At 68.9% G+C, this 53,708-nt stretch carries 59 protein-coding genes, 2 tRNA genes and 1 other RNA gene (1 of these 62 running past the window's edge); 36 read left to right on the forward strand and 26 right to left on the reverse strand.

The annotated features are described in order from the left end of the window. Both Q8O26_RS16730 and ffs read right to left on the reverse strand, forming a co-directional pair. A partial coding sequence (locus Q8O26_RS16730; protein WP_305577626.1) for a DNA polymerase III subunit gamma/tau occupies positions 1 to 1,283 on the reverse strand: 1,283 nt, incomplete at its 3' end. A gap of 83 nt (positions 1,284 to 1,366) precedes the next feature. After that, an RNA gene (gene ffs / locus Q8O26_RS16735) (signal recognition particle sRNA small type) lies at positions 1,367 to 1,464 on the reverse strand. Positions 1,465 to 1,571: 107 nt separating this feature from the next. Here ffs and Q8O26_RS16740 point away from each other — a divergent pair. Next, entirely contained in the window at positions 1,572 to 1,988 is a 417-nt protein-coding gene (locus tag Q8O26_RS16740; RefSeq protein ID WP_305577628.1) for an HIT domain-containing protein, read from the forward strand. A gap of 64 nt (positions 1,989 to 2,052) precedes the next feature. Next, positions 2,053 to 3,024, forward strand: coding sequence for an NAD(+) diphosphatase (nudC, locus tag Q8O26_RS16745; RefSeq protein ID WP_305577630.1), 972 nt, complete (start codon positions 2,053 to 2,055; stop codon positions 3,022 to 3,024). Between the two features lie 21 nt (positions 3,025 to 3,045). Here nudC and Q8O26_RS16750 read toward each other — a convergent pair whose 3' ends face one another. Genes Q8O26_RS16750 through Q8O26_RS16765 form a run of 4 tightly spaced genes read right to left on the reverse strand, consistent with a single transcriptional unit; the run spans position 3,046 to position 6,145 of the window. Beyond that, a complete protein-coding gene (locus tag Q8O26_RS16750; RefSeq protein ID WP_305577632.1) occupies positions 3,046 to 3,963 on the reverse strand; it encodes a LysR family transcriptional regulator in 918 nt (305 codons plus the stop codon). Next, the gene (locus tag Q8O26_RS16755) at positions 3,956 to 4,501 is read right to left on the reverse strand and encodes a GNAT family N-acetyltransferase (RefSeq protein ID WP_305577634.1); all 546 of its coding nucleotides are present in this window, start codon (positions 4,499 to 4,501) and stop codon (positions 3,956 to 3,958) included. Before Q8O26_RS16755 ends, Q8O26_RS16750 begins: the two co-directional genes overlap by 8 nt. Before the next feature lie 3 nt (positions 4,502 to 4,504). Next, the gene (locus tag Q8O26_RS16760) at positions 4,505 to 5,368 is read right to left on the reverse strand and encodes a prephenate dehydratase (RefSeq protein WP_305577636.1); all 864 of its coding nucleotides are present in this window, start codon (positions 5,366 to 5,368) and stop codon (positions 4,505 to 4,507) included. Positions 5,369 to 5,410: 42 nt separating this feature from the next. Next, positions 5,411 to 6,145 carry a 3-deoxy-manno-octulosonate cytidylyltransferase gene (locus Q8O26_RS16765; RefSeq protein ID WP_305577638.1) on the reverse strand — a complete coding sequence of 245 codons (735 nt, stop codon included), beginning with the start codon at positions 6,143 to 6,145 and terminating at the stop codon, positions 5,411 to 5,413. Between the two features lie 186 nt (positions 6,146 to 6,331). Here Q8O26_RS16765 and Q8O26_RS16770 point away from each other — a divergent pair, with 186 nt between their 5' ends. From Q8O26_RS16770 to Q8O26_RS16815, 10 genes are all read left to right on the forward strand, one after another. Beyond that, positions 6,332 to 6,874 carry a cytochrome c family protein gene (locus Q8O26_RS16770; protein ID WP_305577640.1) on the forward strand — a complete coding sequence of 181 codons (543 nt, stop codon included), beginning with the start codon at positions 6,332 to 6,334 and terminating at the stop codon, positions 6,872 to 6,874. A gap of 67 nt (positions 6,875 to 6,941) precedes the next feature. Continuing rightward, entirely contained in the window at positions 6,942 to 7,988 is a 1,047-nt protein-coding gene (locus Q8O26_RS16775) for a dienelactone hydrolase (protein WP_305577642.1), read from the forward strand. A gap of 103 nt (positions 7,989 to 8,091) precedes the next feature. After that, entirely contained in the window at positions 8,092 to 8,787 is a 696-nt protein-coding gene (locus Q8O26_RS16780; RefSeq protein ID WP_305577644.1) for a response regulator transcription factor, read from the forward strand. Between the two features lie 26 nt (positions 8,788 to 8,813). Continuing rightward, complete coding sequence (locus tag Q8O26_RS16785; protein ID WP_371134593.1) at positions 8,814 to 10,601, forward strand: stimulus-sensing domain-containing protein; 1,788 nt, start codon at positions 8,814 to 8,816, stop codon at positions 10,599 to 10,601. A gap of 11 nt (positions 10,602 to 10,612) precedes the next feature. Further along, the gene (locus Q8O26_RS16790; RefSeq protein WP_305577648.1) at positions 10,613 to 11,092 is read left to right on the forward strand and encodes an HPr kinase/phosphorylase; all 480 of its coding nucleotides are present in this window, start codon (positions 10,613 to 10,615) and stop codon (positions 11,090 to 11,092) included. Between the two features lie 90 nt (positions 11,093 to 11,182). Further along, the gene (locus Q8O26_RS16795) at positions 11,183 to 11,584 is read left to right on the forward strand and encodes a PTS sugar transporter subunit IIA (protein ID WP_305577650.1); all 402 of its coding nucleotides are present in this window, start codon (positions 11,183 to 11,185) and stop codon (positions 11,582 to 11,584) included. A gap of 97 nt (positions 11,585 to 11,681) precedes the next feature. Further along, positions 11,682 to 12,002 (forward strand): HPr family phosphocarrier protein, encoded by a 321-nt coding sequence (locus Q8O26_RS16800; protein ID WP_305577652.1) that lies wholly within the window; start codon positions 11,682 to 11,684, stop codon positions 12,000 to 12,002. A gap of 49 nt (positions 12,003 to 12,051) precedes the next feature. Next, positions 12,052 to 12,585, forward strand: coding sequence for a TIGR00645 family protein (locus tag Q8O26_RS16805; RefSeq protein ID WP_305577654.1), 534 nt, complete (start codon positions 12,052 to 12,054; stop codon positions 12,583 to 12,585). Continuing rightward, entirely contained in the window at positions 12,585 to 13,295 is a 711-nt protein-coding gene (locus Q8O26_RS16810) for a class I SAM-dependent methyltransferase (RefSeq protein ID WP_305577656.1), read from the forward strand. Before Q8O26_RS16805 ends, Q8O26_RS16810 begins: the two co-directional genes overlap by 1 nt. Positions 13,296 to 13,365: 70 nt before the next feature. Continuing rightward, positions 13,366 to 14,520, forward strand: coding sequence for an aminotransferase (locus tag Q8O26_RS16815; protein ID WP_305577658.1), 1,155 nt, complete (start codon positions 13,366 to 13,368; stop codon positions 14,518 to 14,520). Positions 14,521 to 14,563: 43 nt separating this feature from the next. On the opposite strand, the gene Q8O26_RS16820 is transcribed toward Q8O26_RS16815, so the two are convergent. From Q8O26_RS16820 to Q8O26_RS16855, 8 genes are all read right to left on the reverse strand, one after another. Then, positions 14,564 to 14,998, reverse strand: a complete 435-nt coding sequence (locus Q8O26_RS16820) for an Rrf2 family transcriptional regulator (protein WP_305577660.1) — start codon at positions 14,996 to 14,998, stop codon at positions 14,564 to 14,566. Positions 14,999 to 15,122: 124 nt separating this feature from the next. Further along, the gene (gene dut, locus Q8O26_RS16825) at positions 15,123 to 15,578 is read right to left on the reverse strand and encodes a dUTP diphosphatase (RefSeq protein WP_305577662.1); all 456 of its coding nucleotides are present in this window, start codon (positions 15,576 to 15,578) and stop codon (positions 15,123 to 15,125) included. Further along, entirely contained in the window at positions 15,575 to 16,786 is a 1,212-nt protein-coding gene (gene coaBC, locus Q8O26_RS16830; RefSeq protein WP_305577663.1) for a bifunctional phosphopantothenoylcysteine decarboxylase/phosphopantothenate--cysteine ligase CoaBC, read from the reverse strand. The genes dut and coaBC overlap by 4 nt, the downstream gene beginning before the upstream one ends. 72 nt (positions 16,787 to 16,858) lie before the next feature. Continuing rightward, the gene (locus tag Q8O26_RS16835; RefSeq protein ID WP_305577665.1) at positions 16,859 to 17,938 is read right to left on the reverse strand and encodes an AI-2E family transporter; all 1,080 of its coding nucleotides are present in this window, start codon (positions 17,936 to 17,938) and stop codon (positions 16,859 to 16,861) included. A 95-nt stretch (positions 17,939 to 18,033) separates the two neighbouring features. After that, the gene (locus Q8O26_RS16840) at positions 18,034 to 19,479 is read right to left on the reverse strand and encodes an AMP nucleosidase (RefSeq protein WP_305577667.1); all 1,446 of its coding nucleotides are present in this window, start codon (positions 19,477 to 19,479) and stop codon (positions 18,034 to 18,036) included. A gap of 126 nt (positions 19,480 to 19,605) precedes the next feature. After that, positions 19,606 to 20,388 carry a tRNA pseudouridine(38-40) synthase TruA gene (gene truA, locus Q8O26_RS16845; RefSeq protein ID WP_305577669.1) on the reverse strand — a complete coding sequence of 261 codons (783 nt, stop codon included), beginning with the start codon at positions 20,386 to 20,388 and terminating at the stop codon, positions 19,606 to 19,608. After that, complete coding sequence (gene fmt / locus Q8O26_RS16850) at positions 20,388 to 21,320, reverse strand: methionyl-tRNA formyltransferase (RefSeq protein ID WP_305577671.1); 933 nt, start codon at positions 21,318 to 21,320, stop codon at positions 20,388 to 20,390. Before fmt ends, truA begins: the two co-directional genes overlap by 1 nt. Beyond that, on the reverse strand, positions 21,317 to 21,835 hold the full coding sequence (locus Q8O26_RS16855) for a peptide deformylase (protein WP_305577673.1): 519 nt from the start codon (positions 21,833 to 21,835) through the stop codon (positions 21,317 to 21,319). The genes fmt and Q8O26_RS16855 overlap by 4 nt, the downstream gene beginning before the upstream one ends. Before the next feature lie 254 nt (positions 21,836 to 22,089). Between Q8O26_RS16855 and Q8O26_RS16860 the strand changes: the two genes are divergently transcribed. From Q8O26_RS16860 to Q8O26_RS16870, 3 genes are all read left to right on the forward strand, one after another. Further along, positions 22,090 to 23,061: a TAXI family TRAP transporter solute-binding subunit gene (locus Q8O26_RS16860; RefSeq protein WP_305577765.1), complete on the forward strand. Its 972-nt coding sequence runs from the start codon at positions 22,090 to 22,092 to the stop codon at positions 23,059 to 23,061. A 97-nt stretch (positions 23,062 to 23,158) separates the two neighbouring features. After that, positions 23,159 to 25,333 (forward strand): TRAP transporter permease, encoded by a 2,175-nt coding sequence (locus tag Q8O26_RS16865; RefSeq protein WP_305577675.1) that lies wholly within the window; start codon positions 23,159 to 23,161, stop codon positions 25,331 to 25,333. Positions 25,334 to 25,394: 61 nt separating this feature from the next. Continuing rightward, a complete protein-coding gene (locus Q8O26_RS16870; RefSeq protein ID WP_305577677.1) occupies positions 25,395 to 25,583 on the forward strand; it encodes a hypothetical protein in 189 nt (62 codons plus the stop codon). Between the two features lie 77 nt (positions 25,584 to 25,660). Here the strand turns inward: Q8O26_RS16870 and Q8O26_RS16875 are convergent. Further along, positions 25,661 to 25,734: transfer RNA gene (locus tag Q8O26_RS16875), tRNA-Gly, on the reverse strand. Between the two features lie 242 nt (positions 25,735 to 25,976). Here Q8O26_RS16875 and Q8O26_RS16880 point away from each other — a divergent pair. Beyond that, positions 25,977 to 26,969 carry a catalase gene (locus Q8O26_RS16880; protein ID WP_305577679.1) on the forward strand — a complete coding sequence of 331 codons (993 nt, stop codon included), beginning with the start codon at positions 25,977 to 25,979 and terminating at the stop codon, positions 26,967 to 26,969. Positions 26,970 to 27,351: 382 nt separating this feature from the next. Beyond that, positions 27,352 to 29,811 (forward strand): ATP-dependent helicase HrpB, encoded by a 2,460-nt coding sequence (gene hrpB, locus Q8O26_RS16885; protein WP_305577681.1) that lies wholly within the window; start codon positions 27,352 to 27,354, stop codon positions 29,809 to 29,811. A 23-nt stretch (positions 29,812 to 29,834) separates the two neighbouring features. On the opposite strand, the gene Q8O26_RS16890 is transcribed toward hrpB, so the two are convergent. After that, complete coding sequence (locus Q8O26_RS16890; RefSeq protein ID WP_305577683.1) at positions 29,835 to 30,419, reverse strand: TetR family transcriptional regulator C-terminal domain-containing protein; 585 nt, start codon at positions 30,417 to 30,419, stop codon at positions 29,835 to 29,837. Between the two features lie 70 nt (positions 30,420 to 30,489). On the opposite strand from Q8O26_RS16890, the gene Q8O26_RS16895 reads away from it, so the two are divergent. Further along, positions 30,490 to 31,611 (forward strand): DUF418 domain-containing protein, encoded by a 1,122-nt coding sequence (locus Q8O26_RS16895; RefSeq protein ID WP_305577685.1) that lies wholly within the window; start codon positions 30,490 to 30,492, stop codon positions 31,609 to 31,611. Positions 31,612 to 31,614: 3 nt separating this feature from the next. Here the strand turns inward: Q8O26_RS16895 and Q8O26_RS16900 are convergent, their stop codons facing one another. Beyond that, on the reverse strand, positions 31,615 to 32,595 hold the full coding sequence (locus Q8O26_RS16900; protein ID WP_305577687.1) for a quinone oxidoreductase: 981 nt from the start codon (positions 32,593 to 32,595) through the stop codon (positions 31,615 to 31,617). Between the two features lie 141 nt (positions 32,596 to 32,736). Here Q8O26_RS16900 and Q8O26_RS16905 point away from each other — a divergent pair, with 141 nt between their 5' ends. The 7 genes from Q8O26_RS16905 (at position 32,737) to Q8O26_RS16935 (ending at position 38,634) form a co-directional block, all read left to right on the forward strand. After that, the gene (locus Q8O26_RS16905) at positions 32,737 to 33,654 is read left to right on the forward strand and encodes a hydroxymethylglutaryl-CoA lyase (RefSeq protein ID WP_305577689.1); all 918 of its coding nucleotides are present in this window, start codon (positions 32,737 to 32,739) and stop codon (positions 33,652 to 33,654) included. Between the two features lie 3 nt (positions 33,655 to 33,657). Further along, complete coding sequence (locus Q8O26_RS16910; protein WP_305577691.1) at positions 33,658 to 34,635, forward strand: threonine dehydratase; 978 nt, start codon at positions 33,658 to 33,660, stop codon at positions 34,633 to 34,635. A gap of 274 nt (positions 34,636 to 34,909) precedes the next feature. Next, entirely contained in the window at positions 34,910 to 35,374 is a 465-nt protein-coding gene (locus Q8O26_RS16915) for an FxsA family protein (protein ID WP_305577692.1), read from the forward strand. Between the two features lie 111 nt (positions 35,375 to 35,485). Next, the gene (secB, locus tag Q8O26_RS16920; protein ID WP_305577694.1) at positions 35,486 to 35,971 is read left to right on the forward strand and encodes a protein-export chaperone SecB; all 486 of its coding nucleotides are present in this window, start codon (positions 35,486 to 35,488) and stop codon (positions 35,969 to 35,971) included. 103 nt (positions 35,972 to 36,074) lie between these two features. Beyond that, entirely contained in the window at positions 36,075 to 36,731 is a 657-nt protein-coding gene (locus tag Q8O26_RS16925; protein WP_305577696.1) for a methyltransferase, read from the forward strand. Between the two features lie 119 nt (positions 36,732 to 36,850). Beyond that, entirely contained in the window at positions 36,851 to 37,045 is a 195-nt protein-coding gene (locus Q8O26_RS16930; protein ID WP_305577698.1) for a hypothetical protein, read from the forward strand. 59 nt (positions 37,046 to 37,104) lie between these two features. Beyond that, the gene (locus tag Q8O26_RS16935) at positions 37,105 to 38,634 is read left to right on the forward strand and encodes a hypothetical protein (protein WP_305577700.1); all 1,530 of its coding nucleotides are present in this window, start codon (positions 37,105 to 37,107) and stop codon (positions 38,632 to 38,634) included. A 4-nt stretch (positions 38,635 to 38,638) separates the two neighbouring features. Here the strand turns inward: Q8O26_RS16935 and Q8O26_RS16940 are convergent, their stop codons facing one another. The 5 genes from Q8O26_RS16940 to Q8O26_RS16960 form a co-directional block, all read right to left on the reverse strand. Next, complete coding sequence (locus Q8O26_RS16940) at positions 38,639 to 39,112, reverse strand: DUF1579 domain-containing protein (RefSeq protein ID WP_305577702.1); 474 nt, start codon at positions 39,110 to 39,112, stop codon at positions 38,639 to 38,641. A 47-nt stretch (positions 39,113 to 39,159) separates the two neighbouring features. After that, on the reverse strand, positions 39,160 to 39,681 hold the full coding sequence (locus Q8O26_RS16945) for an SRPBCC family protein (RefSeq protein WP_305577704.1): 522 nt from the start codon (positions 39,679 to 39,681) through the stop codon (positions 39,160 to 39,162). Positions 39,682 to 39,704: 23 nt separating this feature from the next. Beyond that, positions 39,705 to 40,121, reverse strand: coding sequence for a VOC family protein (locus Q8O26_RS16950; RefSeq protein WP_305577706.1), 417 nt, complete (start codon positions 40,119 to 40,121; stop codon positions 39,705 to 39,707). A gap of 101 nt (positions 40,122 to 40,222) precedes the next feature. Continuing rightward, complete coding sequence (locus Q8O26_RS16955; protein ID WP_305577708.1) at positions 40,223 to 40,480, reverse strand: hypothetical protein; 258 nt, start codon at positions 40,478 to 40,480, stop codon at positions 40,223 to 40,225. Positions 40,481 to 40,586: 106 nt separating this feature from the next. Then, positions 40,587 to 40,976, reverse strand: coding sequence for a hypothetical protein (locus tag Q8O26_RS16960; RefSeq protein WP_305577710.1), 390 nt, complete (start codon positions 40,974 to 40,976; stop codon positions 40,587 to 40,589). A gap of 75 nt (positions 40,977 to 41,051) precedes the next feature. Between Q8O26_RS16960 and rsfS the strand changes: the two genes are divergently transcribed. The 8 genes from rsfS to Q8O26_RS17000 all read left to right on the forward strand — a co-directional run bounded on the left by rsfS (position 41,052) and on the right by Q8O26_RS17000 (position 47,590). Further along, positions 41,052 to 41,576, forward strand: coding sequence for a ribosome silencing factor (rsfS, locus tag Q8O26_RS16965; RefSeq protein ID WP_371134594.1), 525 nt, complete (start codon positions 41,052 to 41,054; stop codon positions 41,574 to 41,576). A gap of 46 nt (positions 41,577 to 41,622) precedes the next feature. Next, positions 41,623 to 42,099, forward strand: a complete 477-nt coding sequence (rlmH, locus tag Q8O26_RS16970; protein WP_305577712.1) for a 23S rRNA (pseudouridine(1915)-N(3))-methyltransferase RlmH — start codon at positions 41,623 to 41,625, stop codon at positions 42,097 to 42,099. A 226-nt stretch (positions 42,100 to 42,325) separates the two neighbouring features. After that, entirely contained in the window at positions 42,326 to 43,666 is a 1,341-nt protein-coding gene (locus Q8O26_RS16975; protein ID WP_305577714.1) for an extracellular solute-binding protein, read from the forward strand. 156 nt (positions 43,667 to 43,822) lie between these two features. Next, the gene (ugpA, locus tag Q8O26_RS16980; protein WP_305577716.1) at positions 43,823 to 44,704 is read left to right on the forward strand and encodes a sn-glycerol-3-phosphate ABC transporter permease UgpA; all 882 of its coding nucleotides are present in this window, start codon (positions 43,823 to 43,825) and stop codon (positions 44,702 to 44,704) included. Positions 44,705 to 44,727: 23 nt separating this feature from the next. Next, positions 44,728 to 45,579, forward strand: coding sequence for a sn-glycerol-3-phosphate ABC transporter permease UgpE (gene ugpE, locus Q8O26_RS16985; protein WP_305577769.1), 852 nt, complete (start codon positions 44,728 to 44,730; stop codon positions 45,577 to 45,579). Positions 45,580 to 45,588: 9 nt separating this feature from the next. Next, entirely contained in the window at positions 45,589 to 46,665 is a 1,077-nt protein-coding gene (locus tag Q8O26_RS16990) for a sn-glycerol-3-phosphate import ATP-binding protein UgpC (protein WP_305577718.1), read from the forward strand. Positions 46,666 to 46,858: 193 nt separating this feature from the next. Further along, complete coding sequence (locus Q8O26_RS16995; RefSeq protein ID WP_296573028.1) at positions 46,859 to 47,287, forward strand: Hsp20 family protein; 429 nt, start codon at positions 46,859 to 46,861, stop codon at positions 47,285 to 47,287. A gap of 54 nt (positions 47,288 to 47,341) precedes the next feature. Beyond that, positions 47,342 to 47,590, forward strand: coding sequence for a DUF1150 domain-containing protein (locus Q8O26_RS17000; protein ID WP_305577722.1), 249 nt, complete (start codon positions 47,342 to 47,344; stop codon positions 47,588 to 47,590). Between the two features lie 32 nt (positions 47,591 to 47,622). On the opposite strand, the gene Q8O26_RS17005 is transcribed toward Q8O26_RS17000, so the two are convergent. Next, positions 47,623 to 48,723: a DUF2336 domain-containing protein gene (locus Q8O26_RS17005; protein ID WP_305577724.1), complete on the reverse strand. Its 1,101-nt coding sequence runs from the start codon at positions 48,721 to 48,723 to the stop codon at positions 47,623 to 47,625. A 291-nt stretch (positions 48,724 to 49,014) separates the two neighbouring features. Here Q8O26_RS17005 and Q8O26_RS17010 point away from each other — a divergent pair. Together Q8O26_RS17010 and Q8O26_RS17015 are read left to right on the forward strand one after the other, a co-directional pair. Beyond that, a tRNA-Ala gene (locus tag Q8O26_RS17010) sits at positions 49,015 to 49,090 on the forward strand. 130 nt (positions 49,091 to 49,220) lie between these two features. Beyond that, positions 49,221 to 50,447 carry an MFS transporter gene (locus tag Q8O26_RS17015; protein ID WP_305577726.1) on the forward strand — a complete coding sequence of 409 codons (1,227 nt, stop codon included), beginning with the start codon at positions 49,221 to 49,223 and terminating at the stop codon, positions 50,445 to 50,447. Positions 50,448 to 50,468: 21 nt separating this feature from the next. Here the strand turns inward: Q8O26_RS17015 and Q8O26_RS17020 are convergent, their stop codons facing one another. After that, complete coding sequence (locus tag Q8O26_RS17020) at positions 50,469 to 50,636, reverse strand: hypothetical protein (protein ID WP_305577728.1); 168 nt, start codon at positions 50,634 to 50,636, stop codon at positions 50,469 to 50,471. Between the two features lie 139 nt (positions 50,637 to 50,775). Between Q8O26_RS17020 and Q8O26_RS17025 the strand changes: the two genes are divergently transcribed. Further along, the gene (locus Q8O26_RS17025) at positions 50,776 to 51,390 is read left to right on the forward strand and encodes a glutathione S-transferase (RefSeq protein WP_305577730.1); all 615 of its coding nucleotides are present in this window, start codon (positions 50,776 to 50,778) and stop codon (positions 51,388 to 51,390) included. Positions 51,391 to 51,404: 14 nt separating this feature from the next. Here Q8O26_RS17025 and Q8O26_RS17030 read toward each other — a convergent pair whose 3' ends face one another. Together Q8O26_RS17030 and Q8O26_RS17035 are read right to left on the reverse strand one after the other, a co-directional pair. Next, a complete protein-coding gene (locus Q8O26_RS17030; RefSeq protein ID WP_305577732.1) occupies positions 51,405 to 53,258 on the reverse strand; it encodes a heavy metal translocating P-type ATPase in 1,854 nt (617 codons plus the stop codon). A 134-nt stretch (positions 53,259 to 53,392) separates the two neighbouring features. Beyond that, positions 53,393 to 53,708, reverse strand: the end of a protein-coding gene (locus Q8O26_RS17035) for an acetyl-CoA C-acetyltransferase (protein WP_305577734.1). Its footprint extends 845 nt past the window's final position; only the last 316 of its 1,161 coding nucleotides appear in the window; its start codon lies off the right edge, out of view; the stop codon is at positions 53,393 to 53,395.

Raw genomic sequence — 53,708 nt, forward strand, 5'->3', positions numbered from 1 at the left:
TGGGCTGACGCGCCACCACCGCCCGATCCGCCGGAGGGCAGGCGCGGGGCGGCCGCGGAACCGACCGCGCCGGAGCCGTCGGCGAGCATGCGCAGCGCCTCGTCGGGCGTCGGCAGGTCGGCCGCATAGGCGATGCGGACGAGCACCATGTCGGCGGAGGCGAGCGGCTTGGGTGAACGCGCCACCTCCTCGATGCCCTTCATCAGCATCTGCCAGGCGCGGGCGAGGACGCGATGCGACAGGCGGGCAGCGAAATCGCGGCCGCGGAGGCGCTCGGTCTCGGAGAAGGCGACGTCGTCGGCCGCAGCGGGCGCCACCTTCACCCGGGTAACGAAATGGACGAATTCGGCGAGTTCGCCGAGGACGATCTCCGGATCGGCGCCGTCGTCGTACTGGCTCTTGAACTCGGCCATGGCGCCGGCGACGTCGCCCTTCATCACGTGCTCGAAGAGGTCGATGATGCGGGCGCGGTCGGCGAGGCCAAGCATGCGGCGGACATTGTCGGAGGTGACGTCGCCGGCGCCGTGGGCGATGGCCTGGTCGAGGATGGAGAGGCTGTCGCGCACCGAGCCCTCGCCGGCACGGGCGATGAGGCCGAGCGCATCGGCCTCGATGGTGACGGCCTCCTTCGCGCAGATGCCGGCGAGATGGTTCACCAGCACGTCGGCCTCGATGCGGCGGAGGTCGAAGCGCTGGCAGCGCGACAGCACGGTCACCGGAACCTTGCGGATCTCGGTGGTGGCGAACATGAACTTCACATGGGCCGGCGGTTCCTCCAGCGTCTTCAGGAAGGCGTTCCACGCCTTCTCCGACAGCATGTGGACCTCATCGACGATATAGACCTTGTAGCGGGCCGAGACCGGCGCATAGCGCGCGCCATCGGTGATCTGGCGGACGTCGTCGATGCCGGTATGGGAGGCGGCGTCGATTTCCATGACGTCGACGTGGCGGCCTTCCATGATGGCCTGGCAATGGGTGCCGGGCCGGTCGAGATGGATGGAGGGGCGGTCGACCTCGCCGGGCAGCTCGTAATTCAGCGCGCGGGCCAGAATGCGGGCGGTGGTGGTCTTGCCGACGCCGCGGACGCCGGTGAACAGATAGGCCTGGGCGATGCGGCCCGTGTCGAAGGCGTTCGACAGGGTGCGGACCATGGCCTCCTGGCCGATCAGGTCGGAAAAGTGCTGCGGCCGGTATTTGCGGGCGAGCACCCGGTAGGGCGCTGCCTTGGGCGGCTCCGGCGTCCCGAGAGCGAACCCGGGTTCGGTCTCGGGCGAGGAATCCATGGCAGACCTGCTCGGGGCGTGATGCGAAGGGCTCGGCCAGTGTCGCGCGCCGCGCGCGCGAGGGCAACCATCCGCGGGGATGAAGTGGGAGGCTGACACGCGACCCGAAACGGGCTCGTTACGGCTGCTTCCTTCCGGACCTGACCGGGTTGGCGAGAGTCTCGTCCACCGCCAACCTCCCGACGGCTATATGGCGGGAAGGCGCGCGCGACGCAAGCCGCCTTGGTGGCGCCGGACAGAATCGCAGGCGCCGGCTAGACTGGTGCAAGGCCTCGAGAGACATCGACCATGACCACCGACTTCAGCCTCGACCCCCGCCTCGCCGCCGACACCCTGGCCGTCGCCGACCTGCCGCTCTCGGCGGTCCGCCTCATGAACGATGCCACCTATCCCTGGCTGATCCTCGTTCCCCGGCGCGAGGGCGCGGTGGAGATCGTCGACCTCGAACCGCAGGACCGCGTCCAGCTCATGGAGGAGATCGCGACGGTCTCCGGCGTGCTGCGCGCCATGACCGTCTGCGACAAGCTCAACGTGGCGGCGCTCGGCAACATGGTGCCGCAGCTCCATGTCCACGTCATCGGCCGCTTCGCCGGTGACCCCGCCTGGCCGGGTCCGGTCTGGGGCAAGGTGCCGGCGAAGCCCTATGCGGATGCCCCGCGCGAGGGGTTCATCACCGCGCTGAGGGCAAGGCTCTCCGCCGGTTGAGCGCGTTGCTCAGGCGCGTCGGTCATGCGAGCGTCGTCGGCCCAATTTCCGGAAGACGCTTTCCATGTCCGACGCCCTGCCCCCGCTGCCGCCCATCACGCTCGGCTATACCGAGAACGATCTCGACCGCATGAGCGCCAAGCGCGGCGACGCGGCCTGGCTCGACGCCACCTTCGCCGATCCGCGCACCCGGCTCTATGTCTTCGCGGGAGAGACGCCGATCCTGCGCCGCAACGGCGAACGGGGTGATCCGCTGTTCACCGCCAAGGAGGCAGAGGCCTTCGGAGAGCCGCTGGAAACCGCCTTCCTCGGCCTCGCCAATGGCGCGCCGCGCTTCGCCCGCCTCGTACCGGAACTCGCCAAGACCGACCCCAACGCCTACCGGATCGCCGAGATCAAGGTGGACGATCCGACCCTTCTCATCACCGACATGCGCACCATCGCCATGACCGGCGTCGTCGAGCCGCACCATCTCGGCCCGATGGCCCAGGGCAAGTCGGTGATGCACTGGCACGCCACCCATCGCTTCTGCGGCAAGTGCGGGGCGCAGTCGAAGCTGTCGCAGGCCGGCTGGCGGCGCGACTGCCCGTCCTGCGGCGCGCAGCATTTCCCACGCACCGACCCGGTCGTCATCATGCTGGCGGTGGACGGCGACCGCTGCCTGATGGGCCGCCAGCGCCGCTTCCCGCCGGGCATGTATTCGGCTCTCGCCGGCTTCCTCGAATCGGGCGAGACCATCGCCGACGCGGTGCGCCGCGAGATCATGGAGGAGGCGGCCGTGAAGGTGGGGCAGGTGACCTATCTGTGCGACCAGCCCTGGCCCTTCCCGGCCTCGCTGATGATCGGCTGTCTCGCCGAGGCGACCAGCCGCGACATCGAGATCGACACCGAGGAGCTGGAGGACGCGCGCTGGTTCACCCGGGAGGAGTGCTGGATGATGCTGGCGAAACAGCATCCGGACCGGCTGTCCTGTCCACCGCCGTTGGCCATCGCGCACCACCTGATCCGCGCCTTCGTGGACGGCCGGACGGGCTGAGGCCCATTCCGGCGCGTTCCCTCACCCCAGACGTGCCTTCATCAGCGCGATGGCCTCCGCCCCCGCCGTTCCCGCCGGCTGCGGCAGCCAGAGGCAACTGATCGTCCAGGGCGGGAGGTCTTCAGCCTCGACCAGCGGCAACACGGTGGCCCCCGCGACAGCGAGGCGCTTCGCCACGATGGACGGAACCAGCGCCGAGCCGAGGCCGAGCGCCACCATGGCGATGACGCCGGCCCAGTCTTCCGCCACCTGCGCGACGTGGGGCTGGGTGCCAGTCGCCTGCAGAGCCGCCAGAACGCCGTCATGGGCCAGCGCCGCCCGCTCTCGCTCCAGCACGACGAACGGCTTGCGCGCGAGGTTGGAGAGGCTCGCGGTCTTCCTCAGCCGCGCCTCGGCGTCCGGCACCACCGCGGACCAGCGGGAGGTCGCGACCTGACGGTGCTGGATGCGCGGATGGGCCGGCAGGGGCGGCGCGGCGAAGACCAGCAAGACCTCTCCCCCGGCGAGCGCCGCCATCTGGACATCGAGCGGGGCATGAAGGAGCCGCGGCTGGAAGCCGGCCTCGATCCAGGCGGGATCGGCGAAGAGCTCCGCCAAGGGCCCGAGCATGGCGTCGTCGGTGACGCCGATGCCGATGGTCTCGGCGCGCTCCGCTACGTCGCGGGCGAGACGGGCGGCGCGGGCTGCCGCGGCGAGGGAGAGCCGGGCCTCGGCGATGAAGACCTCGCCGGCCCGGGTGAGGCTCACGGCCTTGCCGCCATGGTCGAAGAGAACGACGCCGATCTCGCGTTCGAGCTGGGCGATGCGAGCCGCGGCGGTGCGCTTGCCGATGCCGAGCGTGGCGCCGGCATCGCCGAGGTTGCCGGTGTCGGCCAACGCGATGGCGAGGGCCAGGGATTCGGCAGGGAGCGGCGTGCCGGCCTTCGGGCTGTCAGCCATGGCGAGCCACCCGGCCGGCCGCGCTGGCGAGCGCCGCGACATCGTTCCAGCCATAGGTGCGGGTCGGCGATTTCCAGATCGGGCCGGGATCGACCTGGCTCGACAGGAAACTCGCCCCCAGTCGCTGGTAGAAGGCCTCGGCCCGGTCATTGCCGACCGCCACGTCGAGCCTGACCTCGCGAGCGCCCTTGGCGGCCAGGTCCTCGGCGAGGGTCGCCATCATGGCAAGGCCGAGACCCTGTGCCTGCGCGCGCTTCAGGAGGTAGACCGCCTTGATCCAGCCGATCGGTAAGATTCCGCTCCGGTCGATGCCGTTGGAGCCGAAGCCGACCGGTTCTCCGTCCGGTTCGATGACGAAGGCCGCGGCATCCGGCGGCGGCTCGGCGAAGAAGCGCCGCCACTGGCCGGTGCGGCGCTCGAGGTTCAGGCCCTCGAAGACCTCCGGCGGGGCAAGGCCGCGATAGGTCTCGTCATAGGCGGCCACATGGATCGCCGCGATGGCCTCCGCATCCGCCGCCGTCGCGCGCCGGATGGCCATGGCTCACTCCGCCACGGTCTTCTCGACCTCGTTCCGCCAGGGATGCTGGGGATAGACGCCGAGGATGGTGAGTTCCTTGGCGAAGAAGGCGAGCTCCTCCAGCGCCAGCTTGACGTTGCGGTCGTCGGGATGGCCCTCGATCTCCGCATAGAAGCGGGTGGCGACGAAGCGGCCGCCGATCATGTGGCTCTCGAGCTTGGTCATGTTGACGCCGTTGGTGGCGAAGCCGCCCATCGCCTTGTAGAGCGCCGCCGGAACGTTGCGGACCTGGAAGACGAAGCTCGTCAGGCAGTCCTGGCCGGGCGCCGCCCAGATCTTCTGGCGCGACAGGATGACGAAGCGGGTGGTGTTGTCGGCGGCGTCCTCGATGTCCTCGGCGAGGATGTCGAGGCCGTAGACCTGTGCCGCGAGGCGCGGGGCGATGGCCGCCTGGCTCGGGTCGTTCATCTCGGCGACCTCGCGGGCCGAGCCCGCAGTGTCCGCCGCCACGATCGGCTTGAGGCCGAGCTTGCGGATGATCTGCCGGCACTGGCCGAGGCCCATGATATGGCTGCGGGCGGTCTTCACGGTGGCGAGGGACGAGCCCCTGACGCCCATCAGCTGGAACCGGATCGGCAGGAAGAACTCGCCGATGATGTTGAGCCCGGCGGTCGGCAGCAGGTGGTGCACGTCGCCGACGCGGCCGGCGATGGAGTTTTCGATCGGGATCATGCCGAGATCGGCATCGCCGTTCTGGATGGCGGCGAAGGCGTCCTCGAAGCTCGGGCAGGGCAGGACTTCGGCCTGCGGGAAGACGGCATTGGCCGCCTGATGCGAGAAGGCGCTGAGTTCGCCCTGGAAGGCGATCCGCTTGGGCGAGAGGATCATGGGACGCGTCACTCCGATGGGGCGGCTTGTTTAGCGGAAGGATCAGGCTTTGGCGATGAGGGCGCGGGCGCGCTCGAGATCGGCCGGCGTGTCGACGCCGAGCGGCACCGCATCGACTACAGCGACATCGATACGCATGCCGTTCTCCAGGGCGCGGAGCTGTTCCAGCCGTTCGCGCTTCTCCAGCGGGGCGGGGGGCAGCGACACGAAGCGCTCCAGCGCCGCGCGGCGATAGGCGTAGAGGCCGATATGGTGATAGAGCGGCCCCTCGCCGGTCGGGGCGGTGGCGCGGGTGAAATAGAGCGCCCGCAGGCGCTTCTCCGACAGCGGCGTGCCGATCACCTTCACCACGTTGGGATTGGTGATCTCCTCCTGGCGGCTGATGACGGCGGCGAGCGTGCCGATGTCGACGGCGGGGTCGTCGAGCAGGTCGGCGGCCGCCCGGACGATTCCGGGCTCGATGGTCGGCAGATCGCCCTGGACGTTGACGATGCGCTGGTAGCGCCTTTCGGGGTCGACGAGGTCGACCGCCTCCTGGATGCGGTCGGAGCCGGTGGGGTGGTCGGCGCGGGTCATCACCGCCCGTCCGCCCGCCGCTTCCACGGCTGCGACGATCTCCGGCGAATCGGTCGCCACCACCACGGGTCCGAGGCCCGCCGCCTCGGCCCGGCGCAGGACATGGACGATCATCGGGGTTCCGCCGATATCTGCCAGGGGCTTGCCGGGCAGCCGGGAGGCGCTCATGCGGGCGGGAACGAGGACGATGGATGCGGTCATGGAGGGCAATTCGCGGGCCTGACGGCCAGTTTGGAGGCGGCAAAAAGTAGCATGCGAGAGGCGTGCATATACGGGTTGCCTCCCGGGGAGCAAATTGGATAGTGTCCGCGCCAAATCGGCTGGCCCATCCCCGCGTGCCCCCGCGCACCTTCCGCAAGGCGCCGCCGATCTCTGGAGCTGGTCCCTATGGACGGATTGGAAGTCAACAAGGTCATGATGGCCGTGCTGCTCGTCGGCACGGCGACCCTCGGCGGCAGCCTTCTGGCCACCGAGCTGTTCAGGCCGAAGAAACCGGCGAAGCCCGGTTACGAGGTGGCGGTCGCTCCGCCCGCCGGCCAGCAGGCGGCGCCCGCCGCGGCCGCGCCGGCGAAGTCGATGGCCGAGGTCTTCGCTTCCGCCAACGCCGCCAACGGCCAGGCGGTCTACCGCCAGTGCGCCACCTGCCACACGATCAACAAGGGCGGCGCCAACGGTGCGGGCCCGAATCTCTGGGGCATCGTCGGCCGCAATCATGGCGCGGTCGCGGGCTTCAACTATTCCGCGGCGATGAAGGCCAAAGCGAGCGAACCCTGGTCGCTCTCCGAGATCTACGCCTTCATCACCAATCCGCGCGGCGCCCTGCCGGGAACATCCATGGCCTTCGCCGGCATCCGCTCCGAGCAGCAGCGCGCCGACCTCATGGCCTATCTGCGCGAGCAGTCGGACAGCCCGGTCGACGTGCCGAAGTAACCGGCACTTCCCCAGTGTTGACAGAGGCCGGGCCTATGCCCGGCCTTCTGCGTTTCTGGACCTCGCGATGTTCAAGGTCGGCTTCCACACCGGACAGGCTGTCGATGCGCACCGGCCGCACTGGTCGGGCGATGGCCCGCGCCCGCTGCGATGGTCCGCCTGGTATCCGGCGGTCGACGGGGCGGTCGAGAGCCCGGTCGGCGTACCGCCGGGCACCCCGCTGTTCTGGATGGGGTCCGTCGCGCCGGGCGCCGGCCTCAGCCCGGCCTTGCCTCGCTATCCCGTGGTTCTGCTGTCGCACGGCACCGGGGGGACGGCCGCCAGCCTCGGCTGGCTCGCCTGCCGGCTCGCGGCGGACGGGTTCGTGGTGATCGGCGTCGACCACCACGGCAATACCGCATCGGAACCCTATCGGCCGGAAGCCTTTCTGTGCTGGTGGGACCGGCCGCGCGACCTCACCGCGATCCTCAACCTCATGGCGGCCGACCCGCGCTTCGCGGGGCGCCTCGATCTCGACCGCGTTGCCGCAGTGGGCTTCTCCCTCGGCGGTTACACGGTGCTGTCGCTTGCCGGTGCGATCACCGACATGCGGCAGTTCAACGACTGGGCCGCAGGACGCCCGACTCTTCCGGGGCCGCGTGAGTTTCCCGACATCGCCGATCATGTCGCCCCGCTGCTGCGAAACAGCGCCGCCTTCCGCGCCGCGTGGGAACGCCAGTCGGAGCCGCTGGGCGATCCGCGGGTCGAAAGGGTGGTCGCGCTCGCCCCGGCCCCACCGGTGCGCAGTTTCAGCTCCGGCAGCCTCGGCGGATTGGCCCACGTCGCCGTCACCATCGCCACCGGCGAGGCGGACGATGAGGCGCCGTTCCAGGCCTGTTCCGTCTGGCTGCAGGGCCTCCTGCCGCATTGCACCCTCTGCTCGCTCGGACCGGCGATCGGCCATTACCAGTTGCTGGGCGAAGGCACGCGGCTGGGTCTGCGGGTGATGCCGGAGATCTTCGGTGATCCCCCGGGGGTCGACCGGCGGGCCGTCCATGCGGCGGCATCGGGCATCGTCCTCGCGGCCCTGCGCGGGGATAACCCACCCGGTCCGGCTTCGAAATCTCGCTCATGACAGCGACGCCACAACACATTATCCTTGGCGAGTCGCATTTTTGCCACGCTTGGCGCATTTGGAACGGATGAGGTTCGCCTCTTCCCTCCTTGCAAGGATTGTCATGCCGACCATCGCCCTCGTCGACGACGACCGGAACATCCTCACCTCGGTCGCCATCGCGCTCGAAGCCGAAGGCTATCGCATCGTCACATACAATGACGGAGCGTCGGCGCTCGACGGTTTCAAACAGACGCCGCCCGATCTCGCCATTCTCGACATCAAGATGCCGCGGATGGACGGGATGGAGCTCCTGCGCCGGTTGCGGCAGAAGACCGACATGCCGGTCATCTTCCTCACCTCCAAGGACGAGGAGATCGATGAGCTCTTCGGCCTGAAGATGGGCGCCGACGACTTCATCCGGAAACCGTTCTCGCAGCGCCTGCTGGTCGAGCGGGTCAAGGCCGTGCTGCGCCGGGCCGCCGCCAAGGACCCCGTCGCCGACGCCAAGGCTGACGCCAAGGCGCTGGAGCGCGGCAAGCTGCGCATGGACCCCGAACGCCATACCTGCACCTGGGACGGCGAGGCGGTGACGCTCACCGTCACGGAATTCCTGATCCTGCAGGCGCTGGCCCAGCGCCCGGGCGTCGTGAAGAGCCGCAACGCGCTGATGGATGCGGCCTATGACGACCAGGTCTATGTCGACGACCGCACCATCGACAGCCACATCAAGCGGCTGCGCAAGAAGTTCAAGGTGGTCGACGACGACTTCGAAATGATCGAAACGCTCTACGGCGTCGGCTACCGCTTCAAGGAGTGAGGCCGCTCAGGCGCCTCACCGGGACCATGCTGGACCGGACGAACGACGAGACTGCGGCACCGCAGGCGCCTGCGCCCCCTCCACGTCCTCTCCGGCCGTGGGCGCGGTTCGTGCGCGTTCTCGCCCGCGCCGCGCGCGGGGTGCTGAACCGTTCCTTCTCCAGCCTGACGCGCCGGATCGTCCTGCTCAATCTCGTCGGACTGGTCGCTCTGGTCTCCGGCATCCTCTGGCTGTCGCAGTTCCGGGAGGGGCTGATTGAATCGCGGGCGCAGAGCCTGCTCGTCCAGGGCGAGATCATCGCCGGCGCCATCGCGGCCTCGGCCTCCGTCGACGGCCCAGTCATCCCCATCGACCCGGACAAGCTGTTCGAACTGCAGCTCGGCGGCGCGGCCTCCCCCGTCGAGGATTTCGGCGCCCTGCTCGACTTCCCGATCAATCCGGAGCGCGTCGCGCCGGTGCTTCGGCGGCTGACGGGTCCGACCGGCACCCAGGCCCGCGTCTATGACCGCGAGGGCAATCTCATCCTCGACAACCGCAACCTCTACGGACGCGGCGACATCCAGACGCTCGATCTGCCGCCGATCGGCACCAAGCCGCCCTTCTACGAGAAGTGGTGGAACGAGGTCCGCCGCTTCCTGCGCGGCGGCGGCAATTTCCCGCTCTACCGCGATTTCGGGCTGCGCAACGGGCGCAGCTATCCCGAGGTCGTGCAGGCGCTGAACGGGCAGAAGGTCAGCATGGTCCGCGTCAACGAGAGCGGGGAGCTGATCGTCTCTGTCGCCATTCCGGTGCAGCGCTTCCGCGGCGTTCTCGGCGTGCTGCTGCTGAACACCCGGGGTGGCGAGATCGACGCCGTGCTCGATGCCGAGCGCTTCCAGGTGCTGCGGGTCTTTCTCGTCGCGGCGCTGGTCATGATCGTACTGTCGATCCTGATGGCACGGACCATCGCAGGTCCGGTGCGCAAGCTCGCCGACGGCGCCGAACAGGTGCGCCGGCGCCACCGCTCGCGCGAGGAGATCCCCGATTTCAGCGAGCGACGCGACGAGATCGGGCATCTGTCGCGGTCGCTCCGCGACATGACGGACGCCCTCTATGCCCGCATCGAGGCCATCGAGCGCTTCGCCGCCGACGTCGCTCACGAGCTCAAGAACCCGCTGACGTCGCTGCGCTCGGCGGTGGAGACCCTGCCGCTGGCGAAGACGGAGACGTCGCGCGGGCGGCTGCTGGAAGTCATCCAGCACGATGTCCGCCGCCTCGATCGCCTGATAACCGACATTTCCGACGCCAGCCGGCTCGACGCCGAATTGCAGCGGCAGGAATCTTCGCAGGTCGACCTCAGCAAGCTCCTCGGCACCCTCGTCACCATCGCCAACGAGGTGCGCAAGCAGGGCCAGGTTCCCGTCCGGCTGCAGTTCGAGGGCGGCAAGCCTTCGGAATTCGTCGTGCCGGGCCATGACGGCCGCATCAGCCAGGTGGTCACCAACCTGATCGACAATGCCCGCTCCTTCTCGCCCGCCGACGGCGAGGTCAGGGTGACCGCCAGCAAGCTAAAGGGTCTGATCGAGATCCTCGTCGAGGACGACGGTCCCGGCATCCGCGACGACGCGCTCCAGCGCATCTTCGAGCGTTTCTACACCGACCGTCCGCATCAGGATTACGGGCAGAATTCCGGGCTCGGCCTGTCGATCTCCAAGCAGATCATCGAGGCCCATGGCGGCACCATCCGGGCGGAGAACCGTCCGGGCCGGACCGACGAGGACGGGCAGCCGGCGCCGGCCGGCGCGCGGTTCGTCGTCCGTCTGCCGTCCGTCTGAGGCGCGCCGCGATGGCGACGATCCACGCCACCGCCGTCCTGATCGGGTCCAAGGCCGTCCTGGTCAGAGGTCCTGCGGGGTCGGGCAAGTCGCGCCTCGCCCTCGACCTGATCGCCATGGGCGAGGCGGGCCTCATCGTCTTCGCGCGTCTGGTGGCCGACGACCGGGTGCATCTCTCGGTCCATGGCGACCGCCTGGTCGCGGCCACCCCTGCGCCTCTTGCAGGTCTGGTGGAGCGCCGTGGGCATGGAATCGTGGCTCAGCCGACCGAATCCTGTGCCGTGGTCGGGCTCGTCGTCGACCTCGATGCGGCCGATGCGGGGCGGATGCCAGACCCTGAAAGCACATCAACGACGCTGTGCGGCGTCACATTGCCGCGCCTGCCCGTGGCGCCCGGCGCCGACGCGCTGCCGCTGGTTCTGGCCCGATCCTCATGGTGTTCCTCGGCAATTCCGGTCCTTGCTGCATCGCACACATATCGGTATTCTTGAAGGACCTGCCCTTGCGCAAGCTGGCCACATGGTCAAGATATCACCCTTCCGAGTGAGCGAGCGCGCGGTCGGCCGTGCGCGGAGTGCCTGATGATCGGTCTCGTCATCGTGACGCACGGCCAATTGGCCGTCGAATTCCGGCAGGCCATGGAGCATGTGGTGGGTCCCCAGCGCCAGGTGGAGACGATCGCCATTGGTCCGAGCGACGACATGGATCAGCGCCGCCGCGACATCATCGCAGCGGTGGACCATGTCGATTCGGGCGACGGTGTCGCCGTGCTCACCGACATGTTCGGCGGGACGCCCTCGAACCTCGCCATTTCGGTGATGAGCGGGCGTCCGGTCGAGGTCATCGCCGGCATCAATCTGCCCATGCTGGTGAAGCTCGCCACCGTTCGCGCCGAGAAGCCGCTGGCGGAGGCCGTGCTCCAGGCTCAGGAGGCTGGGCGCAAATACATCAATATCGCCAGCCGCGTTCTCGCAGGTCATTGAGGTTCGATGGGCTCGATGTCTAGAATGTCGGCGACATGCCCGCATTCGAGGCATTCCTGTCATTTCGATGGCGGGGAGGATCGCAAGGAAGGTCGCCATGGCGCAGGATGAGTTGAGCGATTCTGCGGATGCACCGGTGGCGGCCGGTACACTTGTCCGCGAGCTGCCCATCCTCAACAAGCGCGGTCTTCATGCCCGCGCCTCCGCCAAGTTCGTCGCCTGCGCCGACCGGTTCGACGCCTCCATCACGGTGTCACGCGCCGGCGAGATGGTGGACGCCAGTTCGATCATGGGGCTGATGATGCTGGCTGCCGGCATCGGCACGTCCATCATACTGACCGCCCGGGGGCCCGAAGCTCCCCAGGCGATCGAGGCCCTCGCGGCGCTCGTTGCCGACCGGTTCGGCGAGGGCGAGTAGGCGGCCCGCCGCTTGCCTCTGTGTGCCACCCCATGCGATGAGCCGCGCCATGACTGACGTTCCCGAGGCCAATACCACTGCCGAGAAGATCGAGCGCGTGCTCGAACGCGGCCTGTTCGCCAGCCGCTGGCTGATGGCGCCCTTCTATGTCGGCCTGATGATCGGCCTTCTCGCCCTGATGGTGGTCTTCGTGCGTGACCTCGTCGGTTTCATCATCAAGGTACCGACCGCCAAGGAAGCGGACGTCATCCTCGGCATCCTGACCCTGGTCGACCTGTCGCTGGCCGGAAACCTCGTGATCATGGTGGTCTTCTCCGGCTATGAGAATTTCGTCTCCAAGATGGAGCATGTGACCCAGAAGGACCGGCCGGAATGGATGGGGTCCATCGACTTCTCGGCCCTCAAGCTCAAACTGCTCGCCTCGATCGTCGCGATCTCGGCCATCCATCTTTTGAAGGGCTTCATGAACATCGGCGCCATGTCCGACCGCGAAATGATGTGGCTCGTCGTCATCCACGTCACCTTCGTCGTCTCGGGCGTGTTCCTGGCGCTGACCGACAGGCTGTCCGGATCCTCCAAGTGATGGCCGACTGGCGGTCCTTCTGGGATGGCGAGCACGCCATCTACGTGAACGACCGCCACAAGGCGGTGCATTATGGTGCCATCGCCGACGGCATTCTCGCCCATGTGGAGGCGGCCGGTCTCGGCAAGGCAGCCGTCGTTCTCGACTATGCCTGCGGCGAGGCGCTGGAGACCCCGCGGGTCGCTGCGGCCGTCGGCCGGCTGGTCCTGTGCGACGGCGCGCCCTCGGTCGTGGCGAAGCTGCGCGCGCGCTTCGGCGGGCTTGCCAACCTCGCCTTCGCCCTGCCGGAGGATCTCGACGGCGTCCTGGCGGCCGGCACCGCCGACATCGTCGTGGTCTCCTCCCTCATCCAGTATCTGGCGGCCGACGATTTCGTCGCGCTACTCGACCGGTTTCGCGTCATTCTGAAGCCCGGGGGTCGGCTGGTCGTCGCCGACGTCATCCCGCCCGATGCGGGGATGGTGGCGGATGTCGCCTCGCTGCTGCGCAACGCCATGAGACACGGATATCTGCCGGCCGCCCTCGTCGGCCTGGTGGCGACCGCCGTGTCGCCCTATCGCCGCATCCGCAGCGAGATCGGCCTTTCGACCTATGCCGAGGCGGACATGGTCGCCCTGATGGCACGGCACGGCTTCGTGGCGCAGCGCCACCGGCCCAATCTCGGCCTCACGCCGCATCGCATGACCTTCGTCGCGCATCCCGCGGTTTGACTCGCGGGACCGGTTTCGGCATACCGATCATACCGTTCTTTCAACAGAACGCGTCTGCGCCGGTGACCCGATGAACCCGATCTTTGCCGACCTGCCCACCACCGTCTTCGAGGTCATGTCGCAGATGGCGCGCGAGACCGGCGCGATCAATCTCGGCCAGGGTTTCCCCGACGACCCCGGCCCGCCGGACGTGCGCCAGAAGGCGGCCGACGCCGTGCTGACGGGGTGGAACCAGTATCCGCCGATGATGGGACTGCCGGAGCTCCGCCAGGCGGTCGCCGATCACTACCGCCACCACCAGGGCCTGACGATGGACCCGCAGCAGGAGGTGATGATCACCTCCGGCGCCACCGAGGCCTTGGCCGGCGCGCTCATGGCGCTGATCGAGCCCGGCGACGAGGTCGTCCTCTTCCAGCCCATGTACGACGCCTACCTGCCGCTGGTGCTGCGCGCCGGCGGCGTGCCGCGCTTCGTGACGCTCCGGCCGCCGCACTGGCGGTTCAGCGAGGAGGATCTCGCGGCGGTGTTCACCGACCGCACCCGCGTCGTGCTGATCAACAACCCGCTCAACCCGGCCGCCTCGATCTTCCCGCCGGAGGACCTCGATCTGCTCGGACGCTTCTGCGAGCGCTTCGGCGCCACCTGCATTTCCGACGAGGTCTGGGAACATGTCATCTTCGACGGACGCCGGCACCTCTCGGTGCTCGCGGTCGAGTCGCTGAGGAACCGTTCCGTGAAGATCGGCTCGGCCGGCAAGATCTTCTCGCTGACCGGATGGAAGGTCGGCTTCGTCGTGGCCTCCCCGGCGATCATGAAGGTGCTGTCGAAGGCGCACCAGTTCCTCACCTTCACCACGCCGCCGAACCTGCAGTCCGCCGTCGCCTACGGCCTCACCAAGGACGACGGCTACTTTGCCGGCATGCGCCAGGACCTGCAGCGGTCGCGCGATCTGTTCCATGCCGGGTTGACGCAGTCGGGCTTCCGCGTCCTGCCGAGCGCGGCCACCTATTTCATCAACGTCGATCTGGCGCCGGCAGGCATCCACGACGACGTCGCCTTCTGCAAGGCGCTGGTGAGCGAGCACGGCGTGGCGGCGATCCCGGTCTCGGCCTTCTATGCGCAGACGCCCGTCACTTCGGTGGTGCGGTTCTGTTTCGCGAAGAAGGACGACACGCTGAACGGCGCGCTGGACCGGCTGGTGAGCGTCTTCGCCAAGGCGGCGTGACGCACCAGCGGCCCGGTCCTGCGCGGCACCGGCCGACACGCCGTCATGCGGGCTCGAGCAGTCCCGGCGCCGACTCGCGCGACTCGGCCACCTTGTCGCAGAGGTCGGCGACCGAGATGCGGCCGAGCCGGTCGAAGTAATCCCGCTCGGCCTCCGCCATGGCCGGAACGATGATCGCCTCGATCAGCGGCGAGATGGCGTCGAAATCGTCGATGCCTGCCCCGACGGCGGTGCGGACGATTTCGGCACAGCTGATGCGATGGCGGTCGCGGGCGACGTCATAGCCGCCGCGTGGGCCGCGCATGCCTTTGAGAATGCCTGCCCGGACCAGCGCCTGAAGCAGCGGCTCGAGATGGCGGGGCGGAAGATTGTGGCGTGCGGCCAGCGCCTTCGCCGACACGGGTGCATGAACCGCGTGTACGGCAATATCGACTACGGCGGCGATCGCCAGCCGGCCACGACGTGACAGGATCGACATGGGTCCCTCAAATGCTGGGGGGTGACGTCGTTCACCCCCTCACGAACAAAATCGCACATCATACAAATCGTAGAAGACCATTTCGTGCATGAGGCCTGTGTCTGCAACGCAGAGAAGAAAATTCTCACCGGCCTGTCGAACCAAGTCCCCCGGAGCCTCTGGCAGTACCGTCCAACGTTTCGACGGCCGTCAGGACCGCTGCCGTGACCGGGGCAATGATCAGTTGAGCGATCCGTTCACCGCGCGCCAGGGTCACCGGCTCCGTCCCCAGATTGATCAGCAGCACCTTCACTTCGCCGCGATAGTCGCAATCGATGGTTCCCGGCGCATTCGCAACTGTGAGACCATGCTTGAAGGCGAGCCCCGATCGCGGCCGCACCTGGCCCTCGTAGCCGGGAGGAATGGCCATTTCGAGGCCGGTCGGCACCGCGGCGCGCGCTCCCGGCGCGAGGACCAGTGGCGCGTCCGGGGCGATCGCGGCGACGAGGTCCATGCCGGCCGCCCCCTCGCTCTGGGCGCGCGGGAGCGGCAGGCCCTCTCCGTGGGGAAGGACCCTGACGGGGATGTCCAGTCTGGTCATGATACGGCGATCCGGCGGGCGAGAAGGGTGACGAGGGCCTCGGCCACGGCATCCTTCGACTGGCGTTCCCAGGTCTCGACGGCGTCGGCGGTGACGATGTGGACGAGGTTCGAGTCGCCGCCGAACGTGTCGGTCCCGGCCGAGACGTCGTTGGCGACGATGAGGTCGCAGCCCTTGCGGGCGAGCTTGGCGCGCGCATGGGCGAGGACGTTGTCGGTCTCGGCGGCGAAGCCGACGACGACCTCCGGCCGGCCGGTCGTCCGCCGGGCGATGGTGGCGAGGATGTCCGGGTTCTCGACGAAGGCGAGGCTCGGCGGGCCGCCGGCGCCCTTCTTGATCTTGCCGCCGGCGATCTCGGCGACGCGCCAGTCGGCGACGGCGGCGGCGAAGACGGCGATGTCGGCCGGCAGGGCCGCCTCGACCGCGGCCTGCATCTGCCGGGCGCTTTCGACATGCACGGTCGTCACTCCGACGGGATCGGGCAGGGCGACCGGCCCGGTCACCAGGGTCACCGTCGCGCCGGCCATGGCGGCAGCACGGGCGATGGCGTGGCCCTGCTTGCCGGAGGAATGGTTGGAGATGTAGCGGACCGGATCGATCGCCTCGCGGGTCGGGCCGGAGGTCACCACGACATGGCGACCCGTCAGGGGCCGCCCGACGGCGGGGTCTGTCATCAGCGCCTCGATGGCGGCGATGATCTCCGGAACCTCGGCCATCCGGCCGGGTCCGAACTCGCCGCAGGCCATGGAACCCTTGTTCGGGCCGACGACCGCAACGCCGTCGGCGCGGAGCGTGGCGAGGTTGCGCTGGGTGGCGGCATTCAGCCACATCCGGACGTTCATGGCGGGGGCGAGGAGGACGCGCTTGTCGGTGGCGAGCAGGGCCGTCGAGGCGAGGTCGTTGGCGTGGCCGTTCGCCATCTTCGCCATCAGGTCGGCGGTGGCCGGTGCCACGACGAGGAGGTCCGCATCGCGTGACAGTTCGATATGGCCCATGTCGTTCTCATCGGTCAGCGAGAACAGCTCCTGGAACACCTTGTCGCCGGTGAGCGAGCCGACGGAGAGCGGCGTGACAAATTCGGTGCCGGCCCGCGTCAGGATGGCGCGCACCCGGGCGCCGCGGTCCTGCAGCCGGCGGATGAGGTCCAGCGACTTGTAGGCGGCGATGCCGCCGCCGATGACGAGAAGAATGCGCTTGCCGACGAGCATGGGTACGAGCCTTCGAACGAGGCGCGACCCTAGCCGTTGTGTGCTGCGCTGCAAAGTCCGCCGGAGCGGAGCCTAATCGGGGCCACCCCTGTCCGGTGTCTGCTCCTCCTCGTCGGGCAGCGTCTCCGCGAGCATCTGCCAGACGGTGACGAACATGGCCGCGATGAGCGGGCCGACCACGAAGCCGTTGAGGCCGAAGATCTCGATGCCGCCCAGCGTCGAGATGAGGATGAGGTAGTCGGGCAGCTTGACGTCCTTGCCGACCAGCCGGGGGCGAAGCACGTTGTCGGCGAGGCCGATGACCATGACGCCGAAGCCGATGAGGACGAAGCCCTGCCAGATGGATCCGGTGGCGAGGAGGTAGATGGCGACCGGACCCCAGACGAGCCCGGCGCCGACCGCCGGGACGAGCGAGAGAAAGGCCATCAGCGCGGCCCACAGGAGCGGGGAGGGAAGGCCGAGAAGCCAGAAGATGAAGCCACCCAGCGCGCCCTGCAGCAGCGCGATGAGGATGCCGCCCTTGACCGTCGCCCGGACCACCAGAGTGAACCTGTCGAGGAGCGCGCGGCGGCGATGCGGCTGCAGCGGCAGCCCGTTGGCGATGCGCCGGATCAGCCGGCCGCCGTCGCGCATCAGGAAGAACAGCAGGTAGAGCATCACGCCGAGGCTGATGACGAAGCCCGCCGTGCCCTGGCCGATGCTCACGGCGCGTGTGGCGATGGACTGGCTGCTGGCGGTCGCCCAGGACGCGAGCCGCGTCTGGACGTCGTCCGCATTGTAGATGCCGTAGCGTGCGGCGAAATCGGTGACCCAGGAGGGCAGGCTGGCGATGACGCGGCCGATCAGGGCGCCGACGTCGATGCGGCCGTCCTGGATCGCCGCATAGGTTTCCGCACCCTGCGACACCAGGCTCGCGCCGATGGCGAGGAAGGGCAGGATGACGATGAGGAGGATGGCCAGCAGGGTGATGACGGCCGCCAGGCTTGGCTTGTCCGGCATCGCCCGCGTGACGCGTTCGTTGACCGGCGCGAAGACGATGGCGGTGACGACGGCCCACAGGATGGCGCCGAAGAAGGGCCACAGGATCCAGGCGAACAGCAGACTGACGACGCCCAGCAGCGCCGCGAAACCCACATCGTCGAACTTGCGCATCGTCGCCCTCATGGCGCGCCCCCGCGCGGGGGCCGGATGTTTCAAAACGCACGAGGATGAAAAAGGAGCCCGGGGGCGGGTGACTTTTTCGCGCGTCAGCGGAAGGGGGGTTCGTCGAAGCTTCTGAGCTTGCGCGAATGGATGGCGCCATCGGCGCGCCTCAGCCGTTCCACCGCATCGAGGCCGACGAGGAGATGCTGGGCGACCGCGCTGGCATAGAAGGCGTTGGCGGCGCCGGGCAGCTTGATCTCGCCGTGCAGTGGTTTGTCGGAGACGCAGAGCAGCGTGCCGTAGGGCACGCGCAGCCGGTAGCCCTGGGCGGCGATCGTGCCGCTTTCCATGTCGACGGCGATGGCGCGCGACAGGTTGAAGAGGCGCGCCTCCTGGGTGTAGCGAAGCTCCCAGTTGCGATCGTTGTTGGTCACGACGGTGCCGGTCCTGAGGCGGTGCCGCAGCGCCTCGCCGCTCATGCCCGTGACCGCGGCGCAGGCCTCCTGCAGCGCGGTCTGGATCTCGGCGAGGGCGGGGATGGGAATCTCCGGCGGCACCAGGGCGTCGAGGATGCGGTCACGCCGGAGATAGGCATGGGCGAGGACGTAGTCGCCGATCTCCTGGGCCTGCCTGAGCCCGCCGCAATGGCCGATCATCAGCCAGCAATGGGGCCGCAGCACCGCCAGGTGGTCGGTGATGTTCTTCGCGTTGGAGGGGCCGACGCCGATATTGACCAGCGTGACCCCGGCCGAGCCCAGCCTTTCGAGGTGATAGGCCGGCATCTGGTAGCGGTGCCAGGGCGATGCGGCGATGCGGGCGCCGCCGCCGTCGATGGTCTCGCGGGTGATGGTGAGACCGCCCGGTGCCACCAGCCGCTCGGCACGTCCGGCGGCGATCTCCGCCATCGCCCAGCCGACGAACTGGTCGACATAGCGGTGATAGTTGGTCAGCAGGATCCACGGCTGCACCGCGCGCCAGTCGGTGCCGGTATAATGGATCAGCCGGCGCAGCGAATAGTCGACCCTGACGGCGTCGAAGAGGGCGAGCGGCAACGCCCCCGTCGGCAGGGCCTCGAACGTCCCGTCGGCCACCTCGTCGCCGACCAGCGACAGCAGCGGCACGGGAAAATGGCGCGCCAGTTCGGCGGGCGTGCGGCCGCCTGCCGAGAATTCGTCGACGCCGTCCAGCACATAGGGATAGGGGATTTCCTGGGTCGAGGGCCGGACGTCCAGCGTCGCGTCATATTCCCCGGTGAGCGGCCGCAACTGGTCGAGCAGGTAGCGGCGGAAGAAGCCGGGCTGCGTCACCGTCGTCGTGTAGAGGCCCGGCCGGGAGAACTTGGCATAGGCCCGCCGGTTGCGCGGGGCAGCCCGTTCCGGCGCATAGGTGACGGCGATCTCGGGATAGACGAAGCGGGCCCGCTCCTCGGCGGTCGGCGGCGCACCGCCGTCGAGATAGCGGGCGAGAGCTGCGCGCAGGGCGGCGGTCGCCTCGTCGTAGAGGGTCTCGAGGCGGTCGACGGCGGCTTCGGGCGTCAGGCGATCGGTCATGCCGCTGGTTTAGCATGATCGGGCGATGGTGCATCGCCGACCCGCCGCGGCCAATCGCGTCCCTGAGGCTCGGCTGTCGTAACCCCCGACGAGGCCGAAGGCCGGCGGCGTCCGTTCTGGAGCCCCTCACGTCTCCGGCGTGTCGGGCAGGGGCTGCCATTCGGCGGGATAGTCCACCTGCGTCAGATAGAGCGCATGGGCCGGGCCGACCGTGCCGCAGGCCTTGCGGTCGCGCGCGGCCAGGGCCTCGGCGAGGTCGTCCGCCGTCCACAGACCCTCGCCGACCAGTTTCAGCGTGCCCACCATGGAGCGCACCTGGTTGTGCAGGAAGGAGCGCGCGTCCAGCCGGCATTCGATGCCGGTGTCGGTGCGCGCGACGTCGAAGCGGTCGAGGTTGCGCACCGGCGACTTCGCCTGGCATTCGGTCGAGCGGAAGGTGGTGAAGTCATGCCGGCCGATCAGCACGCGCGCCGCCTCCCGCATCCGGTCGACGTCGAGCGCCTTGGGCGACCACCAGGCGCGCTGCCGCTCGAGGGTCAGCGGCGGCCGGCGGTCGATGATGCGGTAGAGATAGTGGCGGCGGACCGCCGAGAAACGGGCGTCGAAATCGTCCGGCATCTTCTCGGCGGCGACCACCGCGACGGCCTCGTCCTTCAGGTAGCGGTTGGTGGCGTCGCGGACGACGCGGTTCGGCCAGTCGCGGGCGAGGTCGACGTGGGCGACCTGGCCGTTGGCGTGGACGCCGGCATCGGTCCGGCCGGCACCGCCCACGGTCACCGCCTCACCGGAGAACTCACCGATGGCGCGGACGAGTTCGCCCTGCACGGACTTGCCGAAGCTCGCGCCCTGCATCTGCCAGCCGAGATAGGCGCCGCCGTCATATTCGATGGTCAGCTTGTAGCGGGGCATCACCCGAAGACCGCGCCAGGCCCGACCTTCGTGCCGTTGACGAAATCCGCCGCCTTCATCGCCTTCGCCCCGGCGCGCTGGACCTCGACGAGGCGCAGGGCGCCGGCGCCGCAGGCCACCGTCAGGTCCTCCGACAGCAGCGTTCCCGGCGCGCCGTCACCGGCGGCGAGGGCGGTGCGCAGCACCTTGACCCGTTCGGGACCCTTGCCAAGATCGGCCTCGAACCAGGCGCCGGGAAAGGGCGACAGGCCGCGCACCTTGTCGTGGATCTCGCCCGCCGGCCGGGCCCAGTCGATGCGGGCCTCCGCCTTGTCGATCTTGGCGGCATAGGTGACCCCGTCCGCCGCCTGCGGCACGAAGGTGAGCGATCTGCGGTCGAGGGCGGCGAGCGCCCGCACCATCAGGTCGGCGCCGAGGACGGCCATGCGGTCATGAAGGTCCTGGGCGGTCATGTCCGGCGTGATGGCGATCTTCTCGACCATGGCGACGGGGCCGGTGTCGAGACCCTCGTCCATGCGCATCACCATGATGCCGGTCTCGGCGTCGCCGGCCATGACGGCGCGCTGGATCGGGGCGGCGCCGCGCCAGCGCGGCAGCAGCGAACCGTGCAGGTTGAGGCAGCCGAGCGCCGGGGCGTCGAGCACCTCGCCCGGCAGGATGAGGCCATAGGCGACGACGACGGCGACATCCGCCGCGAGGGCGGCGAAGGCGGTCTGTGCAGCGGCGGCGCGCAGGGTCCGCGGCGTGAAGACCGGGATGCCGAACCCCTCGGCCAGCCTGTGGACGGGCGTCTTCTGCTCCGCCATGCCGCGTCCCGCGGGCTTCGGCGCACGGGTATAGACCGCGACGACCTCATGGCCCTGGCCGATGATCTCGGAGAGCGTCGGCACGGCGAAATCCGGCGTGCCCATGAAGACGACGCGCAGGCTCACGCGAGGGCCTCGCGCTTGGCGGCCTTGGTATATTTCTTGATGACGCGCTCGCGCTTCAGGCGGGAGAGATGATCGATGAAGAGCACGCCGTTGAGGTGGTCGACCTCGTGCTGGACGCAGGTCGCCATCAGCCCGTCGCAGTCGAGTTCCTGTGTCTTGCCGTCGACGTCGAGATAGCGCACGCGGCAGCGGGCGGGCCGTTCGACGGCTTCGTAGTATTCGGGGATCGAGAGGCAGCCCTCCTCGTAGACGTTGAAGTCCTCCGATTGCCAGACGATCTCGGGATTGATCAGCACCACCGGCGTCTTCGGCTCGTCCTTGCGGGCGAGGTCGATGGTGACGACGCGCTGGGCCACCGCGATCTGGATGGCGGCGAGGCCGATGCCGGGCGCCTCGTACATCGTCTCCAGCATGTCCTCGACGAGTTTCCTCACCCTGGAATCGACGGTGGCGACGGGCTCGCAGACGAGCTTGAGCCGCGGATCGGGAAGGACGATGATCTCGCGCAGGGCCATGGGAGTGTCTTGCTGCCGGGAGGTTTTCGGGTCGGAATGCGTCGTAAAGGCCTGAGTTAAGCGTCCCCGTGGGCAGGGTCAATGCGTCGGCTCAGACCGGCAGGCCGGCAAGCCGTTTCGTGGGTGCATGACGGCCCCGTTCCAGGAAGGGGCCGCTGCGCTGGCATCACTGCCCGCGATGTGGTGACATGCCCGCTTTCCGCTTGGCCATCGGGCTGGCGGAGACGCAGTCCAAGACGAGTGGAGAGATCACCATGACCATCGACCGCAGGCAGTTCACGGCACTGGCCGGCGCTTCCGGCCTCGCCGCGCTCCTGGCCCCCGGCGCGGCTCTCGCCCAGACGAAGCAGTTCTTCCGCATCGGTACCGGTGGCACGGCGGGCACCTATTATCCCATCGGCGGACTCATCGCCAACGCCATCTCCACCGCCACGCTCGACGCGTCTGCGGTCGCCACCAACGGCTCCGTTGCCAATGTCAACGGCATCGTCGGCGGTTCGATGGAATCGGGCTTCAGCCAGTCGGACGTAGCCAGCTGGGCCCATTCGGGCACGGGCGTGTATCAGGGCCGGCCGAAGGTCGAGATCCTGCGCGCCATCGCCAATCTCTATCCCGAATCCCTGCATGTCGTGGTCAAGAAGGGCCTCAACATCCGGTCGATCGCCGACCTGAAGGGCAAGCGCATCTCGATCGACGAGCCGGGTTCGGGCTCGATCATCAATGCCAAGGCGATCCTCGCCGGCTACGGCATCCGCGATGGCGAGTATCGCGCCGAGAACCTCAAGCCGGGCCCCTCGGCCGAGAAGCTGAAGGACGGCGGCCTCGACGCCTTCTTCATGACGACGGGCTGGCCGACCGCCGCCCTCACCGAGCTCGCCACGACGACCGGCATCGAACTGCTGCCGATCGAGGGCGAGCCGGCGAAGAAGATCATGGCGGAGTTCAAGTTCTTCGCCGAGGACATGATCCCGGACAACGCCTACAAGGACGTCAAGGGCGTCAAGACGCTCGCGGTCGGCGCCCAGTGGGTGACCTCAACCCGGATGAGCGCCGACGTCGTCTACGAGGTCACCAAGGCGCTGTGGAGCGACAAGACGCGCGCCCAGCTCGATGCCGGCCATGCCAAGGGCAAGTCGATCCGCAGGGAGACCGCGCTGCAGGGCCTCGGCATTCCTCTGCATGACGGCGCGGCGCGCTTCTACCGGGAAGCAGGCCTGCTCGGCTGAGCTTCGGCCTCCTCCGCACTTGACCAGTCCAGGCCGCGCGGCTACCGCGCGGCCTTCTCATTCGGGACGCGTGGTCCCCCTATCGACGAGGCGGCCCATGAAGACCGAAGCGCTGGATCCGCAGGCCGTCCAGAAGCTGGAAGAGCAGTTCGATTCCGAGGTGCGTTTCCGCCCGCTTCTGCCGGCTACGGCCTGGCTGGTCGCCGGTCTGCTCTTCACCCTGTCGATCTTCCACTATTACACTGCCGGCTTCGGCCTGCTGCGCGAGGCGACCCATCGCGGCATCCACATGGCCTTCGTGCTGGGGCTGATCTTCCTCGTCTTCCCGCTCCTGAAGCGTGACCACCAGACCCCGCCGCAGTCCGGCATCATGGCGCCCGGCGGCATCGCGCTCTACGACTGGCTGCTTGCAGCCGGCGCCGTGGTGGCCAGCCTCTACATGCCGTGGATCTACGACGATCTCGCCTTCCGGGTCGGCAATCCAGAGCCGCTCGACGTCGCCATGGCCACCATCGCCATCCTCGTCCTGCTGGAGGCGACACGGCGCAGCGTCGGCTGGCCGCTGCCCATCATCGCCGTGTCCCTGATGGTCTATGCCATGTACGGCCAGTCGCTGCCGGGGATCCTCGCCCACCCCGGCAACAGCTGGTCGGCGGTGGTCAACCACCTCTATCTCACCAGCAACGGCATCTACGGCATCGCCCTCGGCGTGGTGGCGACCTATGTCTTCCACTATGTCCTGTTTGGCGTGCTGGCGACGCGCGTCGGACTCGGCCGGCTGTTCATCGACCTCGCCACGGCGCTGGCCGGCCGCTATTCCGGCGGACCCGCCAAGGTGTCGATCTTCGGCTCGGCCATGTTCGGCATGATCTCGGGCTCGTCGATCGCCAATACGGTGACGGTCGGCTCCCTGACGATCCCGGCGATGATGCGCCTCGGCTATCCCCGCCACATGGCGGCGGCGATCGAATCCACCGCCTCGACCGGCGGCCAGATCACACCGCCGATCATGGGCGCCGCCGCCTTCTTGATGATCGAGTTCCTCAACCTGCCGTACCAGTCGATCGTGCTGGCGGCGATCGTTCCGGCCTTCATGCACTTCTTCGGCGTGTTCTGGCAGGTGCATTTCGAGGCCAAGAAGAACGGGCTGAAGGGCATTCCCGCCGCGGACCTGCCGAAGGCCCGCGAGGTCATTGCCCGCGACTGGCCGGCGGCGATTCCGCTCTTCGTGCTGCTGATGGTGCTGTTCTCGGGCTTCACGCCCTATCTCGCCGCCTTCTGGGGCATCACCGCCTGCGTGCTCGTCGGCTTCACCCGGCGCAATCCTGTCGTCGCCGTTACCTTCCTCGCGGTGATGATCGCGGCGGCGACCGCCGGCCTTCTGTCGGAAGGCTGGGCGACGGTCGCCATCGTCGCCGCTGTCGGCGTGGTTTCGACCGTCTTCGCGCTGCGCGACGCCGACGGCAAGTTCCTCACCGCCGACATGATCGACGCCTTCGTGGTCGGCGCCAAATACGCCATCGCGGTCGGTGCCGCGGCCGCGACCGTCGGGATCATCGTCGGCGTCGTCACGCTGACCGGTGTAGGCTTCAAGATCTCCAACATCGTCACCAGCTTCGCTGCGCAACTCGCGGCCATCACAGGGTCGGTCCTGCCAGTCTGGATGTTCAACGCGACGGCTCTGACGCTGTTCTTCACGCTGGTAATGACGGCTGTGGTCTGCATCCTGCTCGGCTGCGGCGTGCCGACGACGGCCAACTACATCATCATGGTGACGGTGGCCGCGCCGTCCCTGGCTTTGCTCGGCGTCGAGCCCATCGTCGCCCATTTCTTCGTCTTTTATTACGGTGTGCTCGCCGATATCACGCCGCCGGTGGCGCTCGCCGCCTATGCGGCGGCGAGCATGGCCGGGGCCGATCCGTTCAAGACCGGCAATACCGCCTTCCGTCTCGGCCTCGCCAAGGCGCTGGTGCCCTTCGTCTTCGTCTACGGGCCGGCCATGCTCATCGTCACCAAGGGCTTCACCTGGACGGACTTCGTCGTCACCACGCTCACCTGCGCCCTCGGCGTCTTCATCCTGGCGGCGGCGCTCACGGGCTTCGCCATCGTCCGCACGCCGCTGTGGCAACGCCTGTCGCTCGGCGTTTCGGGGCTGCTGCTGATGGCGCCGAACCTCACCGCCAGCCTCGTCGGCATCGCGTTGGCGTTGCCGGCGGGCATCGCCCAGATCGCCGCGGGGCGGGCACAGAAGGCGGTTCCCGAGGCGGGCTGATCAAGCGGCGGGAACCGGCCGCCGGCACAAGGTGTTCCCGCCGTCTTGTGTGGCGCACTCCATGCCCGGAACGCTCATCGCCGCGGCATGCGCTCTTCTCCTGCCGCATCTCATGGCGCTCAGCATCGCCTATGTGCTGGTGCTGCCGATCGTCTGGGACCGCGATCCCTTCGCGCAACCGGTCATGCGGTGGGGCTCGGTCCCTGACGTCCTGCCTCTTCGGCCGCGATGGTCATGGCGAAATGCCTGATCCCGCTGAAGGACGACAGGCAGCGGGCACTTCGGAAGACCATGTTGCGGGAAGCGCCCGGGACCAGAGGCGAGCGTTGGAGCGGGTGAAGGGAATCGAACCCTCGTATGCAGCTTGGGAAGCTGCTGTTCTACCATTGAACTACACCCGCCAAAGGCCATCAGGACATCACGAAGGATGTCAGTCGCCTTGTCCCGCCAGACCGGACGATCTCGCAGGCCGCGCGTCGTTGTAGCCGTTTTGAGCGCAGAGGATCAAGGGCTGCCCGGGACCGCCGGAGCGGTATCCTATTTCCGCGATGGCACCGTGCATCCCCGTAACGCTGTCGTATTTTGTGGCGTATCGTCTTCTAGCCCTGCCAGAAAGTTGCAGCGGCGAGGGAGGGAGCGACCCATGAAAGCCTATTGCGCCGCCGCCACGGCGGGCCTTGCCATCAGCCTGTTCGTCCCGACGAGCCCGGTATCGGCACAGGATGCCGATCCGACGCCGATCGTCGAACTCATGCGGACCTTCGCCGGTCCCGGGACCCATCGCCCGAGCGGGGCCAAGGGACGTTGCTATGCCGGTGAATTCGTTCCCAATGCCGCCGCGCAGGCGCTTTCCAAGGCGGTGATCCTGACGCGCAACTCTCAGGCGCTGATCCGCTTTTCGGTCGGTGGTGGCAACCCCGCCGTCGCCGATGGTGCCCGCGGGGTCAATCGTGGCCTGTCGATCCGCATCGACGGCGACGGACCCGGCCAGACCGAGTTCGTGATGGTCAATGCGCCGATCAATTTCGCCCGGACCCCCGCCCAGATGCTGGGCTTCCTCGAGGCCCGTCGCCCCGGCGCCAACGGCCAGATGGACCCGGAGAAGGTGCGCGCCTTCACCGAGGCCAATCCGGAGACGACAGGCCAGGCGCGCTACCTCGCCAGCAAGCCAATTCCCGGCTCGTGGGTCGGCGTGAACTACTGGGCTCTCCACGCCTACACCCTGACGAACGCCAGCGGCGCGGCCCAGGTGGTCAAGTTCCGGATGGATCCGCTCGACGGCGCCGTCAACCTGACGGATGACGAGGCCCGCGCCCGCCCGCGTGACTTCCTCGCCGATGAGCTCGGCGGCCGCCTCTCAAGCTCCAGGCCGGCCGGATTCAAGATGGTCGCGATCATCGGCCGCCCCGGTGATCCGACGACCGACGTCACCCGGATGTGGGAGGGCGAGGACAGCCGCCCCACCGTCGAGCTCGGCACGTTGCATGTCCGCTCTGCGGCCGAGGCGGCGCGCTGCGACGACACGATCTTCGCCCCCACAATCCTCGCGGACGGCATTGCGGGACCGGCCGATGATCCGATGTTCGCGATCCGCACGCCGGCCTATGCCATCTCGATCACCAAGCGGCAGAACTGATTTCGGCAACGGTCGGGGTTTCCCCCTGGGGTCTTCGGTGGGTCGGCGGAGCGTTCCGCCGGCGGTCCCGGCCGGAAGACGTGACCCCTGTCATGCGAACGGCCCGCGGCGGCGACCGCGGGCCGTTGCATCCGGGCGGCCATGAGGAGCATGGGGACCGGCCGCCCCACCGCCCGGCGGCGCCGCTCTTGATGGCGGCAGCCCTGTCCGGACGGACCTGTGCCGGGATGCGTCCACATCCCGGCGGGCCGCCGCCGTCCCGTTCCGGAACATCCGGCGGCCCTTGCACCGTGCATCGCAAGGGCAGGGCCCGGACGCGGGTTTCGTGGCATCGCGACCTGTCCCGCTTGCGGACGGGGTGAAGGAACCGTAAACGCCGCGCGTGACCCTCCCGGCCCTCCCCATCGATGCCGTCCTTCCCGCCCTGAAAGCCGCGCTGGCGGCTGGCCCGCGTGCCGTGGTCGTCGCACCGCCGGGGGCCGGCAAGTCGACGCGGGTGCCACTGGAACTGATGGCCGAGTCCTGGACCGGGACGGGCAAGATCCTGGTGCTGGAGCCGCGCCGGATCGCCGCCCGTGCCGTGGCCGACCGCATGGCGAGGACCCTCGGCGAGGAGGTCGGTGGCCAGGTCGGCCTCAGGGTCCGCTTCGGCTCGAAGGTTTCGGCGCGGACACGGGTCGAGGTCGTCACCGAAGGCATCTTCACCCGCATGATCCTCGACGACCCCGCACTGACCGGCATCGCCGCCGTGCTCTTCGACGAGTTCCACGAGCGCAGCCTCGATGCCGATCTCGGTCTCGCTCTGGCGCTGGACGCACAGGCGGGCCTGCGCGAGGACCTGCGGATCCTCGTGATGTCGGCGACGCTGGACGGCGCGCGGGTGGCGAGGCTGCTCGCTGACGCGCCGCTGATCGAGAGCGCCGGGCGCGCCTTTACCGTCGAGACCCGCCATGTCGGCCGTGAACCGCAGGGGCGGCTCGAGGAGGAGGTGGCGCGCGTGGTGCGCCGGGCACTCGCCGAGGAGACCGGCTCGGCGCTCGTCTTCCTCCCCGGAGCCGCCGAAATCCGCCGCACCGCCGATCTGCTCGCCACCACGGTGAAGGACCCGGCGGTCGACATCGTGCAGCTCTTCGGCGCCCTCGACCGCGAGGTCCAGGACCGCGCCATCGCGCCCGCGCCTGCGGGGCGACGCAAGGTCGTGCTGGCGACCGCCATCGCCGAGACCTCGCTGACCATCGAGGGCGTGCGGGTGGTGGTGGATTGCGGCCTCGCCCGCGTGCCGCGCTTCGAGCCGGATCTCGGGCTGACGCGGCTGGAGACGGTGCGCGTGTCGCGCGCCGCCGCCGACCAGCGCCGCGGCCGCGCCGGCCGGACCGAGCCGGGGGTGTGCTACCGGCTGTGGGACGAGGCGCAGGAGGGCGCCTTCCCGGCCTATGCGACGCCGGAAATCCTCGCCGCCGACCTCTCATCCTTCCTGCTCGACTGTGCCGCCTGGGGCGTCACCGATCCCGCGACGCTGGGCTTTCTCGATCCGCCGCCCAAGCCGGCGCTGAGCGAGGCCCGCGCGCTGCTGGAGAGCCTCGGCGCCCTCGATGCGGATGGCCGCATCACCGCCGAGGGCAAGCTCTTGCGCGGCCTGCCGCTGGCGCCGCGTCTGGCGCGCATGGTGGTGGATGCCAGCGCACGCGGCGAGGGGCGGCTGGCGGCCGATCTGGCGCTGCTGGTCTCCGAACGCGGCCTCGGCGGCGACGACGTCCATCTCGGCCACCGCCTCGACCGGCTCAGGACCGACCGCTCGCGCCGCGCCGAGGATGCGCGGCGGATGGCGGCGGGCTGGCTGCGCGAGGTGAGATCCGCGCCTGATGTCGGTTCCGGGCCGGAGCGGGCCGGCGCCGTGCTGGCGCTGGCCTTTCCGGACCGCATCGCCCGGGCCCGCGGCAAGGACGGTGATTTCGTTCTCGCCAACGGCCGTGGCGGCTCGGTGGACGCGGCGTCGCCCCTGGCGCGCGAGACCTTCCTCGCTGTGGCGGAGATCGGCGGCGTCGCGGCGCGGGCACGCATCCTGTCGGCCGCGCCGATCAACCTCGCGGAGATCGAGGAGGGGTTCGCCGACCGGATCGAGACGCGCGCGGAGGTGACCTTCGACAGGGGAGCGGCAGCGCTGCGGGCGCGGCGCGTTCGGCGTCTCGGCGCCGTCAGCCTCGGTGAGCAGACGCTTGCCGTGCCGCCGAACGAGGCGAGCGCGCGGGCGCTCGCCGAAGGCATCGCGCAGCTCGGCCTCTCCCGCCTGCCCTGGTCGAAGCCGCAACTGGCGCTTCGCCACCGCGTCTCCTTCCTGCGCCGCGTCGACGAGGCTTTCCCCGATCTCTCCGACGAGGCGCTCGCCGCCACTGTCGCCGACTGGCTGGTGCCGCACATCCTCGGCAGGACGGCGCTGGCGCAGATCGGCGCCGACGACCTCGGCAACGCCCTCGACCAGCTGGTGCCATGGGACGTCAAGCGGCGGATCGAGACCGATCTGCCCAGCCATTTCGACGCGCCCTCCGGCCAGCGCCATCCGATCACCTATGAGGGCGAGGAGCCGGTCCTGTCGATCCGCGTGCAGGAACTGTTCGGTCTTGCCGTCCATCCGAGCATCGCCCGCGGCAAGATCCCGCTGGTGGTGGAGCTTCTGTCACCCGCCCATCGCCCGGTGCAGGTCACGCGCGACCTGCCCGGCTTCTGGAAGGGCTCCTACCAGGCGGTGAAATCAGAGATGAAGGGCCGCTATCCCCGGCATCCCTGGCCGGATGATCCCGCGGCAGCGACGGCGACGCACCGGGCCAAGCCGCGGGGCACCTGACGGCGCCCCTGGCCGTGCAGCCATCACGCTGACGTTCCGCATTCGTGGCGGACAGCGATTCTCAGGTGATGGGTGGCCGCGTCGCGGGACAGCGGGCTCCCCGGAATGAGGCAAAGGCCTGCCAGGCCCAGCAGGATCGCGATGATCCGCCAGCTGGATTCATCCGGCGAAGGGCAGGCCCAGGTGCCCGCCGCCCGGCCGCGTGCGAGGAGAGACGACAGCCCCGCCTGCCATCGGTCGGTGCCCCGGGATGCCGCGTCGGCGAGCGCGGGGTCGCTTGACCCCAGTTCCGTGGCTTCCAGCCACAGGCGCCACAGGGCATCCGCCTCGACACTGAAGGCCCCGTCGACGAGGTCGGAAAGAACAGTCTCGGGCGCCTCTCCCATGCGGCCTGTGACGGACCGTTCGATGTCCGCGCCGATCACATGCGAGAAGGCCGCGGCCCGGAGCGCCGACCAGCTGAAATAATGTGCCAGCAAGCCGGCCGCGACACCCAGGTCGGATGTGACGTCCCGGGTGGTGGCCGCCGCCAGCCCCTTCCGGAGGATGGTCCTCTCCGCGGCTTCCAGAATCAGCGTGCGACGATCTGCACCTTTCAGGCGGGGCATAGGGCACCTTGACTTTGTTGAGCGGTTGCTCAATTGAGCATCTGCTCAACTCTGGCCCAAGGCGCGGACCATGGCAAGAACCGCCGACATCGACCTCCTGCGCTCGATCGCACTGATCGGCATCGCCGTCGTCAACATCCCCTTCCTCGCCAACCCTCCGACGCTTGTCCGTCCCACCGGCGCGGATGCCGTCGCGCAATTCCTGGTGGAGTGGCTGTTCCAGGGGAAATTCTTCATCCTGTTCTCCTTCGTCTTCGGATGGGGCTTCGCCGTGCAGATCGCCGCTGCACAGCGGGAGGGTCATTCTGCGGCCGCGCGGTTCAGCCTTCGCCTGAGCGGCCTGGCGCTCCTGGGAATCGCCCACGGCCTCCTGGTGTTTGCCGGCGATATCCTCCTCCTCTATGCGCTGCTGGGGGCGGGCCTCCTGCTGCTGCACACGGCGTCGCCGAAGGTCCTGCTCGGCGTCATGGCGGGATGTGTCGTCCTCGCCATGGCCAGCCTCGCGCTGCTTGGCGCCCTTCTGCCCGATATCTTGGCGGCGATGGTGCCGCCGCCGACCACCGGGGGCTATCGCGGGGGAATCGCCGACAGCATTCGGCAGCGCATCGGTGAATGGCCGTCCGCATTCGCCTTCGTTGTGCTGTTCAACGGGCCGATCGCCTTCGCGGCCTTTGCGGCCGGGCTGTTCGCGGCGAGGCGGGGGGCATTGGATCCGGGTTCGCCGATCCATGCCCGGTTCGACAGGGCGCTTCCCTGGTTCCTGGTCGTCGGGCTCGGATTGAATGGGGTCTATGCCGCTGCCATGGCCGGCCTGTTTGGCGAGGGACTTGCGGCACTGGCCGGCTTCGTGCTGCTCGCCGTCGCCGCGCCCATCCTCTCGATCGCCTATCTTCTCCTGATCATCCGGGCGTCGCGGCGATGGCAAGCCGCAGACATCATCGCCAGGCCCGGCCGCATGTCGCTGACCGGCTATGTCCTCGAGGGGGTTCTGGCCGGGCTCATCTTCAACGGCTACGGCCTCGGGCTCTATGGCACCGTCGGGGCCATGGGCTGTCTCCTGATCGCCCTCGGCGTGGCTGCGGCGACGCATCTCGCCGCAACCCTGTGGCTGCGTGTCTTTCAGCAGGGGCCGCTCGAGGCGGTCCTCCGGTGGTGGACGCGGCTTGCCGACCACAGGACCCTCGGCCGGTGAGCCTCACGGCGTGATGAGGATCGCACCGGTCGTCGCTCGCGCCTCCGCCGCCCTGTGGGCCGCGGCGATGTCGGCAAGGGCGAAACGCGCGCCGATGTCGACGGCGACATGCCCCGCTGCGATGGCGGCGAAGAGCTCGGCGGCGTTCTCGCGGAACACTGCGGGGTCGGCATTGTGCGGGAAGACCGAGGGGCGGGTGAGGAAGAGACAGCCCTTCTTGTTGAGGAGTTCCGGGTGGATATCGGGCGCCGGCCCGGAGGCCGCGCCGTAGGAGACCATCAGGCCGAAGGGCTGGATGCAGTCGAGGGACTTCAGGAACGTGTCCTTGCCGACGGCGTCATAGACCACCCGCGCCTTGCGGCCGCCCGTGGCGGCGAGCACCGCCGCCGGCCAATCCTCCTGCCGGTAGTCGACGGCATGGTCGGCGCCGATGCGCCTCGCCAGCGCACATTTCTCCGGTCCGCCGGCGGTGGCGATCACCTCGGCGCCGAGCGCCTTGCCCCAGCGCACCAGGATCTGCCCGACGCCGCCGGCCGCCGAATGGACGAGGATGAGGTCGCCGGGCGCGACCCGGTGGGTCTTGCGCAGCAGGTACTGGGCGGTCAGCCCCTTGAAGATGAGCGTCGCGGCGGCCTCGTCAGAGACGCTGTCAGGGAGTTTCACAAGGCGCTCGGCCGGCACGATGCGGCGGTCGGCATAGGCGCCGATGCCGGCATTGATGTAGGCGACGCGGTCGCCGGGGGCGACCGAGGTGACGCCGGGCCCGACGGCCTCGACCACGCCCGCCGCCTCGTGGCCGAGCCCGGTCGGCGTGGGCAGCGGATAGGTGCCGCGGCGCTGGTAGACGTCGATGAAGTTGAAGCCGATGGCGGTCTGGCGGATCTGCACCTCGCCCGGGCCAGGCGGCGGCAGCTCGAGGGTCTCGATCGCCATCACCTCCGGTTCGCCGAAGCCGTGAAGCCGAACCGCGCGTGCCGTCGCCATGGGCGTGTCTCCCTCGTGTCGTCTCTCGTTGCCGCTTTCGGCGGAGCGCGATGCTATGCCATGGCGCAGGGTGCGCCGCCATCCGGCCGTCTTGCCATGGCCGTCGTCTTTGCCGACAAACACGCGGTGCGGAGGAATGCCATGACGAAGACGCCACGCTCGGTCGAGATCATCGAGGTCGCCCCGCGCGACGGGCTGCAGAACGAGAAGGTCATGGTCTCGACGGAGGACAAGATCAGTCTCGTCGAGCGCTCCTTTGCCGCCGGCTTCCGCCATGTCGAGGCGGTGTCCTTCGCCAATCCGAAGCGGGTGCCGCAAATGGCCGATGCGGAAGGCGTGATGGCAGGGCTCGGGCCGCGCCGGGCCGGTCGCAACCTGATCGGCCTTGCCCTCAACGCGCGCGGCGCCGAGCGGGCCGTGGCGGCGGAGTGCAGCCAGATCAATTATGTCGTCGTCGCTTCCGAGACCTTCGCCAACCGCAACCAGAACGCCTCGGTCGAGGATCTGGTGAAGGGCACCCGCGAGGTCGCAGCCATCGCGCGCGCGGCGGGCGTGCCCCTGTCCATCTCGCTCGCCACCGCCTTCGGCTGCCCCTTCGACGGTGAGGTGCCGGTGGAGCGGGTCATGGGCATCGTGGAGGAGCTGCTGAAGAGCGATCCCTTCGATATCGGCTTCGCCGACACGATCGGCTGCGCCGTGCCGCCGCAGGTGACGGAGATGCTGGCGCGCGCGCGCTCTATGTCCGCCACGATCAAGTGGCGCTGCCATTTCCACGACACGCGCAATACCGGCGTCGCCAATGCCATCGCCGCGGTGGAGGCGGGGGTCGACTTCCTCGATGCCTCGACCGGCGGCACCGGCGGCTGTCCCTTCGCCCCGGCGGCGACGGGCAATGTCGCCACCGAGGACCTCGTCTATGTCTTCGACCGCATGGGCATCGCGACCGGGCTCGACATCGACAGGCTGCTCGACACCTCGCGCTGGCTCGCCGGTGTGCTCGGCAAGCCGCTGCCCTCGGCGCTCGGCCGGGCCGGCGTGTTCCCGGCGCGGGCGGCCTGAGCCATGCAGCCCTTCAGCCTCGACGAACTCAACGCCGCCCATGCCCTGGTGCAGACGGCCATGCCGCCGACACCGGCCTTCGCCTGGCCGCTGCTCGCCGCACGATACGGTTGCGAGGTCGTGGTCAAACACGAGAACCACACGCCGACCGGCGCCTTCAAGGTGCGCGGAGGGCTGGTTTATGTCGACCGTCTCGTGCGCGAGCGCCCGCATGTGAAGGGCATGGTATCCGCCACCCGCGGCAATCACGGCCAGAGCCTCGCCTTCGCCGCCCGCCGGGTCGGCCTGCCGGTGGTCATCGTCGTGCCGCACGGCAATTCGGTGGAGAAGAACGCGGCGATGAAGGCCTTCGGCGCCGAGCTCGTCGAGCATGGCCGCGACTTCGACGAGGCGCGGGCGCGGGCGGTCGAGATCGCGGGCGAGCGCGGCTACGAGTTCGCCGCCTCGTTCCAGCGCGACCTCGTGATGGGCGTCGGCACCTATGCCCTGGAGCTCTTCACGGCCCATCCCGATCTTGACGTTGTTTATGTGCCGATCGGCCTCGGTTCGGGAATCTGCGGCGTGATCGCCGCCCGCGATCTCCTGGGACTTCCGACCGAGGTCGTCGCCGTGGTGGCCGAGAATGCGCCTGCCTATGCGCTGTCGCTGGCGGCGGGCCGGGTGGTGGAGACCAATGACGCGACCAGCTTCGCCGACGGCATGGCGGTGCGCATTCCCAGCCCTGAGGCCTTCGCCCTGATCGCGCGAGGGGTGGCGCGCTGCATCGCGGTCTCCGAGGACGCCATCGCCGAGGCGATGCGCATCTACTGGACCGATACCCACAATGCCGCCGAGGGGGCGGGCGCCGCCGCGCTGGCGGCGCTGGCAATCGAGGCCGGCGGGCTGAAGGGCCGGAAGGCGGGCGTCATCCTGTCGGGCCAGAACGTCGACCTGCCGGTGATGAGCGCGGTTCTCGCCGGTCGGACCCCCGCGGCGGCCTGAGGTCGCGGGACGACGGGGTTCCCCACCCTTACCCTCCCCTCGCTGGCGCGAGGAGAGGGGGACTTTGACGTCCAGACCCTCGCCGTCCCTTCGTGCCTGGCTCGGCCGTCGAAGAGAAGGCGCTAGGCTGTAGTCCCCCTCTCCGCGCAGCGGGGAGGGTGCGGGTGGGGCCTACCTGCTTCACCGTCTGCCCCGCCCCGCCCCGCCCCTGCGACGGCGCATCTGCTTGCGAAAAGGCGAGGGAAGGACCAGCTATGTCGGCGGAGATTTTGAGATGATTCAACTGCGCTGGCTCGTGCTCGGCCTGATCGCGCTGCCCTTCCTGGAATTCGCCACGTTCTTCTTCGTGGCGGGCCAGATCGGCTTTCTAGGCGCTCTGTTCGGGGTCGTCCTCACCTCCTTCCTCGGCATCATGCTGCTGAAGGGCGGGGCGAAGCTCCTGCTCGCCCAGGTGATGCGCTCGGGCGGCGTCGTGCTGATGAGCGGCGAGGCGGCACGCAGCGGCATGCTGACCGCCTTTGCCGGCCTCCTTCTCGCTATTCCCGGCTTCGTCACGGACGTGATCGCGGTGATCCTGCTCGTCCCGGCGCTGCGCGGCCTTCTCTCCCGCGGCGGCCTGACCACCACCGGCCAGCGCCCGCCGCCGCCGGGTGTCGTCGACCTCGAGCCCGCCGACTGGCGCGAGGAGCGCCGGCCGCCCGGCGCCGATCCGCGGCTCGGCCCGCCGGGCAAGAGCTGATCGCCTGCCGCTTCACCTTGCCCGCACCGGTGCTCGCGTGCTAGCGAGCCCGCCACGGATCGACAGACCACCTCGAAGCCGCCCGTCTGCGGCGCCAACGGAGATTTCCTGATGACCCCGAACGGCGACACCGCCCTCGACGCGGCCCCGCAGCTCAATGTGCTCGCCCAGTACGTTCGCGACTTCTCGTTCGAGAACCGCAACGCCCCGCGCTCGCTGATGCCGCAGAACGACCAGCCGGCGATCAACATCCAGATCAACGTCAACGCCAATCCGATCAGCGAGCAGGAGTTCCAGATCGAACTCACCATCGACGGCGACGCCAAGACCAAGGAAATGACGCTCTTCAAGTTCGAGCTCATCTTCGGCGGCATCTTCCGCATCGCCAACGTGCCGCAGGAGGCCGTTCATCCCATCGTGCTGATCGAGTGCCCGCGCCTGCTGTTCCCCTTCGCCCGGCAGATCATCGCCAATGCGACGCGCGACGGCGGCTTCCCGCCGCTCTATCTCGATCCGGTCGATTTCGCCGCCCTCTACCGCCAGCGCATGGCCGAAACCGGCGGCCAGCTGCCGGGCGGCGCGCCGCTGACGCAGTGAACCGTTCCTGATCACAGGGATGCGGAAGCCGGGCCCAGCGCCCGGCTTTTTTCGTAGGCCGACAGGGCCGCCGGCCGACCGCCGCTGAAAGGCCGAACCGCCGATGACCGACGCGAGCCTCGATCGAGCCGCCTTCATCACCGCGCATACGCGGCTGACGGCGGTGCCGCATGCGCCGGAGATCGTCCTCCACCTCGCCGACGAGGCGACGGCGCTGTGGCAGAAGACCGAGGACGAGCTCGGCGAGATCGGCCTGCCGCCCCCCTTCTGGGCCTTCGCCTGGGCCGGCGGCCAGGCGCTGGCGCGCTATGTCCTCGACCATCCCGAGATCGTTCGCGGCAAGAGCGTGCTGGATGTGGCGACCGGCTCCGGCCTCGTCGCCATCGCCGCGGCAAAGGCGGGTGCGCGCGCCGTGACGGCGGTCGATATCGACGCCTTCTGCGCGGTGGCCGTCGGGCTCAATGCAGCGGCGAATGGTGTCGCCGTGACGGCCGAAACACGCGATCCCGTCGGCAGCGACGGTGCCTTCGACGTGATCCTCGCCGGGGACGTCTGCTACCAGCGCGACATGACCGAGGCGATGATGGGCTGGCTCGGGCCGCTGGCGGCGGCCGGCCGCACCGTGCTGATCGGCGATCCCGGGCGCGCCTATCTGCCGAAGACCGGCCTCGCCAAGCTGGCGGAATATCAGGTGCCGGTGACGCGGGCTCTCGAGGATCTCGAGATTAAGCGCACGGCAGTCTGGGCCCTGACCGCTTAGCCGGCTGCTCGCAGATCTTTGATCATCCCATGAAAAACGCGGGGATGCGCCACAGTGTCGCCGCGACCATCTGCTTCCTTGGCGGCGTCGTAGGACCGTCACCGGAAAGGGAGGCCACAATGCAGCTGACAGCGGAAGTTCGTCCGAGCGCTTTCGAGGGCCGACCCTTCAAAGTCGTGTTCCGGAAGGCCGACCAGGTCGTCGCGGAATGGCCGGTCTCCTCGGTCAGGGCGGGCGAGGAACGGATCGCCGAGACGCTCGGTGCGCTCGCCTGCGCCAAGGCGCCGAAGGGCACCCCCTGCCACGTCGCCTGACAGCCCAGCCGCGGCGCGTCGCTTGACCTGCCGGGCGCCGCGGTGACAGACAGGACGGCATGCAGCCAGACGGCCCCACCGGCGTGAAAGCAGCGACACCCGGACTGCCGGTTCCCGGCAGCCCCCCGGGCCGGCTCGCGGCAATCTGGCATGACAACGTCGCGCGGCCCGTCCGGGCGTTGAAGAACGCCTATCTGCCGCTCCTCATGGTCTATTTCGCCTATGGCGCGCTCGGCATCATCGATGTCGCGCGCGACATGTGGGTGAAGGAGAGCCTGTCGCTGTCCCCCGCGGAACTCGCCGGTATCGGTGTCTGGCTGAGCCTGCCCTGGACCATCAAGATGGTGTTCGGCCAGCTCGTCGACAGCGTGCCGCTGTTCGGCTCGCAGCGCCGCGCCTATGTCCTCATCGGTGCGACCCTGGTGGCTCTGGGCCTGCTGACGCTGGCGGCCTCCGCCGGCGGCAGGCTCGCCACCCTCAGGCCCGACCAGGCCTTCATCCTCGGTGCGCTCCTCATCGTCCTCGGCGCGGTGATCCAGGATGTCGTCGCCGACGCCATGTCCTCCGAAGTGGTCGCGCGCACCGATGCCGCCGGCGCGCCGCGTCCCGACGGCGAGATCCGCGCCGAACTCGGCATGGTGCAGGTGCTGGGGCGCCTGGCGCTCGGCATCGGCATCCTCTCGGTCGCCGGTCTCTCCGGCTGGCTCGCCCAGCACCTGACCCGCGAGCAGGTGTTCCTCTGCGGCCTCGCCATCCCCGCCATCTCGGTCGTCGGGATCCTCGCCTCGGGCGCCGAGACGGCCGAGCGGCAACCGCTCGACTGGCGCATTCTCGGCGGCGGCCTCGGCTTCGGCGCCTTCGTCGTCTCGGTGGCGCTGGGCGGGGTGCCCTATGCGCAGGAGGCGGTCTTCGTCGGCTCGATGGCGATCGTCCTGACCATGCTGCACCTCGTCACCCGCGACATCGACCCGACGACGCGTCGCGCCATCATCTTCGCCTCGGTGATCATCTTCGCCTTCCGCGCGACGCCCGGCGTCGGCGACGGCTATTTCTGGTGGTCGCTCGACGTGCTGAAATTCGACGAGGCCTTCTATGGCGTGCTGCGCCAGACCGGCGCGGTGCTCGCCATCGCCGCCATGTGGCTGTTCTCCAAGCAGCTCACCGAATATTCGGTGACGACCGTGCTGTTCTGGATCGCGGTTGCCGGCACGATCCTGTCACTGCCCAATATCGGGCTGTTCTACGGGCTGGCCGACTGGACGCAGGCGAATTTCGGCTTCGGCGCGCGCACCATTGCGGTGGTGGATGCCGCGACCTCATCGCCCTTCGCCCAGCTGTCGATGATCCCGCTCCTGACCCTCATCGCCTATTATGCGCCGGAGGGGCGGCGGGCCACCTGGTTTGCGCTCATGGCCTCCCTGATGAACCTCGCGCTGGTCGCAGGTCAGTTGCAGACCAAGTACCTCAACCAGATCTTCACGGTCGGCCGCGGCAATTATGCCGAGCTCGGCGACCTCCTCATCACCGCGACGGTGATCGGCTTCGTGGTGCCCGTCGCGGTGATCCTGATGTTCCGCAAGCGCGTGTGAGGCCTCAGGCCGCGCGGCGGTAGTCGGAGCGCATTAAGACGTTCCACGAGCCGTCCGGCTGTCGTACCTGCCCGCGGAACTCGTAGTGGTCGTCTGACTTCACCTCGATGATGTCCTGATAGGTGACGATGGTGCCGTCGCCCGAGAAGGACGGGCCGTCGGCCTGCAGCGTCAGGGTCTTTCCGGCGGCGTCGAGTTCGCCGTCATAGACCCAGAGGTTCGGCATCATCGAGCCGACCCAGGTGCCGACATAGCGGCCCTTCGCCGGGTCATAGCCGATGGTCAGCAGCATTGTCGCCGGCCCGCCGCCCGGCATCTCGCCGGTGCCCTGGCCGACGATCCAGAAGCCGCCGAGGGAGGTGAAGGTCTGGCGGCCCCTGAGCTTCTTTCCCGGCTCTTCCGGGCAGTCGTGGTCGTAGTCCCAGGTGCCGATGAAGCGCTGCAGCCAGGCGTTTTCCTTCTGCGGTTCTCCGAACATGGCGTCTCTCCTCTTGTCGGTTGGTCTTGGGGGGAACGTGCGGCGCGTCAGCCTTCCGCTTGCCGCTTGAGGTTGGCGAGGCCGGCCTCGAAATCGGGTCCGACCATGCGCTCCATGCTGAAAACCATGGTCATCAGCCGAGCGATGAAGGGCTGCGGACCCGACATGGCCCAGGTGACGCGGGTGCCGGCGCCCTCGGGGACGAGGGTGAACTCGGCGAGGTTGTGGGCCTCGAAGGGCTTGAGGAAGTCGAGCTTGATGGCGATCTGGCGGGGTGTGTCCTCGACGATCTCCATGCGGCCCGTGCCGACCTGGCCGTTGCCCTCCCAGCCATAGACCGCCCCCACCCCCGCTTCGGCTCCCGACAGGGTGCGCTTCATGCCGGGGTCCTTCGCCTCCCAGGGCGACCAGTATCGCCAGACGCGAAAGTCGGCGATGAGCGGGCGGATCGTCTCCGGCGCCGCGGCGATCAGGGTGGAGCGCTCGAGGCGGAAATGATCCGGCCGGGCCCAGGCCGTGGCGAGAAGGCCGGTGACGGCGACCAGGACGGCGGCGAGGGCATAGAGCATGGATCGTCTCCAGGTCATGGGCGTCAGGCCTTCGCCGCCAAGGCGTGGGCGAAGCTCCAGGAATGTCCGAAGGGGTCGACGATCTGGGCGTAGCGGTCGCCCCAGAACGCGTCGTGCGGGGCCATGACCATGGTGGCGCCGGCTTTCATGGCGCGGTCGTACCAGGCGTCGCAGTCGTCGACCACGAGGTGCAGTGTGACGGAGACGCCGCCGACGCGGGGCGGCGGGCCGAAAACGGCGCCGGGGAAGACATGTTCGGGGAAGTCGTCGTGCAGGAAGACCGTCGAGCCGTTGATGGTCAGCGCGGCGTGCAGCAGCCGTTTGCCGTCGTTCGCCGGCATGCGGGCCAGTTCGGTGGCGCCGAAGGCGGTGACATAGAAGGCGATGGCCTGAGAGGCTCCCTCGATGTTCAGGTGGGGAATGATGGCGGCCGCGGCCATGGGAAGATCCTCGACGGTATTTTCACTTAACTCATAGGTTAAGTATACGGAGGCGGCGCTGTCAAGGCGGGAGCGGCAGGTGGCCCGCCGCTCCCTCGCCGTCAGTGGCGGAACCAGAAGCCCGCCACCATGGCGACGGCGAAGAGCGCCAGCACGATGTTGCGATAGAGGCGGTCCCAGCGGTCGTAGCGGGCCGGGGGAAGCTTCAGGACGTCAAAGTCGTCGCCGCGCTGCGAAGTCACCTCCGGGCGCACGGAGCCGGTGGAAGATGCCTCTGCGGCCCGTGGCGGGGGCACCGGTGCGAGGCCGATGGTGACGGGCGTCGTCTGGCGACGGATGTTCGGCTGCTGAATGGACATGGAGAGGCTCGTGATCGGGCCACGGTCGCGATGGCGCGACACCGCCGCCCCTCGCGGGGTCGGTCGCGTGGCAGAGATGAGGAAAGGGCTCGGGGACGCGCGGCCGTCAGACCGGCGGCGCCCGTGCCTCGGGCAGCAGCCGCCTGCTGCTGGCGGGCACCGCCGCGCCGGCGGCGGCCACGCCTACGGACCTGCCGGCCGAGATCGCCGGAGCGGTCGCCGCGGCATCCGCCAGATCCGGCCCGCCGGACCCGTCGGTGCGGTCGTCCGTCGCCATGCGGCGCTGGACCGAGGGCGCCTCGCTCTGGCGCAGCACGGCGAGGTCGAAGGCCACCCGCTGCAGAACCGCGCCGCCCGCCTGAGCGGCCGTCCGGCTGACATCACCGGACCCGCCGGCAAGGCTCGCCGCCGCCAGCAGCAGCGCCGCCAGCCAGAGGCGCGGCCGGGCGAAGGCGATCCTCCAGGCCGGAGCGGGGGTGCGGGACGTCGCGGTCATCGGTTCCTGTCGCGAGCGGGTGAGAGGCTTCGTTCTGCCCCGAATCCGGCGGAATTGCGAGTCGGGGAGGGGCGCTTGCCGGCGGGGCTGCTGCGCCTTTCACCGCGCCGTTTTCCAATCGTCACGTTTTCGGCTATGATGCCTGCTTGTGGCGCCCTTGCGGCGCGAAGCAGAGAGGATTGGACCCTGTCCACCACAACCCTGCCGGGGCCGGCCGCCAGCGCGCCGCCCACCGGGACTTCCAAGGAACACCCCGCTTCGGCGGAAGTCCTCCAGCTCGTCCTCGACTCCCTCGACGAAAACAAGGCCGAGGAAGTCCAGGCCATCGACCTCAGGGGCAAGACCTCCATCGCCGACGCGATGGTGGTGGCCTCCGGCCGTTCGCATCGCCATGTCGGCGCGCTGGCCGACTATCTCGTCAAGGCCCTGAAGGAAGCTGGCGTGCGCCAGGTGCGTGTCGAGGGCGTGCCGGCCTGCGACTGGGTGCTGGTCGATGCCGGCGACGTCATCATCCACGTGTTCCGGCCCGAGGTCCGCAGCTTCTACAATCTCGAGAAGATGTGGTCGGCGGCCCGTCCGGGCGAAGCGCTGGCGGGCTGACCGCCCGCCGCGTCCGTTCCCTGTCCGTCCCGCCCGGAGCCCCGGCATGCGGCTGATCGTCGTCGCCGTCGGGCGTGCCAAGGCTGGCCCCGAGACCGAGCTCGCCTCCCGCTACCGCGAGCGCGCTGCCAAGGCCGGCAAGACGCTGGGCTTCCGCGCCGTCGAGACCCTGACGCTGGACGAGAGCCGCGCCGCGGATGCGGGCGCCCGCAAAGCCGAGGAGGCCGCGGCGATCCGGCGGGTGCGCGCCGGCCGGCTCGTGCTCCTGGACGAGCGTGGCAAGAACCTCGGCAGTGCCGATTTCGCCGCCCTGCTCGGCCGCTGGAAGGATGCGGGCGAGGAGGCGACCACCCTCGTCATCGGCGGGCCTGACGGCCTCGATCCCGCGCTGCGGGCGGAGGCCGACCTCTTCCTGTGCTTCGGTGCGCTGACCTGGCCGCATCAGCTGGTGCGCATCATGGCGCTCGAGCAGCTCTACCGCGCCGTCACCATCCTCTCGGGTCACCCTTATCACCGCGCGTAAAATGTGCGACCGGGGTTGCGACATCTCGTCCCGCCATCGGCCGGAACGGCCGGTTCAAGCGCCGGAAAAGCGGGCAATCCGGGGTTTTCGGGGCCTGTTCGGGGGCTGCTCGAGCCGGCTTTACGCCGTCATCGAAACTTCATTAAACTGTCACCCGTCCGTCGTCGACGGCAACCAGAAGGGTCGCAGCCAGATCGGCCCCCTCCGTCCACCGGGAGTTTGTTCCATGCATACTCGTCGTACTCTCCTTGCCGCCGCCGCGGTCGCCGGACTGGCGTTGTCGCCGGCTCTCGCACAGCAGGCGCGCACGCCCATCACCATGTGGATCGGCGTGACCGGCCCCGCCCAGGAAGAAATCATGCGCTATGCGCAGGAGTTCAACGCCAGCCAGACGCAGTTCGAAGCCAAGGTCGAGTTCCGCGGCCAGTATCCCGAGCAGCGCGCCGCCGCCTTCGCCGCCTTCCGCGCCGGCAACCCGCCGCACATCATGCAGATGTTCGATGCCGGCACCGGCGACATGTTCGCCCTGCCGCGCGCCACCATTCCGGTCTCCGAGGTGATGCAGCGCGCCGGCGTGCAGTTCGACCCAGCTGCCTTTATCGGCCCGGCCCGCGGCTACTACTCCCGTCCGGACGGCACGATGAACTCGCTGCCCTTCAACGTCTCGACGGCGGTGATGTTCATCAACGACGACATCTTCACCAAGGCCGGCCTCGACCCGTCGAAGCCGCCGCGCACCTGGCCGGAGGTCATCGCCGCCGCCAACCAGATCCGTGAGCGCAACGCCGCAGAATGCGGCTTCACCACGACCTGGCTCGCCTGGACGATGCTCGAGCAGTATTCGGCCATCCACGACCTGCCGCTCTCCACCGAGGCCAACGGCCGCGGCGGTCTCAACGCGGTGCTGAACTTCAACGACGCGCCCCGCGCCCGCATGGTCCAGACCCTGGTCGACGCCTCCCGCAACAAGGCCTTCCAGTATGGCGGCCGCTCGAACGACGCCAACGCGCTGTTCGTCGCCGGCACCTGCGCCATGCTGATCCAGTCCTCGGGCGGCCATGCGGCCATCGCCCGCGACCTGAAGGCGAAGTTCTCGGTCGCGCCGATGCCGTTCTGGCCCGACGTGATCGCCGAGCCGAAGAACTCGATCGTCGGCGGTGCCTCGCTCTGGGTCTTCAACGCGCCGAACCGTTCGGCCGAGGAGCTCCGCGGCGTCGCCCAGTTCCTCGCCTTCCTGGCGCGTCCGGAGACCTATGTCCGCTTCGCCAAGGCGACGGGCTTCCTCCCGGCCACCAATGCCGCCTTCCAGGCGATGCAGGCCGAGGGCTTCTTCCAGCAGAACGCGGGTCGTGACGTCCCGATCCTGCAGCTGACCCGCGGCACCCCGACCGCCAACTCGGCGGGCTACCGCTTCGGCCGCTGGACCGAGATCCGCGACATGTACCACGAGGAGGTCGAGCGCGCCCTGCAGGGTCAGCAGACCGCCCAGGCCGCCCTCGACAACACGGTGCGCCGCGGCAACGACGCGCTGCGCCAGTTCGAGCGCTCGGTCGGCGCCGCCAACTGATCCGACTTGATCCGCCGCGGGGTGTCCGGCCAGTCCGGCCCGACACCCCGCGGTGCCTTTTTGCGTGACGACCGGAGCGGGGCCGGCGTGACGCTGCATCACCCCCCGAGGGCCTGACCGCCTCGTCACCGCGCCGGGATCGCGTCAGGGACCATCATGGAACGCAAGGTCGTCTTTCCGCAGAAGCTGCTTCCCTATCTTCTGCTGGCACCGCAGATCGCCATCACGCTCGTCTTCTTCTTCTGGCCCGCCGGCCAGGCGATCTGGATGTCGACGCTGCTGCAGGATCCGTTCGGCTTTTCCGTCCAGTTCGTCGGGCTGGAGAACTTCCAGGCCGTGCTGCAGGACCCGGCCTATCTCTCGACGATGCAGCGGACCTTCCTGTTCTCGTTCGGGGTCACCGCCCTGTCGATGATCCCGGCCCTGCTGCTCGCGGTGATGGCCGACCGGGTCGTCCGCGGCGCCACCGCCTACAAGACCATCCTCGTCGTTCCCTATGCGATCGCGCCGGCCGTGGCGGGTGCGCTCTGGCTGTTCCTGTTCCAGCCCTCGATCGGCACGATCGCCTATCCGCTGCGGCTGATCGGCATCGACTGGAACCCGCGCATCGACGGCACCGACGCCATGATCGTCGTGCTCATCGCCTCGGCCTGGAAACAGATCGGCTACAATTTCCTGTTCTTCCTCGCCGGCCTGCAGTCGATCCCGAAATCCCTGATCGAGGCCGCCGCCATCGACGGCGCGCGGGAGATCCGGCGGTTCTGGACCATCGTCTTCCCGCTGCTGTCGCCGACCACGTTCTTCCTGCTGATCGTCAATCTCACCTACGCCTTCTTCGATACGTTCGGCGTGATCCATGCCGTCACCCAGGGCGGACCGGGCAAGTCGACGGAAGTGCTGATCTACAAGGCCTGGTATGACGGGCTGATCGCCCAGGATCTCGGCCGGTCCTCCGCCCAGGCGGTGATCCTGATGTTCATCGTCATCGGCCTGACGGTCATCCAGTTCCGCTACATCGAGCGCAAGGTGCACTACTGATGGCCGCGCAGCTCGACACCCCCATGACGAAGAGCGTCCGCCGCGACTGGGTCCCGCATCTCGTCATCGCGATCGGCATCTTCATCACCGCCTTCCCGCTCTGGGTGGCCTTCGTCGCCTCGACCCTGTCCAATCCGGAGATCGCCCAGGCGCCGATGCCGCTGCTGCCCGGCGACCGGGCCGCCGCCAATTACGGCGAGGCGCTCTGGCAGGGCGGCCGCTCCGGCCGCATCATGACGCCGCCGGTCTGGGAGATGATGTTCAACTCGACCGTGATGGCGCTGTCGATCGCGGTCGGCAAGATCATCATCTCGATCCTCTCCGCCTATGCGGTGGTCTTCTTCCGCTTCCCGTTCCGCATGGCCTTCTTCTGGATGATCTTCATCACCCTGATGTTGCCGGTGGAGGTGCGGATCGTGCCGACGATCCAGGTGATCACCAATCTCAACATGATGAACACCTATGCCGGCCTGACCATCCCGCTCATCGCCTCGGCGACGGCGACCCTCCTGTTCCGGCAGTTCTTCCTGACCATTCCCGACGAACTGGTCGAGGCAGCAAAGATCGATGGTGCCGGGCCGATGAAATTCTTCCGCGACGTTGTGCTGCCGCTCTCCGTCACCAATATCGCGGCGCTGTTCGTCATCCTGTTCCTCTATGGCTGGAACCAGTATCTGTGGCCCCTGCTGATCGGCACCGACGCCAGGATGCAGACCATCGTCATCGGCATGTCCAAGATGATCGATTCCGCTGGCGGGCCGACCGACTGGAACATGGTCATGGCTACCGCGATCCTCGCCCTCCTCCCGCCCGTGCTGGTCGTCGTCCTGATGCAGCGCTGGTTCGTGAAGGGCCTGGTCGAAACCGAGAAGTAAGAGGGCCCCATGGCCGAAGTCAGCCTCAGCCGCGTCCGCAAGGTCTATCCGGGCGGTGTCGAAGCGGTGAAGGACATCGATATCGCGATCCCCGACGGCGCGCTGTGCGTGCTGGTGGGGCCGTCCGGCTGCGGCAAGTCCACGCTGCTGCGGATGATCGCCGGCCTGGAGACGATCACCGAGGGCGACTGCCGCATCGGCGCCGGCCGGGTCAACGATCTCGACCCTTCGGACCGGGACATCGCCATGGTGTTCCAGAACTACGCGCTCTATCCGCACATGACGGTCTACGACAACATGGCCTATGGCCTGCGCAATCGCGGCACGCCGAAGGACGAGATCGAGGCGCGGGTGCAGGAAGCCGCGCGCATCCTCGAGATCTCTCCCTTTCTCGACCGCAAGCCGCGGGCCCTGTCCGGCGGCCAGCGCCAGCGCGTCGCCATGGGGCGCGCCATCGTCCGCAAGCCGCAGGTCTTCCTCTTCGACGAGCCGCTCTCCAACCTCGATGCCAAGCTGCGCATCCAGATGCGGGTCGAGATCAAGAAGCTGCAGCGGGCGCTGGGGGTCACTTCGGTCTATGTCACCCACGACCAGCTCGAGGCGATGACCCTCGCCGACATCCTCGTCGTCATGTCCAAGGGCCATGTCGAGCAGCAGGGATCGCCTCTCGATCTCTACGAGAAGCCGGCCTCGACCTTCGTCGCCAGCTTCATCGGCGCACCGCCGATGAACCTCATCCCTGTCGGCGCCGGAGAGAACGGCCCGCAGGCGCCTGGCCTGACGGGTGGACGCGGCCTCGCCGTCCCGGCGGGCGGGGCGACGCTCGGGGTGCGGCCGGAGCACATGATCGTGGCCACCGGACCGGTGCCGGACGATGCTCTCGGCATCACCTTCCCGGTCTCGGCGGTCGAGGCGGTCGGGGCCGAGACCTTCGTCTACGGACCGATCGGCGGCACCGGCCAGGAGATCATCGCCCGCCTGCCCGGCAAGGCCCTGCTCGCGCCGGGGACACCGGTCTCGGTCGCCGCCGCCGCCGAGCACCTGCACCTCTTCGCGACCGATACGGGCAAGCGCCTCGGGCCGTGATGCCGCCGCGACCGGTCTTTTCAGGGTAAAGCCGCGGGCGCGGCGTCCCTCCTTCACCGCCGCCAGGTCGCGCCTCTCGCCGCATCCTTGCGAGGGCGCGCCGGCATCGCCATATCCGGATGGCGCCGGTGGTTTCCGGCGCGCCGGGTGCCTCCGGGGCCCGGCCGATGTCGCTCACACGAGGACTTCGCCCATGTCGCGCGTGCCGTCCCTGTCGTCGCCTTTCCTGCTGGGTTTCGACCAGCTGGAGCGTGTCCTCGACCGGGTCACCAAGGGGGCGGAGGGCTATCCGCCCTACAATATCGAGCGCATCGCCTCATCGGTCCAGGCGCCTGAACGCCTGCGCATCACGCTGGCCGTCGCCGGCTTCACGCGCCAGCAGCTCGAGGTCACCGTGGAGGAGAACCAGCTTCTCATCCGCGGGCGCCAGCAGGACGATACCGAAGGGCGCGACTTCATCCACCGCGGCATCGCGGCACGCCAGTTCCAGCGGGTCTTCGTGCTCGCGGACGGGATGGAGGTCATGGGAGCCGACCTGAAGAACGGGCTCCTTTCCGTCGATCTCGCCCGCCCGGAGCCCGAACGGGTCGTGCGGCGGATCGACATCGCGGAGCAGGACTGACCGCAAGGGACCAGCCCGCCTGCACCCAACCTGCCTTTGAAGGAGGTTAGACCCATGAACGACCGTTTCCTCGTCACCCCGGAGAGTTTCGCCCAGCTCGGCGTCGCCAAAGTGGCCTATGTGAAGCCGATGCGCTCCGACGAGATCACCCGCATGTTCCCGCAGTCGCCGGCCCTGCCGCCCGGGCTCGACCTCTTCGCGCTCGTTTCGGCCGACGGCATGCCGATCATGGTCAGTGACCGGCGCGAAGACGCGGTGGCCAACGCCTGGGAGAATGAACTGGAGACCGTCAGCCTGCACTGACGCGGAGGAGAACGGGCGGCGCGTGCCGCCCGTCAGCCGGCGGCAGCCGCTGCCGAGCTCTCGCGTATCTGCCAGAAGCGCAGCACGCGCAGTGCCGTATTGGTGGTGAGCTTGGAGTAGCTCTCCCGCGTCTCTTCCATCCCGGCTGCCGACGTGCCCGCAGAACCGGGACGCGTCCGCAGGATGGCGCTAAGGGTCGGCCAGGTCAGGCCGGCGGCCCGCGCCAGGATCAGGATCGGGTCGGGCCGGTCGCCGACGAAAAGCCGCTCGACCATCTCCAGCGGCACACCGCACAGGACGGACAGGCTGCAGACAGTCTCGTCGAACTTCCCGGTTTCGGCGAAGGCTCTCAATTCGTTCTCGCCCAGGGCGCCTCGGCCGTGCTGGACGACGATGGCCCGGTAGATCGCGGTGTAGTCGCGCGCGCCGTCCGAAGTGCCGATGGCGATGCGGTCCACGACGCCGCCGAGAGCGGTGGACAGCTGGACCTTTTCGCGGGCGCTCGTCGAGGCGACGAGGCGCTTGCGCACGTTTTCCTTGGCGGTCGAGAGGATGACGCGGAACAGATAGGGCGGGATGTCCTTGCGCAGGCCGACACATTCGGCCAGCAGGTCGTCGCCCTTGGAGCGCTCGACCAGCGCGTCATAGCCCTTGGTGGAGAAGCGGGCGCCCTCGTTGGCGGCGACCGACATGGCGACACGCGAGTCGCCGCGCTCGACCAGGACGTCCGTCACTGTCTCGCCGACCGATTTCCGGCCGGCGATGGCCAGCATGTGCTCCTGGCTCTTGGTCCGGGCGATGGCGGCGAGGGTGGCATCGTCGAGCTGCGCCGACAGCAAAAGGATGGGACGCGCGACGTCGATCTCGTCGTCCTGCGCCAGGCTGCGGATGATGGTTTTCGGCGCGCTCATCACCGGGGCGAGCCGTTCGGCCAGTTCCTGGCGGACGGCCTTCTCCATGGCGCTCGACAGGCGGACGATGACGTCGTCGAACAGCTCGATCTGGGACTCGGTGAAGCGTTCGGCGTCACGCAGAAACAGATCCGTCACCCGCCGCAGCGTTTCGACGCGCCGGCCGCTGGTGCCGCGCGAGATGGCATCTTCCAGTTCCTCGATGATCGACGCCGACGGCATTTGCGTGCAAATCCCTCACACAACTTGGGAATTGGGGACCGTCGGATAGTATCGCGCGGTCCATTAAAAAGAGGTTGCAAGAATGGGCCAGATACGCGGCGGGCGGGTTTTTCGCTCGTCCGGGCAGCGCGAGGGTCGCTGATCGCGACGTCCGGGAGCGTGTGAAAAACTTCGCCGGATGCGCTTGAAGCCCGGGAGGAAATATGTAAAACACGCGCTCCTTGAGCGGCTCGTCCGCCCGAGAACCCGGCGGATGACCCACGATCCGCCTTGTTCCCTCCGGGAACAGATGGGGCCATAGCTCAGCTGGGAGAGCGCTTGCATGGCATGCAAGAGGTCGGCGGTTCGATCCCGCCTGGCTCCACCAACACCCTCGGGTCCGCCATATCGTTCCGAAATGTCCGCCGCCTGCCTGCTGCATGCAGAACAGTCGTGCGGCGGCGACGGCCCCGGGTCGGTCGATCCATGCTAAGGGCGCAAATCATGGTTTGCGACCGATGACCGCCATTCCCGACCCGAAGACGGCTCTCGCGGCCGCGCGGCCTGCCGAGCGCATGCTCCTCGGACAGATATCGCTCGCCCATCTCGTCAGCCACGTCCACATCATGACGGTGCCGGCCCTGCTGCCTCTCCTGCCGGGCCATTTCGGCTCGAGCTTCATCGAGATCGGCGCGGCGCTGACGCTGTTCAATCTGGTGTCGCTGGTCGTCCAGGCGCCGATGGGCTTCGTCAGCGACAGGCTCGGCGCGCGCCGTGTCCTGGTGGCGGGACTTTTCGTCGGCGGACTCAGTTTCATCGCGCTGGCGCTGTCGCCCGGCTATGGCATGCTTCTCGTCGCCATGGCGGGTGCTGGGCTCGCCAACGGCGTCTATCACCCGGCGAACTATGCGCTGCTGGCCCGCGGCATCGACGGCGCGCGGATGGGCAAGGCCTTCTCCATCCACACGTTCGCCGGCTATCTCGGCACGGCGATCTCGCCGCCGCTGCTTCTCGGTACCGCCGCGCTGTTCGGCGTGTCGCAGGCCTTCGCGGTGGCCGGCGCGCTCGGCCTCGGCGTCGGGCTGCTGACGCTCCTCACCGGCGGAACGGTGCCCGCCGCCCGGCAGGAGCCGCGCGCGGAGGCCCCGGTGGCCGGTGTTTCGCGGCCGCCGCGCACCCGCCTCATCACCGGCACGGTCATCGGCCTGATGGCGATGTACGTGCTGCTGAGCCTGTCGACCGGCGGGATCCAGTCCTTCTCCGCTTCCGCCCTCGTCATGGGCTACGGCATCGACCTCGCCGGTGCCAATGCCGCTTTGACGGTGTTCCTGTTCATGAGCGCCGGCGGCGTGCTGGCGGGCGGGGCGCTCGCCGACCGGACCCGTCGTCACGGCCTGGTCGCGGCGGCGGCCTTCCTCGGCACGTCCGTCATCGCCGGCACGATGGCGCTTACCCAGCCCTCGGCGGCGGTGGCGACGCTTCTGCTCGGAATGGCCGGCTTCCTGTCCGGCATCATTACGCCGTCGCGCGACATGCTGGTGCGCGCCGCCGCCCCCAAGGGGGCCGAGGGCATCGTCTTCGGTATCGTCTCGACCGGGTTCAACATCGGCGGCCTGATCGGCCCGCTGCTCTATGCCGCTTTGCTCGACCACGGCCAGCCGCGGGCGATCTTCGCGGTGGCGGCGGTGTTCATGCTGCTGACGGTCGCCCTGACCCTCGTCCAGGACCGCCGCGCCCGGCGGTAGCCTCGTCCGACCGGCGGTGGGTCAGCCCGCCGGCGGCTCGGCATCCTTGGTGCCGGGCTTGGGGAACATGCCCGACCCCGGGGTCTTCTCCGGGTCGATCAGGTCGGCGCGGGCATGTGGCCCCTCTGGCGGCGCCGTCGGCGCGTGGGTGCCGGGATCGAGGGCAGGTGTCTTCGGATCTTTCGTCATGGAGGATCAATGCGCCGACGGGGGGTCTGGTTCCCTCGCGGGCACCCGATGGCCTACTCGACGCCGCTGCCGGCAGCGGTCATTCTCCCCGCTCTGGCCTCCGGTCAGCGTCCCTTCGGCGTCATGAGGATCTCCGCCCGTGAAACTGTTCTTCTCTCCCGCCTCGCCCTTCGTGCGGAAGGTCATGGTCTGCGCCATCGAGCGCGGTATTGACGGCCAGATCGAGAAGCTCGGCTCGGCCGCCCATCCGATCAACCAGGACGCGGCGATCAAGGCCCACAACCCCACCGGCAAGGTGCCGACGCTCGTCGCTGACGACGGCATGGCGATCTATGACAGCCGCGTGATCTGCGAATATCTCGATTCGGTGGGCGCGGCCCCCGGCCTGTTCCCCGCGGCGGGGCCGGACCGCTGGAAGGCGCTGGTCCTGCACTCGGCGGCCGACGAGATGCTCGATGCCGCCCTGCTCGCCCGCTACGAAACCGTGGCGCGTCCCGAGGCCCTGCGCTGGGCCGACTGGCACGGTGGTCAGATCACCAAGATCCACACCACCGTGAAGGCCTATTCCGACGAATGGATCGGCCATCTGGAAAGCCGCGTCGACATCGGCACGGTGGCCGCCGGCGTGTCGCTCGGCTATCTCGACTTCCGCTTCCCCGACATCGGCTGGCGCAACGGCCATGCCAGGCTCGCCGCCTGGTATGCCGGCTTCGCCGAGCGGCCCTCCATGAAGGCGACGGCGCCGGTCGGCTGATCCCCGCGCCGGTTTCAGCCGGGGGATGGACCTTCGCCGCGGCCCGCCCCCAGCGCCCTCAGGGCGTTGAGGATCACCGCCACGTCGATGACCTCCTGCAGAACGGCCCCCTGGACCGGCGTGATCAGGCCGAAGGCGGCGACGATCATGCCGACGACCGAGAGGCCGATGCCGGCACCGACGCTCTGCAGCGCGATGCTGCGTGACCGCGCGGCGATGGCGATGGCCTCGGCGACACGGTCAAGCTGATCGACCAGCAGCACCACATCCGCCGTCTCGGAGGCGGCCGACGACCCCGTGGCGCCCATGGCGACGCCGATCTCGGCTGCCGCCAGGGCCGGGGCATCGTTGACGCCGTCGCCGATCATCATGACCGGCCCATAGGCCCGCTCGGCGATGACGATGGCCACCTTGGCGTCGGGCGCCAGGTCGGCATGGATGACGTCCACGGGCAAGTCGCCGACCACGGCGTCGGCGACGGCGCGGCGGTCGCCCGTGGCGAGCACGATGCGGTCGATGCCGCTGGCGCGCAGGTGGCGCAGCAGGTCGGCGGCGCCGGTCCGCACCTCGTCGACCATCAGGAGCCCGCCGGCCAGGCGACCGTCGACCGCGACCGCCACGACGACGCCGTTGTCCTTCTTCAGGGAGCGCAGCGCGTCGGCGTCCGCGCCGTCGGTCAGGCCGGTGACGAAGCCGATGCCGCCGACGCTGACCTGGCGCCCGTCGATGCGGGCGGTGACGCCTTCGCCGGGGGTCTCGCGCGCATCGGTCGGCACGGAGAGGACAAGGCCGCGCGCTTCGGCCTCGGCCACCAGGGTGCGGGCGACGACATGCTTGGAGACCTGGTCGGCCGATGCGGCGAGCCGCAGCACCTCCGCCGCCGCGATGCCGCCGAACACGACTTCGGAGGTGATACGCGCCTCGCCGCGGGTCAGGGTGCCGGTCTTGTCGAGGACGAGAACGCGCACGCGCGCGAGGGCCTCCAGCGCCTTGCCGCCCTTGATCAGGATGCCCCGCGCCGCGGCCCGCGACAGCCCTGAGACGATGGCGACGGGAACCGCCAGGATGAGCGGGCACGGGGTGGCCACCACCAGAACAGCCACGGCCCGCACGGGATCGCCCGAGAAGAACCAGGCGGCCCCGGCGATGACGAGCGACACGGCGAGGAAGACAAGGGCGTAGCGGTCGGCGAGCCGGGCCATCGGGGCCTTGGACCGCTGCGCGCTCTCCACCATGCGGATGATGCCGGCGAAGGTGCTGTCCCTGGCGATCCGCCCCGCCAGCATGTCGAAGGGGCCGCCGACATTGAGCGTGCCGGAAATGACCGGCTGCCCGTCGCGGCGCTGGACGGGGACGGCCTCGCCGGTGATCGCGGCTTCGTCGAGGATGGCGATGCCACCCGACACGGTCCCGTCGACCGGCACCACGTCGCCCTGGCGGACGAGCAGGCGATCACCGACCGCCACCGCGTCGAGGGCGACCTCGGCGAGGCCCCCGTCGCCGTAGCGCATCGCCGTGCGTGGCGCGCGGCCGAGGAGCGCCGCCATCTCGCGCCGGGCGCGGCGCTCGGCGAAGGCTTCGAGGTTCTGGCCACCGGCATACATGAGCGCGACGACGACGGCGGCGAGGGTCTCGCCGACGGCGAGGGCCGCGGACATGGACAGGAAGGCGACGATGTCGAGCCCGACCTCGCCGCGCCTCAGGCTGGTGACGATCTCGATGGCGAGGGCGATGAGGACGACGAGCGTCGCGCCGGTCCAGATCTGGTCGGAGAGGGCCGGGCGATCGAACCAGCGCGCAACGAGGCCGAAGACCAGCCCCGCCGCTGGAACGGCAACCAGATAGGCCCTGAGGTCGGTCAGGCGCATCGCGCGATGCGCCGTCGTCTGTGGCCCGCTGCCATGATCGATTCCACTTCGTGCTGCCGGACCCTGCTAACAGACCGGCGGCACGACATGGAATGATTCAAAACAAAAAGCGCCGAGGGGCCGGCCCGAGGGGGTCAGAGTGCTTCGACGATGGTGACATTGGCGAGGCCGCCGCCCTCGCACATGGTCTGCAGACCGTAGCGCTTGCCGCGCGCCTTCAGCGCATGGATCAGGGTCGCCATCAGCTTGGTGCCGGAGGCGCCGAGCGGATGGCCGAGGGCGATGGCACCGCCATTGACGTTGAGCCGCGCCGGGTCGGCGCCGATCATCTTCAGCCAGGCGAGCGGGACGGGCGCGAAGGCCTCGTTGACCTCGTAGAGATCGATGTCCTCGATCCGCATGCCGGCGCGCTTCAGGGCGCGCTCGGTCGCCGGGATCGGCTCCTCGAGC

The organism is Phreatobacter sp. (assembly GCF_030691135.1).
In the GTDB taxonomy this organism is placed as follows: Bacteria; Pseudomonadota; Alphaproteobacteria; order Rhizobiales; family Phreatobacteraceae; genus Phreatobacter.

Coding starts and splice junctions, on each gene's coding strand:
- Q8O26_RS16740 (WP_305577628.1), top strand. CDS start 1,572: ATGACCACCGACTTCAGCCTCGACCCCCGCCTCGCCGCCGACACCCTG.
- nudC (WP_305577630.1), top strand. CDS start 2,053: ATGTCCGACGCCCTGCCCCCGCTGCCGCCCATCACGCTCGGCTATACC.
- Q8O26_RS16750 (WP_305577632.1), bottom strand. CDS start 3,963: ATGGCTGACAGCCCGAAGGCCGGCACGCCGCTCCCTGCCGAATCCCTG.
- Q8O26_RS16755 (WP_305577634.1), bottom strand. CDS start 4,501: ATGGCCATCCGGCGCGCGACGGCGGCGGATGCGGAGGCCATCGCGGCG.
- Q8O26_RS16760 (WP_305577636.1), bottom strand. CDS start 5,368: ATGATCCTCTCGCCCAAGCGGATCGCCTTCCAGGGCGAACTCAGCGCC.
- Q8O26_RS16765 (WP_305577638.1), bottom strand. CDS start 6,145: ATGACCGCATCCATCGTCCTCGTTCCCGCCCGCATGAGCGCCTCCCGG.
- Q8O26_RS16770 (WP_305577640.1), top strand. CDS start 6,332: ATGGACGGATTGGAAGTCAACAAGGTCATGATGGCCGTGCTGCTCGTC.
- Q8O26_RS16775 (WP_305577642.1), top strand. CDS start 6,942: ATGTTCAAGGTCGGCTTCCACACCGGACAGGCTGTCGATGCGCACCGG.
- Q8O26_RS16780 (WP_305577644.1), top strand. CDS start 8,092: ATGCCGACCATCGCCCTCGTCGACGACGACCGGAACATCCTCACCTCG.
- Q8O26_RS16785 (WP_371134593.1), top strand. CDS start 8,814: ATGCTGGACCGGACGAACGACGAGACTGCGGCACCGCAGGCGCCTGCG.
- Q8O26_RS16790 (WP_305577648.1), top strand. CDS start 10,613: ATGGCGACGATCCACGCCACCGCCGTCCTGATCGGGTCCAAGGCCGTC.
- Q8O26_RS16795 (WP_305577650.1), top strand. CDS start 11,183: ATGATCGGTCTCGTCATCGTGACGCACGGCCAATTGGCCGTCGAATTC.
- Q8O26_RS16800 (WP_305577652.1), top strand. CDS start 11,682: ATGGCGCAGGATGAGTTGAGCGATTCTGCGGATGCACCGGTGGCGGCC.
- Q8O26_RS16805 (WP_305577654.1), top strand. CDS start 12,052: ATGACTGACGTTCCCGAGGCCAATACCACTGCCGAGAAGATCGAGCGC.
- Q8O26_RS16810 (WP_305577656.1), top strand. CDS start 12,585: ATGGCCGACTGGCGGTCCTTCTGGGATGGCGAGCACGCCATCTACGTG.
- Q8O26_RS16815 (WP_305577658.1), top strand. CDS start 13,366: ATGAACCCGATCTTTGCCGACCTGCCCACCACCGTCTTCGAGGTCATG.
- Q8O26_RS16820 (WP_305577660.1), bottom strand. CDS start 14,998: ATGTCGATCCTGTCACGTCGTGGCCGGCTGGCGATCGCCGCCGTAGTC.
- dut (WP_305577662.1), bottom strand. CDS start 15,578: ATGACCAGACTGGACATCCCCGTCAGGGTCCTTCCCCACGGAGAGGGC.
- coaBC (WP_305577663.1), bottom strand. CDS start 16,786: ATGCTCGTCGGCAAGCGCATTCTTCTCGTCATCGGCGGCGGCATCGCC.
- Q8O26_RS16835 (WP_305577665.1), bottom strand. CDS start 17,938: ATGCGCAAGTTCGACGATGTGGGTTTCGCGGCGCTGCTGGGCGTCGTC.
- Q8O26_RS16840 (WP_305577667.1), bottom strand. CDS start 19,479: ATGACCGATCGCCTGACGCCCGAAGCCGCCGTCGACCGCCTCGAGACC.
- truA (WP_305577669.1), bottom strand. CDS start 20,388: ATGCCCCGCTACAAGCTGACCATCGAATATGACGGCGGCGCCTATCTC.
- Q8O26_RS16855 (WP_305577673.1), bottom strand. CDS start 21,835: ATGGCCCTGCGCGAGATCATCGTCCTTCCCGATCCGCGGCTCAAGCTC.
- Q8O26_RS16860 (WP_305577765.1), top strand. CDS start 22,090: ATGACCATCGACCGCAGGCAGTTCACGGCACTGGCCGGCGCTTCCGGC.
- Q8O26_RS16865 (WP_305577675.1), top strand. CDS start 23,159: ATGAAGACCGAAGCGCTGGATCCGCAGGCCGTCCAGAAGCTGGAAGAG.
- Q8O26_RS16870 (WP_305577677.1), top strand. CDS start 25,395: ATGCCCGGAACGCTCATCGCCGCGGCATGCGCTCTTCTCCTGCCGCAT.
- Q8O26_RS16880 (WP_305577679.1), top strand. CDS start 25,977: ATGAAAGCCTATTGCGCCGCCGCCACGGCGGGCCTTGCCATCAGCCTG.
- Q8O26_RS16890 (WP_305577683.1), bottom strand. CDS start 30,419: ATGCCCCGCCTGAAAGGTGCAGATCGTCGCACGCTGATTCTGGAAGCC.
- Q8O26_RS16895 (WP_305577685.1), top strand. CDS start 30,490: ATGGCAAGAACCGCCGACATCGACCTCCTGCGCTCGATCGCACTGATC.
- Q8O26_RS16900 (WP_305577687.1), bottom strand. CDS start 32,595: ATGGCGACGGCACGCGCGGTTCGGCTTCACGGCTTCGGCGAACCGGAG.
- Q8O26_RS16905 (WP_305577689.1), top strand. CDS start 32,737: ATGACGAAGACGCCACGCTCGGTCGAGATCATCGAGGTCGCCCCGCGC.
- Q8O26_RS16910 (WP_305577691.1), top strand. CDS start 33,658: ATGCAGCCCTTCAGCCTCGACGAACTCAACGCCGCCCATGCCCTGGTG.
- Q8O26_RS16915 (WP_305577692.1), top strand. CDS start 34,910: ATGATTCAACTGCGCTGGCTCGTGCTCGGCCTGATCGCGCTGCCCTTC.
- secB (WP_305577694.1), top strand. CDS start 35,486: ATGACCCCGAACGGCGACACCGCCCTCGACGCGGCCCCGCAGCTCAAT.
- Q8O26_RS16925 (WP_305577696.1), top strand. CDS start 36,075: ATGACCGACGCGAGCCTCGATCGAGCCGCCTTCATCACCGCGCATACG.
- Q8O26_RS16930 (WP_305577698.1), top strand. CDS start 36,851: ATGCAGCTGACAGCGGAAGTTCGTCCGAGCGCTTTCGAGGGCCGACCC.
- Q8O26_RS16935 (WP_305577700.1), top strand. CDS start 37,105: ATGCAGCCAGACGGCCCCACCGGCGTGAAAGCAGCGACACCCGGACTG.
- Q8O26_RS16940 (WP_305577702.1), bottom strand. CDS start 39,112: ATGTTCGGAGAACCGCAGAAGGAAAACGCCTGGCTGCAGCGCTTCATC.
- Q8O26_RS16945 (WP_305577704.1), bottom strand. CDS start 39,681: ATGCTCTATGCCCTCGCCGCCGTCCTGGTCGCCGTCACCGGCCTTCTC.
- Q8O26_RS16950 (WP_305577706.1), bottom strand. CDS start 40,121: ATGGCCGCGGCCGCCATCATTCCCCACCTGAACATCGAGGGAGCCTCT.
- Q8O26_RS16955 (WP_305577708.1), bottom strand. CDS start 40,480: ATGTCCATTCAGCAGCCGAACATCCGTCGCCAGACGACGCCCGTCACC.
- Q8O26_RS16960 (WP_305577710.1), bottom strand. CDS start 40,976: ATGACCGCGACGTCCCGCACCCCCGCTCCGGCCTGGAGGATCGCCTTC.
- rlmH (WP_305577712.1), top strand. CDS start 41,623: ATGCGGCTGATCGTCGTCGCCGTCGGGCGTGCCAAGGCTGGCCCCGAG.
- Q8O26_RS16975 (WP_305577714.1), top strand. CDS start 42,326: ATGCATACTCGTCGTACTCTCCTTGCCGCCGCCGCGGTCGCCGGACTG.
- ugpA (WP_305577716.1), top strand. CDS start 43,823: ATGGAACGCAAGGTCGTCTTTCCGCAGAAGCTGCTTCCCTATCTTCTG.
- ugpE (WP_305577769.1), top strand. CDS start 44,728: ATGACGAAGAGCGTCCGCCGCGACTGGGTCCCGCATCTCGTCATCGCG.
- Q8O26_RS16990 (WP_305577718.1), top strand. CDS start 45,589: ATGGCCGAAGTCAGCCTCAGCCGCGTCCGCAAGGTCTATCCGGGCGGT.
- Q8O26_RS16995 (WP_296573028.1), top strand. CDS start 46,859: ATGTCGCGCGTGCCGTCCCTGTCGTCGCCTTTCCTGCTGGGTTTCGAC.
- Q8O26_RS17000 (WP_305577722.1), top strand. CDS start 47,342: ATGAACGACCGTTTCCTCGTCACCCCGGAGAGTTTCGCCCAGCTCGGC.
- Q8O26_RS17005 (WP_305577724.1), bottom strand. CDS start 48,723: ATGCCGTCGGCGTCGATCATCGAGGAACTGGAAGATGCCATCTCGCGC.
- Q8O26_RS17015 (WP_305577726.1), top strand. CDS start 49,221: ATGACCGCCATTCCCGACCCGAAGACGGCTCTCGCGGCCGCGCGGCCT.
- Q8O26_RS17020 (WP_305577728.1), bottom strand. CDS start 50,636: ATGACGAAAGATCCGAAGACACCTGCCCTCGATCCCGGCACCCACGCG.
- Q8O26_RS17030 (WP_305577732.1), bottom strand. CDS start 53,258: ATGCGCCTGACCGACCTCAGGGCCTATCTGGTTGCCGTTCCAGCGGCG.